General features: G+C 61.2%; 48 protein-coding genes and 1 tRNA gene (1 of these 49 running past the window's edge). 19 read left to right on the top strand and 30 right to left on the bottom strand.

Features of this window, described 5'->3' with window-relative positions; all coding sequences use genetic code 11:
* Positions 1–1,060, bottom strand: partial view of a TolC family outer membrane protein gene (locus tag IB248_RS15220; protein ID WP_112666360.1) — the 5' portion only. It extends 302 nt beyond the left edge of the window; the window shows 1,060 of its 1,362 coding nt (coding positions 1–1,060); it begins with the start codon at positions 1,058–1,060; the stop codon falls past the left edge of the window.
* Positions 1,061–1,577: 517 nt separating this feature from the next.
* On the opposite strand from IB248_RS15220, the gene IB248_RS15215 reads away from it, so the two are divergent.
* Positions 1,578–2,138: a GGDEF domain-containing protein gene (locus IB248_RS15215; RefSeq protein ID WP_246779248.1), complete on the top strand. Its 561-nt coding sequence runs from the start codon at positions 1,578–1,580 to the stop codon at positions 2,136–2,138.
* Between the two features lie 87 nt (positions 2,139–2,225).
* Here the strand turns inward: IB248_RS15215 and IB248_RS15210 are convergent, their stop codons facing one another.
* The 4 genes from IB248_RS15210 to IB248_RS15195 all read right to left on the bottom strand — a co-directional run bounded on the left by IB248_RS15210 (position 2,226) and on the right by IB248_RS15195 (position 18,052).
* Positions 2,226–15,653, bottom strand: a complete 13,428-nt coding sequence (locus IB248_RS15210) for a DUF5801 repeats-in-toxin domain-containing protein (protein ID WP_192241163.1) — start codon at positions 15,651–15,653, stop codon at positions 2,226–2,228.
* 334 nt (positions 15,654–15,987) lie between these two features.
* Positions 15,988–16,767 carry a VOC family protein gene (locus tag IB248_RS15205; protein WP_169683885.1) on the bottom strand — a complete coding sequence of 260 codons (780 nt, stop codon included), beginning with the start codon at positions 16,765–16,767 and terminating at the stop codon, positions 15,988–15,990.
* A 52-nt stretch (positions 16,768–16,819) separates the two neighbouring features.
* Complete coding sequence (locus IB248_RS15200; RefSeq protein WP_192241162.1) at positions 16,820–17,287, bottom strand: DUF1579 domain-containing protein; 468 nt, start codon at positions 17,285–17,287, stop codon at positions 16,820–16,822.
* Positions 17,288–17,323: 36 nt separating this feature from the next.
* The gene (locus tag IB248_RS15195) at positions 17,324–18,052 is read right to left on the bottom strand and encodes a thioredoxin family protein (protein ID WP_192241198.1); all 729 of its coding nucleotides are present in this window, start codon (positions 18,050–18,052) and stop codon (positions 17,324–17,326) included.
* Positions 18,053–18,142: 90 nt separating this feature from the next.
* Here IB248_RS15195 and IB248_RS15190 point away from each other — a divergent pair, with 90 nt between their 5' ends.
* Positions 18,143–18,589 (top strand): MarR family winged helix-turn-helix transcriptional regulator, encoded by a 447-nt coding sequence (locus IB248_RS15190; RefSeq protein WP_018859618.1) that lies wholly within the window; start codon positions 18,143–18,145, stop codon positions 18,587–18,589.
* Between the two features lie 23 nt (positions 18,590–18,612).
* On the opposite strand, the gene IB248_RS15185 is transcribed toward IB248_RS15190, so the two are convergent.
* From IB248_RS15185 to IB248_RS15175, 3 genes are all read right to left on the bottom strand, one after another.
* On the bottom strand, positions 18,613–19,368 hold the full coding sequence (locus IB248_RS15185; protein WP_113471610.1) for an RES family NAD+ phosphorylase: 756 nt from the start codon (positions 19,366–19,368) through the stop codon (positions 18,613–18,615).
* The gene (locus tag IB248_RS15180) at positions 19,328–19,711 is read right to left on the bottom strand and encodes an MbcA/ParS/Xre antitoxin family protein (protein ID WP_192241161.1); all 384 of its coding nucleotides are present in this window, start codon (positions 19,709–19,711) and stop codon (positions 19,328–19,330) included. Before IB248_RS15180 ends, IB248_RS15185 begins: the two co-directional genes overlap by 41 nt.
* An 87-nt stretch (positions 19,712–19,798) precedes the next feature.
* Positions 19,799–20,221, bottom strand: a complete 423-nt coding sequence (locus IB248_RS15175; protein ID WP_025662361.1) for an organic hydroperoxide resistance protein — start codon at positions 20,219–20,221, stop codon at positions 19,799–19,801.
* Between the two features lie 123 nt (positions 20,222–20,344).
* Between IB248_RS15175 and IB248_RS15170 the strand changes: the two genes are divergently transcribed.
* The gene (locus IB248_RS15170; RefSeq protein ID WP_018859622.1) at positions 20,345–20,812 is read left to right on the top strand and encodes a MarR family transcriptional regulator; all 468 of its coding nucleotides are present in this window, start codon (positions 20,345–20,347) and stop codon (positions 20,810–20,812) included.
* A gap of 34 nt (positions 20,813–20,846) precedes the next feature.
* On the opposite strand, the gene IB248_RS15165 is transcribed toward IB248_RS15170, so the two are convergent.
* Positions 20,847–22,781: a BTAD domain-containing putative transcriptional regulator gene (locus IB248_RS15165; protein ID WP_192241160.1), complete on the bottom strand. Its 1,935-nt coding sequence runs from the start codon at positions 22,779–22,781 to the stop codon at positions 20,847–20,849.
* A 104-nt stretch (positions 22,782–22,885) separates the two neighbouring features.
* Between IB248_RS15165 and IB248_RS15160 the strand changes: the two genes are divergently transcribed.
* Complete coding sequence (locus IB248_RS15160) at positions 22,886–23,599, top strand: DUF1194 domain-containing protein (protein ID WP_049808360.1); 714 nt, start codon at positions 22,886–22,888, stop codon at positions 23,597–23,599.
* A 37-nt stretch (positions 23,600–23,636) separates the two neighbouring features.
* Here the strand turns inward: IB248_RS15160 and IB248_RS15155 are convergent, their stop codons facing one another.
* The 5 genes from IB248_RS15155 to IB248_RS15135 all read right to left on the bottom strand — a co-directional run bounded on the left by IB248_RS15155 (position 23,637) and on the right by IB248_RS15135 (position 29,143).
* Complete coding sequence (locus IB248_RS15155; RefSeq protein WP_018859625.1) at positions 23,637–24,365, bottom strand: L,D-transpeptidase; 729 nt, start codon at positions 24,363–24,365, stop codon at positions 23,637–23,639.
* A 167-nt stretch (positions 24,366–24,532) separates the two neighbouring features.
* Positions 24,533–25,363, bottom strand: coding sequence for a L,D-transpeptidase (locus IB248_RS15150; RefSeq protein ID WP_192241159.1), 831 nt, complete (start codon positions 25,361–25,363; stop codon positions 24,533–24,535).
* 109 nt (positions 25,364–25,472) lie between these two features.
* Positions 25,473–26,396 (bottom strand): alpha/beta fold hydrolase, encoded by a 924-nt coding sequence (locus IB248_RS15145; protein WP_192241158.1) that lies wholly within the window; start codon positions 26,394–26,396, stop codon positions 25,473–25,475.
* Between the two features lie 108 nt (positions 26,397–26,504).
* On the bottom strand, positions 26,505–28,133 hold the full coding sequence (locus tag IB248_RS15140) for a cisplatin damage response ATP-dependent DNA ligase (protein WP_018859628.1): 1,629 nt from the start codon (positions 28,131–28,133) through the stop codon (positions 26,505–26,507).
* The gene (locus IB248_RS15135) at positions 28,133–29,143 is read right to left on the bottom strand and encodes a ligase-associated DNA damage response exonuclease (protein WP_112824423.1); all 1,011 of its coding nucleotides are present in this window, start codon (positions 29,141–29,143) and stop codon (positions 28,133–28,135) included. Before IB248_RS15135 ends, IB248_RS15140 begins: the two co-directional genes overlap by 1 nt.
* A 110-nt stretch (positions 29,144–29,253) precedes the next feature.
* Between IB248_RS15135 and IB248_RS15130 the strand changes: the two genes are divergently transcribed.
* Entirely contained in the window at positions 29,254–30,630 is a 1,377-nt protein-coding gene (locus IB248_RS15130; protein WP_192241157.1) for a TIGR03808 family TAT-translocated repetitive protein, read from the top strand.
* Positions 30,631–30,729: 99 nt separating this feature from the next.
* Positions 30,730–31,389, top strand: a complete 660-nt coding sequence (locus tag IB248_RS15125; RefSeq protein ID WP_113471621.1) for a glutathione S-transferase family protein — start codon at positions 30,730–30,732, stop codon at positions 31,387–31,389.
* Here the strand turns inward: IB248_RS15125 and IB248_RS15120 are convergent, their stop codons facing one another.
* The gene (locus tag IB248_RS15120; RefSeq protein ID WP_192241156.1) at positions 31,390–32,286 is read right to left on the bottom strand and encodes a LysR substrate-binding domain-containing protein; all 897 of its coding nucleotides are present in this window, start codon (positions 32,284–32,286) and stop codon (positions 31,390–31,392) included.
* Positions 32,287–32,406: 120 nt separating this feature from the next.
* Between IB248_RS15120 and IB248_RS15115 the strand changes: the two genes are divergently transcribed.
* Together IB248_RS15115 and IB248_RS15110 are read left to right on the top strand one after the other, a co-directional pair.
* Positions 32,407–32,595 (top strand): hypothetical protein, encoded by a 189-nt coding sequence (locus tag IB248_RS15115; RefSeq protein ID WP_026372113.1) that lies wholly within the window; start codon positions 32,407–32,409, stop codon positions 32,593–32,595.
* A gap of 50 nt (positions 32,596–32,645) precedes the next feature.
* The gene (locus IB248_RS15110; protein ID WP_025662372.1) at positions 32,646–32,996 is read left to right on the top strand and encodes an MmcQ/YjbR family DNA-binding protein; all 351 of its coding nucleotides are present in this window, start codon (positions 32,646–32,648) and stop codon (positions 32,994–32,996) included.
* 27 nt (positions 32,997–33,023) lie between these two features.
* Here the strand turns inward: IB248_RS15110 and IB248_RS15105 are convergent, their stop codons facing one another.
* A complete protein-coding gene (locus IB248_RS15105; protein ID WP_018859635.1) occupies positions 33,024–33,641 on the bottom strand; it encodes a glutathione S-transferase in 618 nt (205 codons plus the stop codon).
* Positions 33,642–33,734: 93 nt separating this feature from the next.
* A complete protein-coding gene (locus IB248_RS15100) occupies positions 33,735–34,091 on the bottom strand; it encodes a hypothetical protein (RefSeq protein WP_026371959.1) in 357 nt (118 codons plus the stop codon).
* 120 nt (positions 34,092–34,211) lie between these two features.
* Between IB248_RS15100 and IB248_RS15095 the strand changes: the two genes are divergently transcribed.
* The gene (locus tag IB248_RS15095) at positions 34,212–34,967 is read left to right on the top strand and encodes a DeoR/GlpR family DNA-binding transcription regulator (protein WP_169683894.1); all 756 of its coding nucleotides are present in this window, start codon (positions 34,212–34,214) and stop codon (positions 34,965–34,967) included.
* Here the strand turns inward: IB248_RS15095 and IB248_RS15090 are convergent.
* The 3 genes from IB248_RS15090 to IB248_RS15080 all read right to left on the bottom strand — a co-directional run bounded on the left by IB248_RS15090 (position 34,942) and on the right by IB248_RS15080 (position 37,555).
* The gene (locus IB248_RS15090) at positions 34,942–35,691 is read right to left on the bottom strand and encodes a hypothetical protein (protein WP_192241155.1); all 750 of its coding nucleotides are present in this window, start codon (positions 35,689–35,691) and stop codon (positions 34,942–34,944) included. The genes IB248_RS15095 and IB248_RS15090 overlap by 26 nt on opposite strands.
* Positions 35,692–35,831: 140 nt before the next feature.
* Complete coding sequence (locus IB248_RS15085; RefSeq protein ID WP_018858461.1) at positions 35,832–36,839, bottom strand: asparaginase; 1,008 nt, start codon at positions 36,837–36,839, stop codon at positions 35,832–35,834.
* Positions 36,840–36,934: 95 nt separating this feature from the next.
* Complete coding sequence (locus tag IB248_RS15080) at positions 36,935–37,555, bottom strand: MarR family transcriptional regulator (protein ID WP_192241154.1); 621 nt, start codon at positions 37,553–37,555, stop codon at positions 36,935–36,937.
* A gap of 107 nt (positions 37,556–37,662) precedes the next feature.
* Here IB248_RS15080 and IB248_RS15075 point away from each other — a divergent pair, with 107 nt between their 5' ends.
* Together IB248_RS15075 and IB248_RS15070 are read left to right on the top strand one after the other, a co-directional pair.
* Positions 37,663–39,096, top strand: a complete 1,434-nt coding sequence (locus IB248_RS15075) for an MFS transporter (RefSeq protein ID WP_192241153.1) — start codon at positions 37,663–37,665, stop codon at positions 39,094–39,096.
* A gap of 206 nt (positions 39,097–39,302) precedes the next feature.
* Positions 39,303–40,517, top strand: coding sequence for an MFS transporter (locus tag IB248_RS15070; protein ID WP_192241152.1), 1,215 nt, complete (start codon positions 39,303–39,305; stop codon positions 40,515–40,517).
* Here IB248_RS15070 and IB248_RS15065 read toward each other — a convergent pair.
* The 4 genes from IB248_RS15065 to IB248_RS15050 all read right to left on the bottom strand — a co-directional run bounded on the left by IB248_RS15065 (position 40,514) and on the right by IB248_RS15050 (position 44,504).
* Positions 40,514–41,509, bottom strand: coding sequence for an NAD(P)H-quinone oxidoreductase (locus IB248_RS15065; protein ID WP_192241151.1), 996 nt, complete (start codon positions 41,507–41,509; stop codon positions 40,514–40,516). The two genes, IB248_RS15070 and IB248_RS15065, sit on opposite strands and share 4 nt — an antisense overlap.
* 78 nt (positions 41,510–41,587) lie before the next feature.
* Positions 41,588–43,393, bottom strand: a complete 1,806-nt coding sequence (locus IB248_RS15060; protein ID WP_025661138.1) for a GGDEF domain-containing protein — start codon at positions 43,391–43,393, stop codon at positions 41,588–41,590.
* 137 nt (positions 43,394–43,530) lie between these two features.
* Positions 43,531–43,773 carry a type II toxin-antitoxin system ParD family antitoxin gene (locus tag IB248_RS15055; RefSeq protein WP_112660907.1) on the bottom strand — a complete coding sequence of 81 codons (243 nt, stop codon included), beginning with the start codon at positions 43,771–43,773 and terminating at the stop codon, positions 43,531–43,533.
* A gap of 182 nt (positions 43,774–43,955) precedes the next feature.
* Complete coding sequence (locus IB248_RS15050; RefSeq protein WP_018858468.1) at positions 43,956–44,504, bottom strand: HdeD family acid-resistance protein; 549 nt, start codon at positions 44,502–44,504, stop codon at positions 43,956–43,958.
* 142 nt (positions 44,505–44,646) lie between these two features.
* Between IB248_RS15050 and betI the strand changes: the two genes are divergently transcribed.
* The 3 genes from betI to betA all read left to right on the top strand — a co-directional run bounded on the left by betI (position 44,647) and on the right by betA (position 48,471).
* On the top strand, positions 44,647–45,246 hold the full coding sequence (gene betI, locus IB248_RS15045; RefSeq protein WP_018116475.1) for a transcriptional regulator BetI: 600 nt from the start codon (positions 44,647–44,649) through the stop codon (positions 45,244–45,246).
* On the top strand, positions 45,243–46,712 hold the full coding sequence (betB, locus tag IB248_RS15040) for a betaine-aldehyde dehydrogenase (RefSeq protein WP_192241150.1): 1,470 nt from the start codon (positions 45,243–45,245) through the stop codon (positions 46,710–46,712). The genes betI and betB overlap by 4 nt, the downstream gene beginning before the upstream one ends.
* 106 nt (positions 46,713–46,818) lie before the next feature.
* Positions 46,819–48,471: a choline dehydrogenase gene (gene betA, locus IB248_RS15035; RefSeq protein ID WP_192241149.1), complete on the top strand. Its 1,653-nt coding sequence runs from the start codon at positions 46,819–46,821 to the stop codon at positions 48,469–48,471.
* A 15-nt stretch (positions 48,472–48,486) separates the two neighbouring features.
* On the opposite strand, the gene IB248_RS15030 is transcribed toward betA, so the two are convergent.
* From IB248_RS15030 to IB248_RS15020, 3 genes are all read right to left on the bottom strand, one after another.
* Positions 48,487–48,963, bottom strand: coding sequence for a DUF2214 domain-containing protein (locus IB248_RS15030; RefSeq protein ID WP_192241148.1), 477 nt, complete (start codon positions 48,961–48,963; stop codon positions 48,487–48,489).
* Between the two features lie 34 nt (positions 48,964–48,997).
* Positions 48,998–49,384, bottom strand: coding sequence for a DUF6152 family protein (locus IB248_RS15025; protein WP_192241147.1), 387 nt, complete (start codon positions 49,382–49,384; stop codon positions 48,998–49,000).
* Positions 49,385–49,523: 139 nt separating this feature from the next.
* A complete protein-coding gene (locus IB248_RS15020) occupies positions 49,524–49,970 on the bottom strand; it encodes an Rrf2 family transcriptional regulator (RefSeq protein ID WP_018858473.1) in 447 nt (148 codons plus the stop codon).
* 412 nt (positions 49,971–50,382) lie between these two features.
* On the opposite strand from IB248_RS15020, the gene IB248_RS15015 reads away from it, so the two are divergent.
* From IB248_RS15015 to cysN, 3 genes are all read left to right on the top strand, one after another.
* Complete coding sequence (locus IB248_RS15015; protein WP_018116470.1) at positions 50,383–51,129, top strand: phosphoadenylyl-sulfate reductase; 747 nt, start codon at positions 50,383–50,385, stop codon at positions 51,127–51,129.
* 111 nt (positions 51,130–51,240) lie between these two features.
* Positions 51,241–52,194: a sulfate adenylyltransferase subunit CysD gene (cysD, locus tag IB248_RS15010; protein ID WP_018116469.1), complete on the top strand. Its 954-nt coding sequence runs from the start codon at positions 51,241–51,243 to the stop codon at positions 52,192–52,194.
* 1 nt (position 52,195) lies between these two features.
* On the top strand, positions 52,196–53,683 hold the full coding sequence (gene cysN / locus IB248_RS15005) for a sulfate adenylyltransferase subunit CysN (RefSeq protein ID WP_169683904.1): 1,488 nt from the start codon (positions 52,196–52,198) through the stop codon (positions 53,681–53,683).
* Positions 53,684–53,742: 59 nt separating this feature from the next.
* On the opposite strand, the gene IB248_RS15000 is transcribed toward cysN, so the two are convergent.
* Positions 53,743–54,564: a bifunctional allantoicase/(S)-ureidoglycine aminohydrolase gene (locus tag IB248_RS15000; protein WP_018858476.1), complete on the bottom strand. Its 822-nt coding sequence runs from the start codon at positions 54,562–54,564 to the stop codon at positions 53,743–53,745.
* Between the two features lie 125 nt (positions 54,565–54,689).
* On the opposite strand from IB248_RS15000, the gene IB248_RS14995 reads away from it, so the two are divergent.
* Positions 54,690–54,905, top strand: coding sequence for a hypothetical protein (locus IB248_RS14995; RefSeq protein WP_018116466.1), 216 nt, complete (start codon positions 54,690–54,692; stop codon positions 54,903–54,905).
* Between the two features lie 145 nt (positions 54,906–55,050).
* On the opposite strand, the gene IB248_RS14990 is transcribed toward IB248_RS14995, so the two are convergent.
* Together IB248_RS14990 and IB248_RS14985 are read right to left on the bottom strand one after the other, a co-directional pair.
* Positions 55,051–55,284 carry a hypothetical protein gene (locus tag IB248_RS14990; RefSeq protein ID WP_018858477.1) on the bottom strand — a complete coding sequence of 78 codons (234 nt, stop codon included), beginning with the start codon at positions 55,282–55,284 and terminating at the stop codon, positions 55,051–55,053.
* A 1,371-nt stretch (positions 55,285–56,655) separates the two neighbouring features.
* Positions 56,656–56,732 (bottom strand) — tRNA-Pro (locus IB248_RS14985).
* A gap of 272 nt (positions 56,733–57,004) precedes the next feature.
* Between IB248_RS14985 and IB248_RS14980 the strand changes: the two genes are divergently transcribed.
* Positions 57,005–57,418, top strand: coding sequence for a hypothetical protein (locus IB248_RS14980; protein WP_192241146.1), 414 nt, complete (start codon positions 57,005–57,007; stop codon positions 57,416–57,418).
* Positions 57,419–57,671: the final 253 nt, after the last annotated feature.

Here is a 57,671-nt window from a genome sequence, read left to right as displayed (position 1 = left end):
GCTCGCGGTAGGAACCGACGAGCTGGTTGTTGATCGAGGCCTGCTTGTTGAGGATGCCGGACAGCTCGCCGCGGCTGACGCGCTCGTTCCAGGCGGAACGGACCGACTCCGAGACCTCGCGCTGAACCTGGGCGAGATTGTAGCGCTGCTCGCCGGCACGACGGATCTGCTCCTGCTCGCGCGCAACGTCGATGCCGCCGCGATAGAGGTTCCAGCGGGCAACGACACGGACCTGATAGTCGTTGGTGTTGCCTTCGTCGCCATCGATGTCGTTGCCGACGCGGGCCGAGCCTTCGAGATTGACCTTCGGCAGGTAGTTGGCGCGCGCACCACGAACCCCGGCATCGGCCGCATCGACGTCGGCATTGGCCGAATAGATGCGCGGGCTGTTCTTGGCGGCGACGAAGACCGCGTCGTTCAGCGTCTTCGGGACGTACTTGCCAACGGACGGCGGCGTCTGCGCATTGGTGATTGGCTCGCCGACGACCTGAAGGAAGCGGATTTTCGTCTGCTCAAGCTCTTCGAGCGCTTCGCGCAGCCGGGCCTTGGCGGCCTGCAGACGTTCGCTGCCCTGAAGGCGGTCAGCGTCCGTGAGCGCACCGCCCTTGATGCTCTCGTCGATGTCGCCGACCATCTGCGTATGGAACGCAACGTTCTGCTTGGCGGCAGCAACGATCTGGTTCTGGAGCATGTATTCCAGATAGTCCTGCGTCACTTCGAGTGCGAGCGACTCAGACCGTTCGAGAACCCGAAAGGACGCGCCATCGACGCGCGAAGCCTGCTGTTCGACCTGGGCGCGGCGGCTGCCGCCATCATAAAGTGTCTGCGAGATCGTCAGACCAACATCGCCCGGCGACAGATAGTCATGATCATCTCTCAGCGAACCGGAACTTTCGTTCGACAAGCGACGGCGCCCGATCCCGCTCTCCAAATCTACGGATGGCAAGTATAAACCGCGCGCTTGACGTAGTTCAAACTCGATAGCTTCTCTATCCTTCGCAGCCTGCAAGATCTGCGGGTTCGTTTTCATCGTCTTTTCGATAGCCTGCTGCAGAGACATTGCATTTGCATCAGCATAAAACGAAAAACTCAAAGCAACCGTCGCAGACAATGCTGCAAAAATTCTTTTGTCCTTAAACAAGTTCGATGCCCCTCAACATCAAAGATTCACTCGGCGTACCCGTATACCAAAGATTTTCTTTGGCAAAGAAGTAACACCAATCTTTCCACATTCCAATCGCAGCTTCAGACATTCCTGCCAAGACAGTTAATCCCAGTGGACAACTGCCTAAAGCGAGAATTTTACAGGATTTTTTAACGGGGGCTTTGCCCGAACCTGTTTATCTGGCATTACTTTCAAACGGACATGACCCGCGATGAATTTTAGCCAGCGTTACTCTTCCGCCACAATCGTTTCAGCTCTTCGGATCGCAACCCTCGGTGCTGTCTGCTACGTGGCTGGATCCGTCGGCGTTTTACTTATCTTAAACCTTCTCGTACCGGATCGACCATTTTTGGTGGGATTTGTCGGCGCAGGTTTAATTTCGCTTTTTGTTGCATTTCCGCTGCTATTGATCTTGCAGCTCAAAGTTGGCGATCTCAAAAAACTACAGGAAACGATTAACTATACTGCCCGCCACGATGCCGTAACCAATACGCTGAATGGTACAGCCTTTGCTGCGGCCGTCGAACACTACATCGACCGGCGCAAGCGCATCGCCACCGACGGTGGCGGCGTGATGATCGCCGTCGTCATCGATACGCTCGACGAGATCAGCCGACGCTACGGCCCGCAATGGGCAGACACGGTCATGCAGTCGCTCGCCGCGATCATCCAGTCGTCGGTCCGAAAGGGTGATCTGGTTGCGCGCCTTGCCACCAACGAACTCGGGGTTTTCCTCCCGGGCGCGACCATCGAAAACGCCCAGGACGTCGGCACCCGCATCCGCCGGCGCGTCGCGGAGGCCTCTTTCTCGGCCGAGGGATCGCTGATGACGATCGGCATCCGGCTCGGCGGCGCCGTTTTCGAGGGACCAACCGACTTCACGCATATCCGTCAGTTGGCAGACGAAATGGCCATGGAGCGCGGCGGCGAGTGCGAAGACGCCATCCCGCTGTCGCGGCTGCCGGCCGCCTGACCTAATTTAGCCGAATCCTGAGAATGAAAAAAGGCGCCGAAGGGCGACGCCGAAGGGCGCCTTTTACTTTGCCGGTTTGTCCGAACATCAGCCGACGTGCGGCGCCGTCGTCGTGTCGTGCTTGTCGTCGAAGAGGATCTTGACCGCTTCCGTGGTGTTCTGGAGAACCGCCACATCGTGCCAGCCGCCATTGGCGTTGACGCTGACTACGGTATCCGTGCCGCTGACCGTCGTCTTGACGCTGGCGAGTGCTTCCGCCTCGCTTGCCTGGTGACCGAGCAGGCTGTCGAGAAGCTTCGAGACGTCGAGCGTGTCGCCTTCGCTTGCCTTGTAGTCGGTGATGACGTCGGCCATCGACACGCCCTTCAAGGCGTCGGTGTCGAGGACGAAGGTATCAGCCCCTGCCCCGCCGGTCATCGTGTAACCGCCGGCGCTCCCCGACAGGATGTCATCACCGTCGCTGCCGATCAGCGAGTAGGCGTTGCCGCCGTTTTCGCTGCCGCCGAGCGTCGTGTCGAAGGCGACCTCGACGAAGTGGCCGGTCGAGCCGTCCGTAAGGGTGTAGCTGCCATCGGCAAGGATCGATTGACCGTTGATCTCCGTGCCGGACGTGCTGGCATCGAGCGAGATGCCGCTGATCGAATGATCCGCCAGGCTCGAAAGCTCGCCGCTGTCGGTGATGCCGTTGTGGTTCAGGTCCTGCCAGACGGTCAGCTTCGAGAAGGCCTCGTCGGTCGCATCGATCTTGCCGTCATGGTTGCTGTCGAGCGTTGCCAGTGCTGCCAGGCCATCGACATAGCTTCCACCGGCAAAGTGCGGCGAGAAAATCTCGCTGCCATTGTCGATCTTGCCGTTGCCGTCCACATCGAACGCCAGGATACCGTCACTGGCGGATGTCCAGGCAATCTGATCCTTGTGGCCGTCGGCGTTGATGTCGAACTGCACGCCGTTGTCGAGGGACGTGAGAGCGATGCCATTGTGGTCGAGATCGAGGATGATGGGATCGATGGAAGACGCAACAACGGAGCCGTTATAAATGCTGGTGAGCAGCGTATTGCTCAACTGCACCAGCGTCCCACCGGCGGCATCACCCGTCTGTTGATAGATGTAAGTGTTGGTGCCATCGGTAAACGCAAGTGTGGCACCGGCATTGCCAATATCGCTGCCCATCAGATACTGGACAGCCGCCGCAGCTCTTGCCGTCGAAGTGATGGTGAGCGCCGTTGCACCTCCATCCGTATCGTAGAATGTCGCCATACCGGTTGCCGCATCGACGCTATGCGATTCCACGGTCCGATTTGAGCTGCTTTGGTTAATGGTTAGTGTCGAGTCACCAGCACCGTCAACATAGCCTGTCGTCGCCCGAACCGGTGCGACAGAGAAGGCAATTTTGTCAGCCACACCTCCGATTCCCCAGTCCATGACGATGTCATGACCGGAGATGGTTCCGCTGTTACCGCTTCCACCGATTGTAGGAGTCGATTCCCCAGCAACGATCACAAACGTGTCTTTGCCGCCACCACCATAGAGCGTATCACCGCCGGCGCCGCCATTGATCCTGTCTGCACCAGAGCCGCCAGTGATAGAGTCGTTACCCGCGCCGCCAGTGATGTTGAACGCGCCATTGGTTTCGGCCGCGCCGTTCCAGGTCAGCGTCTGGCTGGACGTGAGCGCGGAGCCATCGACCTTGAGCGTCGCGCCCGAGGCAACCAGCGTATCGACGGTCGTCACATTCGTCGTCGCGGCGCCGAGCGTGATGGTTTCGATATTGGTGACCTTGTCGAGATCGTTGGTTGCGCCGTTCGAGTCGGTGAATGTCAAGGTATCGTTGCCGGCACCACCGTTGATCGTATCTGCATTCGTCAGATTGCCCGCGAGAACGAACTTATCGTTGCCATCGCCACCGGCAAGGGTGTCGTTTCCCGCACCCGACGTGATGATGTCGTCTCTTGCGCCGCCGGTGATCGTGTCACTGCCCGCGCCGCCGGTGATGTTGAACGAGCCATCGGTTTCAGCCGCGCCGTTCCAAGTGAGGCTTTGACCAGACGAGAGAGCGGAGCCGTTGACCGTGAGCGTCGCCCCCGCGGCCACCAGCGCATCGACGGTCGTCACATTCGTCGTCGCGGCGCCGAGCGTGATGGTTTCGATATTGGTGACCTTGTCGAGATCGTTGGTTGCGCCGTTCGAGTCGGCAAACGTCAAGGTATCGCTACCGGCGCCGCCATCGACCGTATCCGCGCCCGTCAGGGTCGCCCCGAACGCAATCACGTCATCACCCGAGCCTGCCTTGATTGTGTTGACGCCCGTGCCCGCCGTGATCTTCGCGAAGTCCTCGGACTGGTTCGACAAATCGAGTAGCACCGTGGCCGAGGAGTTGATCGTCACGTTTTCGATATTGACGATCTGATTGTTGTTGGCGCTGGTGAAGTTCGCATCGACACGCAGCGTGTCCGTGCCGAGACCGCCGTCGATCAGATAATCGTTCTGGTCCGCGACGATCGTATCGTTGCCACTGCCCCCTGTAACGAAGTCTCTCCCGGCACCACCGTCGAGCGTAGCCGCCGTACTTCCCGAGCCGATAAGGATGTCATTGCCCGCGCCGCCCGTAATCACGCTGTCGCTGGAGCCGCGATACACATTGACTGTCGTGCTCGTGGAGTTGGCGATCCCGTCGGTGGCCGTATACGTGAAATTGCCGCTGTTACCAGAGGTGATATCGACGCGGATGCTCGTGGAGCTTGAGCCCCGAGTTACGTTGTCGACATCCGTACCGTCCGCCGCGGTTCCGACATTCAGAGTGTTGCCGTCCGCGTCGGTGTCGTTGGCAACGAGCCAGGCGTTCTGCACTGTAAGTGTAGTCCCCTGCCCTTGGCTCGACGAATTGGTATAGATGTTGTCGCCGAACCCTACCGGTGCATCATTCACATTCGTCACAGTCACATTGAGCGTCTGCGTATCGACGCCGCCATGGCCGTCAGAAACCTGAAAGGTAACGACGTAGACGTTGTCGCCAGCCGTACCACCGACATCGCCCGGCGCTTCATAGTTAGGCGCGGAGATGAAGGTGAGAACGCCGGTCGACGAGTTGATCGCGAACTTGGCGTAGTCGGTACCCGCCGTCTCGACGATGGAATAGACCAGCGTGTTGCCGTCGGCATCGGTCGCATTGACGTCGGTGACCGCCGTCGTGCTTTCCGCGATAGAAAGGTTCGTCGAATCGGTTCCGTTGTTCGGAGCGGTGATGACCGGGTTGGCATTCGGCGGCGCGGTCACTGAAATCGCCAGCGTGGCGCCAGCGGTATCACCATCGCCGTCCACGAACGTGTAGGCAAACGACTCGTTGCCTGTGTTGCTGATCGGCGCGAGGTAGCTGTAGTCGCCGGCATGATGGGTGGTTCCGACGTCCGTGAAATAGAATGTCAGAGTGCCGCCAAGCGCCGTTTTGATCTCGATCCAAGTGCCGTGGTCCTGGTACGCGCCAGCTGGCGTGCCGCTTTCCGAAACCGTTCCTGTTCCGGCGATCGCGCCGGGTGTGAAGGTATATGTCACGCCATTGACGACGATCGACTGGACATGTCCGCCATCGGCGCCAAAGCTCGCATCGACGCCACCATCGATGACAACGTTGCCGCCGACCGACTGGGCATTGCCCAGGAAGTCCTGCAAGGTTGCAAGGAGGCCCGTGACATCGCTGGTGCCCACCAGGATAACGGTGTCCTCGGTCGTGTTGCTGTCCGATCCGTCGGTGTTCGGATAGGAGACCGGCTCAAGGTTGGAAACGTTTATGCTACCGCCAATGCCGATCGCGTAGACGCTGTCGATACCTTTCGCAGTGATGAAGGCTTCCCATTCACCGGTGGTCACGGAATTGTTGGTGTGATTTCCGTCATCCGCGCCGCTGGCAATGCCATCGCCGCTCGGCGCACCGTCCGACAGGAAGTAGACGACATTCTTGTCGGCCTGTACTGGCGCGCCGGTGCCGTAGCTCGACATCGCCTGCTGCAGGCCGAGATCGTAATTGGTTCCGCCGGACCCGCTCCAGTTCGCGTTGTTTTGGATGTACGCCAGCGCATCTGCCTTGGTCATCCAGACCGTGCCGGATGCGCTCTCGCCGAACTTGACGATCTCGACGTACTTGATCTGGTCGTTCGATTCGAGCAGCTGCTCCATCGAATACCGCGCGAGACCAATCCGGTCCTGGGTATAGCCACCAGGCACGTTGCTGACGCCGCCGCCGTAGGACGAGTACATGCTGTAAGAGACGTCCACGATCAGTTGCACGTTGACCGTGCTCATCGAACCGGTCACCGCGCTTTCGGTGACGCTATGCGCAACCGGCGTGTCGTCGGTGATCGTGAGGTTCACCGAACCGGATACCTTGTCACCCGTCGCGTCGGTCGCAGTGACCTTGATGCCCCCGATGGTCACTTGGTACACACCGGGTCCATCGATCAGGTTGTCGACCAGCGTAGCGGTGACGGTCGGAGTAGCCGACTGACCCGCCGGGGCGGAAGTATTGCCTGTCAGCGCAAGCCGGACAAAGATACCGAGATCGGTATGGGTCGGGGAGATCAGGTTCCCGACCAACTGGCCGCCATTCAGCGCCCAACTTACGGTGTAACCGCTGGCAAGTCCGCTCACCGTCGGCGCGGTCCAGCCGCTGCCGGTCGGATTGTCGAAGCCAATGGTGATAGTCTCGCCAGTCGCGGTGAAGGTGATCCCCGTCGTTGCCTGAGCCGTCTCATCACGGCTGTCCGGCGCGCTGCCGGTCACCGCGCCCGCGACGAGATCCGCCGGAACGCCGCCACTCGAGCCGTTGAGAACTGTATCGAGCGCCGCCTCGCTGAGCGTCAGCGAAATGCTGCCGCCACCGATTGGTAGGCTGTTCAAATTCAGGCTGACGGTGCCGCTTGTTGAGAGCTGCTCATACTGAGCCGAATTAGCCACGCTCCCAGCAATGCTGTTGGAAATGCTGGTCGTTGTCGCGGGATAGGTAACCGTGACAAAACCGCTTGAGCTACCTGCCGGAACGGTGACCGTAATCGGCTGGCCCGAAGCATCACTGTTGGCGAGCGTGAACGTCAGAGGTTGACCGCTCTGAGGCGCAATGGACGAGAGACCGGAGGTCGTCGACAAGGTGATCATGTAGATCACATCGGTCCCACCCCCGGCATGAGCCGCCGACGTGGCTGTCAGCGTCGCGGTAACCACGTCGGTATCGTCCGTGATCGTGGTCGTCACCGGGGTTGTGTCGGCCTGCAGGTTCTCGAACGCGCCGGCCGTGCCGGCATTGGCCTCGACCACGGTGACGATGTGGTTGGAGACACTGTCGACCTCGCGGTAGACGTCGTCGCGGTTGACTGCCACCGGGTCGCTGTCGCCCGAGCTGCTGCCCGCCGCGATCGTGATGACCTGATTGTTGGCGAGCGTCACGGTGAGCGCATTGTGCGTCGTCACGGCCTGGCCGTTCGCATCCACGAGGCTCGCCGTGTAGGTGATCGAGCCGCCGTCCTCGCCCGTGCTGCTCGGCAAGGCCGTCAGAACAACCTTCACCACGTCGGTATCGTCCGTGATCGTGGTCGTCACCGGGGTCGTGTCGGCCTGCAGGTTCTCGAACGCGCCGGTCGTGCCGGCATTGGCCTCGACCACGGTGACGATGTGGTTGGAGACACTGTCGACCTCGCGGTAGACGTCGTCGCGGTTGACTGCCACCGGGTCGCTGTCGCCCGAGCTGCTGCCCGCCGCGATCGTGATGACCTGATTGTTGGCGAGCGTCACGGTGAGCGCATTGTGCGTCGTCACGGCCTGGCCGTTCGCATCCACAAGGCTCGCCGTGTAGGTGATCGAGCCGCCGTCCTCGCCCGTGCTGCTCGGCAAGGCCGTCAGAACAACCTTCACCACGTCGGTATCGTCCGAGACATTGAATGACACATTCGCCGTCGAGGTATCGCCGTCGTTATCCTTTACCGTGAAGGAGAAATCTGCCGATCCGGCATCCTTGTAGACGTTGTCGGAATGCGCGATGAACTGATAGTTTCCGTCAGCCGTAACCCGCAGCGCTCCCTGCGTCGTCGGAATGCCCTGCGACCATCCGTCATTGCCAAATGTCAGGCTGACGCCGTTGATCTTGGAGACAGTGGCACCGTCGGTGCCCTGGGCGAAATCGAGCTTGCCTTCGACGACCGAGCCTTCGGCCACGGGCTGCGCGACCATGTTGTGCGCCACCGGACCGTCGTCCTGGAACTGAACGGTCAGATACACCTGCGATACGGCGCTCGTCTTGTCGCCGTCGGCGTCGGTCAGGGTTGCCTGGATGTGGAGGCCGCCGTCAACGACAACCTTTACGATATCGTCATAGGCCGCGGGACTGGAGCCGGCCTCGTTATTGTGGATCGGCTGATATTGCGCGATCCAGACATGGCCGTCGGCATCAACATAGACCTTGAAAACCTCGATCGTCGACTGGCCGTTGACCGTATAGCCGATCAGCGTGCCGTCGGTGCCGGTCTTCAGCAGGATGTGCTTGTTGTCATTGGTCATGAGGCCTGAGTCGGTACCATTGAAGGCGCTGCCATCAGCCTTGGTGACAGAGAACGACCACGTAACGCTCTTATCCGAGCCGACGCTGCCGATGAACAGCGCGTTCGCGCCGGTCAGCACGCTCGTCGCGGATGAGGCGTAGCCGAGGGCGTTGGCCATGTAGATCGCGGCCGGTGGGGTGTTGGCGGTGTCGGCGGCGGCGTTCGGATCGGCCAGGGTGTTGACGCCGTGACTCTCGTCATGCGCGATTAGCAGCGTCTCGTGGTTGGTGATGGTAGTATAGACCGGCACCTGCTCCGTATGAGTGACCTGCGTCGGGACCGAGGTCTGGATGTCGGAAATGCGGAACTTGTCGCCATCGTATTCGTGACGGCTGTCGTAGTTCACGCCATTGTAATTGCTGACCTTCAGCACATCGAAGGCGCCGTTCGTGTTGGCTGCCGTAACGCTGATCACCGCGCCATCGGGAACGCTGGACAGCACATAGCCGATCTGCGTGTTGCCCTGATAGGCGGCCTTGGCCGTGACCGCCTGCCCGTTGATCATGAAGGTCAGCTCAACGAAGCTTCCGCCATTGGTCGCATCAATGAAGACGGCAGCGGAGCCGCCGTTGCCGCTCACGTCCACCTTGAACTGCGCCGACGAATGCGGATCGGCGGCCTGATTGTTGGCCCCAACATTCGTTACGAAGTTCATGGACAGCACTTCGCTCGAGCTGTCGATCCACTGATTGCTGACGCCAATGGTGCCGCTGCTGGTGTTGACCGAAGCGCTACTGTTGCCGCTCCTGGCCGTAAGCAGCAGGTCATGATGCCCATCCGCACTGCCGAGCCAACGCTCCGACTGGTTACCAGCCTTTAGAGTGAAGGTTTCCTGGACCATTTCTGTCGTGGTCCAGGTGCGCGTCTCCGTATCTGTCTGGACTTGAGTTGTCGTGTCGTTGGAAGCGCGCGCCGAGATGACCGGGATATCGTCCAGCACACTTACCTTGAGACTGCCGGCGCCAAGATCGACATAGTCGCCATCGCCGTCGGTCGCGGTGACGTAGCTGGAGAGGTCGAAGGTCAGCGTGTTCTCGCCGCTGCCCGCAGGGTGGTCCAATTGCTCGATCAGCGTGAAGGTGTATTTGCCGTCAGCGCCGAGAACCAAGGTGAAGATCGCCTTTTCGTGCGCCGCATCGTAGCCGCTGCCACCGCCGACCTCGACATAACCGGTCAGCGTCGAACCGTTGGTCACGATATGGACCTGCTGACCCGCCGACGTAATACCGGCGAGTGCCGTGCCGTTGACAGACTTCAGGGTGAACCCGCCATTAGCCCCGGGGCCGTCCGCGCCGAAATCGACCAGCGTCGACAGGCTTCCCGTCGCGGTCAGGCCGTTGCTCGGCGTGCTGGTGTCGGTGTCGGCATTCTCACCTGTGCGGTTGGCATCGGCATTCGCCCAGGTAAGGCCGTCTTCGTCGACTTTAGCCGTTACCGTCGCATTGGCGATCAGCTTTGGACCATCGTCGGCGAAAGTGATATTGCGACCGATCTCGATCGTGGCGCTGCTGCTCCTCGAATCGCCGTCATAATCGGTGATCGTCGCCGTCGCCGTCAGCTTGAGGAGATTGTCGGCAAGCGAGACCACCGTGCCATCGCCGCCATGATCGATAGCTTCGTATTGGGTCAGCGTGACCTTGCCGGTGCCGTCCACCGTGACCTTGAAGATGGTGTTGGTCTGGCCAACACCCTGGAACGTGGAGGCGGTCGAGCCGTAGATCACCCCATTGCTCTGATAGAGATATATGGTCTGGTTATCGCTCTTGAGCCCAGAGGTGCCGCCTTGGGTCACCGAAAGCGCATAGCTCGTGGCGAGATCACCCGCGCCATCCGCGCCGTAGCTGGAGACAGCGTTGAACACGCCGGCGAAGCTCTGGCTGGCCGTATCGCAATTGGCGCCGATGGTGTCGGCGTCCTGCGTTGCCAGCACAACGTTCGCCTCACCACTAGCGGTCAGTGTGATCGACGGCGTGTGGTCATCGAATCTGATATTGCCGCCGAGATCGACCGTGGCGCTGCTGCTCTTCCTGTCATTGTCACCATCGGTGATCGTTGCGGTCCCGGTGAGCTTGACGAGATTGTCGGCGAGCGAGACCACCGTGCCGTTGCCGCCATGATCGATCGCGTCGTACTGGGTCAGCGTGACCTCACCTGCGTTGTCCACGGTGATCTTGAAGATGGTGTTGGTCTGCCCGACCTTGTCGGAAGTTGAAGCTGTCGAGCCGTAGACGGTGTCACCGATCTTATAGAGATAGATCGTCTGCCCATGGCTATCGAGCTTGGAGTCGACGTGGTTTTGGCTGTCCGGCTGGCCGGTCACCGAGAGCGCGTAGCTGGTGACCGTGCTTCCCATGCCATCCGCGCCATAGCTGGAGACAGCATGGAACACGCCGGCGAAATTCCGGCTGGCTGTATCGTAGTTGGCGCCGATGGTATCGGCGTCCCGCGTGGTCAGGGTGAGCGCGGCGTCGCTGCCCGCTGTCAGCGTGATCGACGGCGTATGGTCGTCGAATTTAATATTGCCGCCGAGATCGATCGAGGCGCTGCTGCTTCTCTGGTCGCCGTCATCGTCGGTGATCGTCGCCGTCGCCGTCAGCTTGACGAGATCGTTGGCGAGCGCGATGCTCGTATTATTACCCTCGCCGAGATGATCGATGGCGCTGTACTGCGTCAGCGTCACTGTGCCGCCGCTGCTTACCTCGATCTTGAACACCGTGTTGCCAACGTTGATGTCGTTTGCCGAACCGGCCGTGGAACCGTAGACAATGCCGTTCTTCACAAACAGGTGGATCGCTTGGTCGTCATGCGACAGGCCGCTCAATCCGCCCTGAGCGCTCACCGAAAGCGCGTAGCTGGTGACGGTGTTACCAGCGCCGTCCGCGCCGTAGCTGGAAACGGCGGTGAACACGCCGGCGAAGCTCCGGCTGACCGTATCGAAATTGTTCCCGATGGTGTCAGCGTCTTGCGTGGTCAGGGTGAGCGCGGCGTCGCTGCCCGCTGTTAGCGTGATCGACGGCGTGTCGTCGTCGAATTTGATATTGCAGCCGAGATCGATCGAAGCGCTATCGGTCGCCTTGTCGCCATCATGGTCGGTGATCGTCACGGTCGCCGTCAGCCTGACGAGGCCCTCGTCGAGCGAGATAACCGAGCCATTGCCGTTGCCGACATGATCGATGGCGTCGTACTGGGTCAGCGTGACCTTGCCAGTGCCGTCCACGGAGATCGTGAAGATGATGTTGCCCTGCCCGACGCTGTGGGACGAGGAGGCGGTTGAGCCAACAATTACACCATTGATCTCGTAGAGATAGATCGCATGGTCGTTGCTTTCGAGCCCGGAGTCGACGCGGTCGCCGAAGCCGCCGCGATCCCAATCGTCATGGTCATCGTGATGCGAATTTCCGCTGAGGCTGAGCGCATAGGTGGTGTTTGTGGTACCGGCGCCGTCCGCGCCATAGGAAGAGGTGATCTTGAACGCCCCGGAGAAATCGGCGCTCGCCGTGTCGGTACCGCCGACCCCGCTCCCGATCGTGTCGTGATCCTGCGTCTCAAGGCTCGGTGCCTTCGAAGCGGAGGCGGAGATCGCCGCCACCGGCACGTCGTCGATGACGCTGACGAGGAAGCTCTTGGCGTCCAACGTTACGGTGTCGTTGTCGAAATCGGTGTACTGGACCAGGCTTGACAGGTCGAGCTTCAGCACGCCCTCGCCATTGTTGCCGTAGCTGTGGTCGAGATTATCCTTGAGTTCGAATTTCCAGCTGCCGTTGTCATAGACGGTGAGCGTGAAGACTGCATGCGCGCCTTCGCCAGTGGTCCCGGCGGTGATGGTCTGATAGTGGCCGTTGGCGTCGGCGCCTTCCGCGACCGAGGTTACCGAAACGAGGCTGCCCCCCGACTTCACGCTCGCGCCGCCGTCAGCCTTGATGGCGTTGCCGACCAGCTCCGAGTTGAGCGAGAAATGCCCGCCTTCGTCGGCGCCGGTGTTGACCAGCGTGGCGAGCGAATTCGCGCCGCTGCCGCTGACGACCGCGGTGGTATTGTCGTGGAAATGGCCGTGGTGGCTGATGTCGTCGTCCGTGGCCGAGCCCGAGCCGCCACTGGTATCCTCATTGCCGTTGAGCTGCTCTTCCTCGACCGTACCCGAGACATGGGCGCGACCGGCCGTGGTCGGCGAGTCGTCGGTGATGGCGATTTTCAGGCCGCCGGTCAGCGGAATGCTGTCGCCATCGCCATCGGTCGCCTGGATCAGGCCGCCGAAGTCGATGGGCACGCTCCCATTGGTGGCGTCGGTGCCATGGTCGAGCTGATCGAAGAGCTTGAAGGTGTAGTCGCCGTCATTCGACAGGGTCAGCGTGAAGATGACGCGGGCCCCCTCACCCTCGCCCGCCGTCGCGGTGAGGACGCCGTTCGCGACGGTGTAACTCAGCGCGTCGCCATGCGAGGACAGCGCACCGAGGCTGCTTACGTCGCCGGTGAAGGAAAAACCGCCCTTGCCGTCACTTCCGAAGTTCACGACGTTTGCGATCGAGCCGCTGACTGTCGCGGGGCCCGGCAGACTGTTAGAGGCATTGCCGGTATAGGAGCCGTCCGCATTGCCGTCATTCGGGCTCGTACCCTGCGAAAGCGACGTCTTGATGTCGTCTTCAGCGACCGTGGCGCTCTGAAGTGCCTGCTGGTTGACGCTCGGGCTGTCGTCATCGACATTGACGCTGATCGTGCCGGACACGTGGTCGCCGTCGCCGTCATAGATGTCGAAGCCGAAGTTCAGGACGAGATTGTCCTCGGTGCCCGTTGCGGGGTGAGCGAGGGCGGCGTTGAGCGTAACCGAGTAGGTGCCGTCGGCATTGACCGTGACAACGATCGCGTTTTGGACGTGCAGGCTGCTCCAACTCATGGAACCGCCCTGTCCGTTCGGCGTCCAGACCCCTTCGCCCAGTGCCTCTGCTGTACCCTTGCCGGTGTCGTCAATGTACATGACCGAGAGCGCAGCGTTGCCGAGGCCGGCGACGGATTCAAGGCCGGTGACCTGGATATGGCCGAGCCCATCCGAGCCCGCGTCGAAATCGATCGTGCCGAACGCGGTGGCCCCGTGACCGTCGTCACCAGTGCCGCCCTGGTTGCCAGCTTTGCCGACGTCCTCGTCGTCAAGGATGGCACTGTTGCCGGTCACCGACACATTGGCGAGGAACGTGCCGTAGTAGTCGGCGTGCCCGGTTTCCTTGAATTCCAGCGTGTTCGATGCATTGCCGGCGCCGCCGACAATGGAGATGCTATAAGTCGTCATCTGTCCGGGCGGGTCGATTTCGAGCACAACGACGCCGCCGAAGGTGACGACCAGGTGCTTGCTGCCCGCCTGTGCCGCGCCGGCCTCGAATGTGAGGGTGTAGCTTTCGCCCTCTGCCAGTTTGAGCACCTGCGAGACCGCTACATCGCCCGGCGATGCGTCGAGGTCGATCATGTATCCGTTCGTCGAGGAATGCATGCCGAGATAGCCGTCGCCGACGCGCTCAAGCTGCGGGGTACCCTCGGAACCGTCCGCCCAGGCGATATGCCAGTTGCCCGAGACACCGGTGTTGTTGACGCCGCTTTTCTCGTTCCAGGCATTGCCGTTGGAGGTGAAGCCATCGAAGAAGAATGAGCCCGAATAGTCGCCGGCCGGTGCCGGGACCGAGATCAGAATTGGGCCATCGTCGCTGAAGCCAATTTTGTCGCCGATATCAACGGTTGCGTCGACTTTGTCGCCGTCGAAATCGCTGACCGTGACCTTGGCGAGGACCTGGCCGGACTTGATGAAGTCGATCTCGTCTTGCGAGTTGCTATCGGTGTTGTAGATCGAGACATACTGGACCATCGACAGCTGGCCAGTGACTGGATCGATTGCAAGGGCGAATGCGGCGGGATCGGCACTGGTGACCTCGCCGTTCTCGGCGTCATAACGACCGACGATTAGGCCATTTTCCTCGAAGAAGTAGATTTCGTGGCCGCCCGTGGTCTTGAGGCCGGACTCGTGATTATTGCCGGAGCCGAGTTCGAGCGACCACTGGACTGCATTCGTGGCGGCAGGACCATTGATGCCGAACTGGATATCGGCCTGCAGGAGGCCGGCGGTCGCGTATTGCGCCCCGTTCATATGCCCATCGAAGCCTTGATTGCTAACACCTTTGAACAGGTCCGCAATATCGGAGAGGGCCGTATCGTTGTCCGGGCTGGTCTGGATGCCTGCCGATTCATCGAGTACGAGCGTCGTGGCAAGGTTGCCGAGGTTGATGACGTGCAGGCTGACTGTCGGCGAACCGTCCGGGACCGCTGGCGATGTCGGTGGGGTCGCATCTTGGCCGTGCCTGCCGACTCCGCCGAAGAGGCGGCCGGGCTGACCATCCGGCTGGTCCGTGTTCTGCAGGAGGTCCGCTATCAGCGGCGGCAGATGGGGAGGCTGCTGGATCGTGTCGAAGTTGCCGCCCGAGCTTGGGGAACCTGAATGGGCCGAATAAGAGCCGTCGGGACCAGCCGCAACGTTGATGTTGTTCTGCTCGAGGGCAGCGATCACGGCCTGCTGCGGCAGCTCGACTTCGCCGAGCAGGAAGGTCGGCACGTGCACGGCGCCGTTGACGATGACGATCTCGGTGCCGTCTGCCTGGATGAGCACGAGATTGTTGCCTTCGACGCGGATGTCGTCGATCGACACGTCAGCCGGCAGGTGGGCGACGTTGTTCTGATCCGGAACGATTTCGGCCGGATGGGCGCTAGCAGCTGCCGTCTGGGGCGCCGCCGGCACGCGGTCGGTCTTCTCCGGCTGCTGGTTATTATCGGCCTGCGCGACCTCAACGCCCTGACGAGCGGAAGTCTCAATACTTGCGTCTTCATGAATGTCCTGGCGGAAGTCGTGCGAGACGTTTTCGCTTGCAGTAGCGGAAATGCGCGGATCTTCGATAGACATAACAAAACAACCCCAATGAGAAACTGGGGTCAATCAATTACGCGGAAGAGCCAAAATCAATACTTGCAGCCGCTTCAGGCATAGCCGGTTATGCTTCCACCCAAAAATGTTTTAGGAAGAGTTAACGCCGCGGCCCCGAACCTCGCCGGAAACGCTAAAATTCTAATAAAATTAATGAAGTACAAACGCGCTCCCGCAACGCGTCCCAGCTCCTTCGATTCGACGCGAACGCTGCCATGCGGCTTGCGGCGGAGCTCCCGGAACCCTCAAACAGTTCAGCGCGAGACGGCGTCCGGCCATCTCGCGCTGAGTTGAAAATCGTCGTCTGAAGCGCCTATCGGGTGGGCGCCACGAGGCAGAAGAATGCGCCCTGGGGATCGGCAGCCTGGATGATCCAGCTGCCGCCGGGCACTTCCATCGGACCGTTCAGCACCGTGCCGCCGCCCGCCTTGACGCGTTCGATAGCCGCATCGATGGCCGGCACATTGAAATAATAGGCCCATACCGGCATGGGAACGGTCGGCGGCTTGGTCATCATGCCGCCAATTTGCGTGCCGTGCTCGGCGAAGATAGTATAGGCGCCCATCTCGCCCATGTCGAAGTCATGATCCTTCGTCCAGCCGAAGACCTTCGAGTAGAATGTGAAGGCTTCGGCACCGTTGCCGGCATAGAGTTCGTGCCAGCCGATATGGCCGGGCGTACCCATCGGTGCCGGCGGCGACGGATTGTCCCTCGGCAGCGGCGTCATGATGCAGATGACCGCCCCATGCGGATCGGCAACGACGGCAAAGCGTCCGACCGTCGGAATATCCGCCGGCTCGCGCCGGACGGAGCCACCGTTGGCGCCAAAGTCCTTCGCCGACTTGTCGACGTCATCGACAGCGACATAGCCCGTCCAGTTCGGCGGAATGCCCTTCCCTTCCAGTTCGGCGGGAAAATCCATCAGGCCGGCGACGCCGGCTCCATTCGCTTCGAAGATCGTATAGGGCGGCAGGTCCTGGATCGTCATGTCACTTGTCGTCCACCCGACAACCTTGCCGTAGAATTCGGCGGCGGCCTTGGGATCGGGGGTCATCAGTTCGCACCAGATGAATTTGCCGTGGTTTTCGGACATGGTCTTCTCCATTTGGATTTGGACTTGCGACGAACGGCAGCGCCGTCCGCAGCTATTGCTTGCGGGTGTAGTGCGCTTCCATGAACTGCTTCCAGGAACCGTCGGGCTGCCTGGCAGCAGAATTGAACGTGCGGTGATCGCGATCGTGGAAGATGAGCTGCTCGCGATACTCGGCGAGTTCCTTTCCGCCGATAAGATCGGGGCCCGTGGTATAGAGGCTCAAGGTCTTGCCGTCGTCGGAAACCTCACCCTCGTAGACCCACATGTGGTCCATCATCGTCCCTATCCAGGTTCCGACATATCTTCCCTTGTCGGCGCTGTAGCCGAGAGTAAGTACCGTCGTTGCCGCGCTACCGCCCGGCATCGTGCCGGAGCCTTCGGCGACGAACCAGATGCCATGAAGCGACCGCACGATCTCCGTCCACGGTTCCTGTCCGGTCATTTCGGGTGCCGTCACGTCCCATACGCCAACGAGGTCTTCGAGGAACTCGTGCTCCTTCAGAACTTTCGCTTGCTGCATCGTCCTTCTCCCTTGGGATGATGGTCGCAGATATTATCAGTGACAGCAGGATGGCGCGCTCTTGGCCGGCTCGTATTCGTCGTGACGCTTGACGAAATCCATGGTCGCGTCTTCGTTACGTCCCTTCGGCGCGCGATCGAGGATCATCAAGGTGCCGACCGCTTCTTCGAGGCCGCGGGCGTAGCTCGAGTAGGTATGGAAGACTTCGCCTGCGTCGTTCTTGTAGAATGCGCTGAGACCGGGAAGCTCGTCATTGGCGTTGGCCGGATCAATCGCCTCGAAATTGTAGAAGACCTTATCCTTCGCCAGATCCTCCGGACTGAAGGACACATGGTAGTCGAAGTTGAAGCTGTTATCGAAGGATGAGACCCAAGGGAATTTCCAGCCCATGCGCTTCCTGTAAGCCTCGATCCTGGCGAGCGGCGCGCGCGAGACGGCGACCCAGGTGACATCATGGTTGTTGAGATGTGGCAGCGTTCCATCGACGTGATCCGACAGGAACGAGCATCCGGGGCAACCGGCCTCCCAATCGGGGCCAAGCATGAAATGATAGATCAAAAGCTGGCTGCGCCCATCGAAAAGGTCGGCGAAACCTTTCTTGCCCTGCGGTGTGTCGAATATGTAGTTCCTGTCAACCTTGACCCATGGCAGGGCCATGCGTTCGGCGTTGACCTTGTCCCTCAGATGCGTCGCTTCCTTCTCCTTGAGAAGCAGTGCACGGCGGGCTGCCAGCCATTCTTCACGGGAAACGACTTGGTTCTGCATCACGTGCGCCCTCCTCCGGCGCGGTCGAGACGTGCTTGGTTCATGCTCCTTTTCCTTGACTAATTACATTGATATCAATAGAAATTGATCATGTCAAACGCGGTAGAGATTCCCTATTCAACGACACTTCTGGTACGTGACACGTGCCTGTGCCTGCATGTGCAGCGCGCGGCGCGCGCACTGGCGCGGCTCTTCGACGATGCCCTTCGCCCTGTCGGGCTCACCAACGGCCAGTTTTCGCTGATGATGTCGCTGAACCGCCCGGAACCGCCGCCCATGGGACCGGTCGCGACCCTGCTTGCGATGGACCAAACGACATTGACGGCAGCGCTCAAGCCATTGCAGCGTCGTGGTTGGGTAAATGTAACGCAGAACGCGAAAGACAAGCGCCGGCGCCTGCTAAGCCTGACGCCCGAAGGAAAGGCCGTGCTCGCGGCAGCGGTGCCGATCTGGGAAAGCACCCACGCCAGCCTCGAGGAAGCCCTGCCTGATGGCGACATGGGAAGGTTGCGGCGCGACCTGCAGGCGCTCGCCTGAAGATCGGGCCGCCTGCGACATAGTCAGTCGCGCGCCATGCGCGGGTCGCTGGCGAAATCCTCCACCGAGAATCCAATTCTGACCTTCGGGAAATCGCAAAGCGCCTGGACACCGATTCCCGACAGCCGGATCCTCCAGGTCTGACGCTCGACAGGCTCGCGGGCGGCAAATGCCGCTGCCGTCAAGAGCGCGATATTCCGGCCACGTTGCGGATCCCGCACGGATTCGTAGAGGATTGCCTTGCAACCCGCCTCGCGAGCGGCGTCAGCCAGGGCCTGACAGGGCGCATAGTTCTGAGGATCCGTCCATATCGCCTGATCGGCATCGAGGGGCGCGCGGGTCAGGTCGATTGCCGATGCGGTCGCGATGGCCGCCGCAAAAGCCGTGTACTCGGCGGCATTGGCAGGAAGCGATGTCGCGGGCGACTCCGAATAGAACAGCAGTCGGTAGAACGCCATTTCGGCAAGCGCGGTTTCTACCCGCTCGGACGCATAGAAGACGCCCAGCGTGCGCCCTGCCCGGCGGAAACGCGACCCATGCGGATAGACGGCGCCATAGCGGAACGGGGTCGCCAGCAGGTAGTCCAGCCCGATGCATTCCGGCGGCAGCGCCGGCTTGCTTTCTTCGAGCAAGGCTTCGAGCAGCGCCTGCTCATCGAGCGTATCGACGAGCTTCAGCGTCGAAATCTGGTGCTGCGCCTCGACCAGACGCCAGAACCTGCCCGAGATCGCCCGCGTCTCAGACGATAGCGCGGCGGGCGTCCAGATAGGCAAGGACATCGGTCAATCCCGAAATGCTGACGATCTTTTCGAGCGGCGTGGCGCCGAGCGCCGTGTTGGCGTTGCGCAGCCATTGCCGGGCACCGGTCTCGTCGCCGCCGACAATCGCGTCGAGCGAGCGAAACAGACGGACCAGCAGGATCGCTAGCTCAAAGGACTTCGAGCCGCGCTCGAGCAGATAATCCTGCCGCTTCATGCGCGAGACAGTCGCCTCGGAAACGCCGAGCACCGCCGAAAGCGTTCTGGCGTTGAGGCCGAGACGGTCAGCGGCATTGACGGCGGCCTTGGTGATCACGGCCGCCTCGGGAGACCGGGCACCAGAGATTGGATGTACTACAGCCATGCCATATTCCTTTCACAGGAAAGAGTATAGCATCTAAATTTCATCTGAAAAGAGCGCCGCGATGCGCGGCGCTCCCTTTCGCATTGATCAAGCAACGGTAACCGGAACTTCCGTCGATGTGCGCATTGCATGGCTATAGGGGCACACGATGTGGGCAGCAGCGGCAAGCTTTTCGGCGGTTGGCTTGTCGAGGCCGGGAATGTTCACCGTCAGGGCAACTTCAATGCCGAAACCCGTGCCGTCGTCACGCGGGCCGATGCCGACCGTGGCGCTGACCGTGGTGTCCTCAGGAATCTTGACCTTTTCCTTGCCGGCGACAAATTTCAGCGCACCGAGGAAGCAGGCCGAATAACCGGCTGCAAAGAGCTGTTCAGGGTTGGTGCCGGTCGCGCCATCGCCGCCGAGTTCCTTCGGAACCGTCAGCGTCACATCGAGAACGCCGTTTTCGGAAACGGCGCGGCCTGCGCGGCCACCGGTGGCGGAAGCTTTGGTCGTGTAGAGGATAGGCATGTCAGTCTCCTTTGCGTTGGGGTTGGATTTTGTTTATCGCACAATTAAATTGTACGCAAGTGAATTTTGCAAATTGCATTTCGAACTCGAAAAGAGGACAATCGAGCCCGTGGAAGGACGACAATGAAAGCGCATCTGGCCAAGACGATGGAAATTCCGGAAGAGGAAAAGCGGCTCGAGAACCAGCTCTGCTTTGCTGTCTATTCGACGGCGCATGCCTTTACCCGCGCCTACAAGCCGATCCTTGACAGGGTCGGCCTCACCTATCCCCAATATCTCGTGATGCTGGCGCTTTGGGAGAAGTCCGAGCAGCCGGTCAAGGCGATCGGCGAGCAACTCGATCTCGATTCGGGCACGCTGTCGCCATTGCTCAAGCGCCTGGAACAGAATGGCCTGATCAAGCGCACACGCGATTCCCGCGATGAACGGCAGGTTATCGTGTCGCTGACCGACAACGGCCGCGCGATGCGGAGCGAGATCGACACCATCATGGGCGCAATCGGCCAGGCCGCAGGCTGCACGCTCGAGGAAATGAAGACGATCCGAGGGCTGTTGAAGGGCCTCCGCTCCAATCTGACATCGGCGGCTTGAGCACCAAGACATTCAAGCCGGAGCCGAGACGACATCATGCCCACGGCAAGTCCGCAGCCTCCAGCCGTAACCACAAATCTTGCCGGAACGATGAGCCGCGTGCCTGAAGCAGCTGCTCGAGATACCTACCGTTCAACAAAAGCGTGCTTTCCCTCACATAGGCCACGTCGCCCCGCGCCATCAGGTCCCTGCCCAGCGCTGCGTATGACGCCGCTCGCAGGAGTCGCGCCCAATGATAGTCCGGCAGCACGGTCAGGAAGCGATCAAGGCAGGCGATCGCTTCCTCATACTTCCCGGAGGCGAAATGGGCATCGCCCCGGAACAGGAAAATCGGATGATAGTCCGGACTGACCTGATCGGCCTGATCGAACGCCATGTGCGCCTCGCCGATCAGACCGGCGACGGTCAGTCCAATACCGAGCCACGTGTGGAATTCGGCGTCGTTGGGGTTGAGGTCGACGGCCCTTTGCAACGCCTCCAGGCCGGCCCTGGCGTTTCCCAGGTAGGTTTCAGCAAGGCCGAAGGCGCTGAGCAGGTAGGGTTCGTGGTCATCCAGGCCAAGCCCCACCAGAACGATTTCACGCGCCTGCTGGAAGCCCCCTACGGGATCGTCCAGCCAGCCGTTGAAACAGGAGTGGAAATTTATCCAGGCGAGGCTCTCGCGGACCAGAACGTGATTGGGATCAATGGCCAGGATCCGCTCGCAGAGACGCCGGGCACGGATCATCCCCTTCAACGTCGGCCGCTCGACATGATTGAACACCTGCAGATACAGCTTGTCCGTACCGACTTCGCCCTCCGGCTCGGTGGCCGAACTGGCTGCCGCGTGCTTCATCACGATATGATAGAGATTGCCGCTGATCTTGCGGACAAGCCGGTCCTGCCCGAGGTCGGAATTCGTGCTTTCGTCGAGATATTTGCGGCTCCATATCTGTGTGCCGCTTTGCACGAACACGAGTTGCACCATCGCCCAGCCGGCCTCCCCGTCGCCCTGAACCGCAGTTTCCAGGACATAGTCGGCGCCGACCCGTCTGCCGATTTCCTCGACAGTCTCGTGCCTCGCATTGACGGCAAACATCGTTGCGGCGGCGACCACCGAGAGTGGCGAGAACAGGCCGAGTTCCCCGATCAGTTTGCGCGTCAGGGATTCGGCGACGAGACTGTCGTCTCCATCATGTGAAAGGCTCCTGATTGGCAGGATCGCGATCCTGGGCTTGCCATTGGTCAAGTCCACGGACGGCTCCTGCTGTTCGCGAATTCGATCGATGAGCTGCTGCGTTTCGAGATCAGGCGCGACACCGAGATTGGCCTCCAGCAATGCCTTCAGGCCTTCGTAATGCCTGATGGCACGGGCGCGCTCGCCTCGGGCCTTGTGATGGCGCAGGATCGTTCGATGAGATGGCTCGTGGTAGGGATCCTGCCGCAAAAGGCATTGCGCAGCGAGAACCGCCTGCTCCGTGCTGCCCGCCCTCTCCAAACCTTCGGTTAGATCCGCAAGGCAGTCGGCCAGCAAATTGTGGTGTCGGCCGCGTTCAATCCGAAGCCATGTTTCCAATGTCTCGTCGTTGAAGCTCAATCCCTCGAGAAACTCGCCCTCAAAAGCATCCAGTGACGGCGGCAGAGATCCCGCCTTTGCGCTTTCCGCAAGAGTCTGAATGTCGGTGACAATGGCATCAGTTCTCATCCAGCCGGCGCCGCTGTCGAAGACGAGAGGTGACACGCCGTGGCCGTTGACCGCATGACGGATTGCAAAGAACGCCTGGCGGAGACTGTTGCGTGCATGCTCCTCGGTGCGCTCGGACCACAGCATGCCCGCCAGTTTCGATCGTGAAACAGGCTTGCCGTTCGACAACGCCAGCATCGCAATCAGCGCCTGATGCTTGCGCGAAGCGATCACAATGCTCTCGCCCGCGGGGGAGAGCAGCTGGAATCGACCGAACAGGCGCAGCATGAACCGCATCGCTACCATCTCAACTTCTAATTTAGCATGAGCAAATAACGGCGGTATAACAGCAGGAAAGCGACCGCTTGTCATAGTCAATTTTGGGCTATGGGCGAACGAGGGATGCGGAAATGCTCAAGATGCTGATTGGTATGGCCGCGGCTGCGGTTTTGATACTGCCCGCGTCTCCATCCTTGGCCTGCGCGGATATCGCGCTGGTTGTGGCCGTCGACGGATCCGGTAGTATCACCGACGAAGAATATGCCTTTCAGAAGTCCGCGATCGCCACTGCCTTCCGAGACAACGACGTCCTGGCCATCTTGAGAAGTGCTGGCAACGTTGCGGTATCCGCAGTCTTCTGGGGAGATGGTGAATTCTCCACCCAAAAACTGGATTGGTTCGTCATACACAACGGGAACGGTGCCGAAGCCTTCGCGGCCGCGATCGACGCCAACCAGCGCAGGGTGTTCGGCAACACCGACATCGGCAACGGCATGTGGTCCGCCCTCGATATGCTCGCCGATCCCCGCTTCTGCGCCGTCAAGACCATCATCAATGTCTCCGGCGACGGCAAGGAGACGGTTGCGCCGAAACGACGACAGACGCCGTCGCTCTATCAGGCGCGACAGCGCGCCATGAAGATGGGGACGACCGTCAATGGACTGGTCATTTCCGACGAGGAACCCGATCTTCCCGACTACTACGAGACGCGCGTCATCCTCGGCGAGGATGCCTTCGTGATGGAAATCAGGAGCTTTGCTGATTATGCGACGGCGATCCGCAAGAAGCTTATCAGGGAATTGTCACCGCCTACAGAAGTTCAGGTCGCCGAGCACCGGCAGTGAATGCGACCAGCCAATCAGCTGGCCGCACCCTCTTGGATCACTGCAGAACCACCACCGGAGCCTTGTTCGGCACGCGGTCATAGAGATCGATGATGTCCTGGTTCAGGAGGCGGACGCAGCCGGATGAAACGGCCTTGCCGATGGAGCGCCATTCCGGATTGCCATGCAGGCGGTAGAGCGTGTCTTCGCCATTCGAGAAGATATAGAGCGCCCGCGCGCCAAGCGGGTTCTTCAAGCCCGGCTCCATGCCACCGTTCTCGATCGAATACTTGGCGAGTTCGGGCTGACGCGCGACCATCTCATTCGGCGGCTTCCAACGCGGCCATCTTTGACGCCACTGGATGACGCCGGAACCCTGCCAGGCGAACCCTTCGCGGCCGATGCCGACGCCATAGCGCATGGCGGTGCCGCCCGGCTGAACAAGGTAGAGGAAGCGCGAGGGTGTATCGACGACGATCGTGCCGGGCGCCTGACCGGTCGGATCAACCACCTGCTGACGGTAGAAGCGCGGATCGATCTGCTGGTAGGGCACGGCCGGAATGAGAAAGCCGCCGTCCTCGATCGGGCCATACATGACCGCCAGCTCGGCGTCACCTGGCGTCTGCGGTGCCTGGAACATGTTGACCGGACTGCGCATGACGACCGGCTGAGCCGTGGCATAGGGCGGCGGTCCAGCCGTGGATGCACACCCCGTCAGCGCCGAAGCTGCGGTCACTGCCGAAAAGGAAAGGAAGCTGCGGCGGGAAAGGGGTTTTTCGAAGCTCATACGCGGGTCTGGTTTCCTGTTGCGCGGGAAGGACGGACGCCCTTCGCGGAAGGTGGCTCAACGCCGGTGACAACACAAGAAATCTATCGCCATACGTTAAATAAACCACCACCTCACGAAGTCGTGTCCGTCTGCCGCGAGACGATATCACCAGAGCTGTTGCGCGACTACATCACGACGATTTCGGCCTTTGCCGGAACGCGGTCATAAAGGTCGACCACATCTTGGTTCAGCATGCGCACGCATCCCGACGACGTGGCCTTTCCGACCGACTGCCAATCCGGCGTGCCGTGGATGCGGTAGAGTGTATCCTGCCCGTCCTTGAAGATGTAAAGCGCGCGCGCGCCGAGCGGGTTGCCGAGGCCCGGATTCATCCCGCCGTTCTCCGCAGAGAAGGCCCGGACATCCGGCTGGCGCGAGACCATTTCGGCGGGCGGCGTCCAGCGCGGCCACTTCTGCTTCCACTGGATGACGCCGCGGCCGGACCATGCGTAGCCGTCACGGCCGAGGCCGACGCCGTAGCGCATCGCCTTGCCGCCCGGCTCGACGAAATAAAGGTGCTTGGTTTTCGTGTCGACGATGATCGTGCCGGGCTTCTCGTTGGTCGGATAGTCGACCTCCTGCCGCAGGTATTGCGGATCGATGCGGCTGACCGGTATGGCCGGCAGCGTAAAGTCGGTATCGCGCACCTGGCCATACATCGCGCCATTCACCGGATTGGTGACCGGCAGGCCGTAGGTCCGGCTGAAATTCGCGCCTGGGATACCATAGGTCTGGTTATAGATTGTCGGCGGCACACCCGGCCTCTGCGGGACCGGCGTTTCCAGCGGCTTGACGCGCATCGGATCCACACCGTTATAAAAAACAGGCGACGTTTCCTGCACAAAGCGGGCGGGATCGGTGGCACCGGTATCCGGGACAAGGATGTTGCAGCCGCTCAGGCAAAGAGCAGTGGCCGCAAGCCCGGCAAATGGCGACACCCGGCTGAGAACAGTCATAAAACACCCTCATCGACAACAGCGAGACGTATAGCTGCGGCGAGGATGACACCTGCGGCTGGCGCGAGGCTGGTCACCCGGTCAGCCTCGCATGGATGTCAGACCGCGATCAGGCCGCGACGCCGTGGAAGAACCGTATGCTCTGCTCGATTTCCGCCGGCAGCGCCGACGTATGGTTGCCGGTCACCGTATCAGTTTCGATGCGGACACCGCCGGAGCGAGCGCGACTGGCAAGCAGACCGGCGCGGTCGTTGAAATGTGCCTCTTCGGTACCGTGAACAACGCGGACGGGGCACTTGAAGCTCTTGGCATAGCAGAGCGCGCTGCGGACCTCGAATTCGTGGGCGTTGCTGTCGTCGAAGCGAATGTCCTGCGGGTAGCGATTGAAGAAACGGAAAGCATCCGGATTGCCGGAGATCGGCGCCGCCGCACGAAACTTGTGGCTGCTCATCGCCGCAAGCATGGTCAGCGTGCCGCCGACACTGTGGCCGGCAATGAACAGGCGATCGGCATCGACGCCCGGAAGGTGTTGCAGCCGGTCGGCCGCCGAGAGCACGTCGTCGACCTCGTCGTAGAAGCCCGAGAAATTGCCCATCTGGCCGTTCTCGCCGCGCAGCGACGGCATCATCACCACGAATCCGGCATCGACATAGGCCTTGAGCAGGACCCAATGCCCAAGCCCCATCGCGTTGCCGCCATGCAGGAACAGCACGCCCGGCTTCGGCTTTCTGCCGCGCTTGTATCTGGAAACCCAGGCGACCAACTCCAATTCGCCGCCGTAACCCGAACGATAGAAGATCTTCTCGCCTTCCGGCGGAGCGTCGAGCGGTTCGTACTTGTCGGGAGCCGGCCCCTTCTGCAAGAGCTTGGTATGGAAGCGCTTGCGGACCTTTGCATAATCGTGATCGATCAGCCTCGGCACCTCCGGAACGTCGAATGCGCTTGCGATGCGCGGGAGCAGGAGGGCTCCAGCCAGGCCTGCAAGAACCGTGCGGCGCTGGCGGAGAAAAGAATTACCTTCGTCTGACGTCATTTCACACTTCCATGGTTCCCGGCGATTCGAAAATTGCACCGGAAGCGTGCGACCGCCAACACACGTTGTGTTGAAACGGTGGCCCTGCGGCGTTTTGCGTCAGAAAACCTACTGCTCGCCCTTGGCATCGATCATGGCGACCAGCGTCTGAAGGCGGTCCGCCTCGTAGGACGGCTTATCGGGGCGCAGGCGGGAGATCCGCGGAAAGCGCATCGCAACACCTGACTTGTGGCGGGTGGAGCGATTGATGCCTTCGAAGGCAACTTCCACGACGAAGCCGAAATCCTTGTCCGCCCTGACGGCCCGCACCGGACCGAAGCGCTCCGTCGTGTTGTTGCGCACGAACTTATCCAGCAGTTCCAACTCGGCATCGGTGAAGCCGAAATAGGCCTTGCCGACAGGCACCAGCTGTTCTCCCTCCGGCGTCTCGGTCCAGACGCCGAAGGTGAAATCCGAGTAATAGCTGGAGCGCTTGCCATGGCCGCGCTGCGCATACATCAGCACGGCGTCGACGTTATAGGGATTGCGCTTCCACTTGAACCACGGACCCTTCAGCCGCCCGGCCTGATAGACACTGTCGCGGCGTTTGATCATCACCCCTTCGATGACAGGATCCGGCGGTGACGACCGCAGTTGATCCAGTTCATCCCACGACGAGAACTCGACCAGGGGCGAAAGATCGAAACGGTCGTGCGGCGCATGATCGATGACCTCCGCAAGACGCGCGCGGCGATCGACATAGGAGCGCCCGCGCACGTCCTCCTCCCGATCGAACAGGAGGTCATAGGCACGGATGAAGGCCGGATACTCGTCAAGCATCTTCATCGTCACCGTCTTGCGGTTCAGGCGTTGCTGCAGATCGGAGAAGGTACGCGTCGGGCTGTTCGAACGGGTGGTTCCGCCAACGAGGAGTTCACCGTCCATCACCCCGTCGAAGTTGATCGAATCGACGATATCGGGAAACGCGCCCGAGATATCGTCGCCGGAACGCGAATAGATCTTGCGCGTGTCGCCGGAGCGCGACAGCTGTACGCGAATGCCGTCCCATTTCCACTCGGCGGCGTATTCGGCCGGCTCGAGCTGATCGAGATCGCCCTCCTCCACCGGATTGGCGAGCATGACGGAATGGAAGATTGCAGGCGTTGCCAGCACCGGCTTGTCGCCCTGCCCTTCCAGCCAGCGAAACAGCGGTTCGTAGGGCGGCTGCAGACCATGCCAGAGCGTCTCGATTTCGGTCACATCGCGGCCGCCCATATCGGCGAGCGCCTGTTTCGCCAGACGAGACGAGACCCCGATGCGGAGCGCCCCGGTCGCAAGCTTGATGAAGGCGAAGCGACCTGATGTGTCCAGCCGATCGAGCAGGTCGCGCACGAAGCTGCGAACCTCGGTGCGCCCAAGCGCGTTCATCTGCCTGACGACATCGCCAAGCCGCGGCTGGGCAAGTGCTGACCGTTCGATGTCCTTCTCGGCGTCCCAGACAAGGGAGATCGTCTCGGCGAGATCGCCGACATAATCATAGGAATAGCGGAAGAGCACTTCATCCATCCGCTCCAGCACCAGCTCGCGCAGCATGGCCGGCTTGACGTTGCGCACTTCAAGCGTGCCGGCGATGGCGGCAAGCCCGTAGCCGCGATCCGGATCCGGGGTGTCGCGGAAGTAGTCGGAGAGCAGTTTCAGCTTGCCGTTGCGGCTGGGGGTGAGCACGAGGCGGTCGAGAAGGTCGGCGAATGCTTTCATCAGTCGGCCTCGTCTTCATAACCGACCAGGTGCAGCGGCCGGGCCTTGATGCCCTGCAACTGGCACCAGCGAACCAGCGCCTCCTCGCGACCATGCGTCACCCACACTTCCTCGGGGCGCAGATCACTGATCGTCTCCGTCAGTTCCGGCCAATCGCAATGGTCGGAGATGACTAGCGGCAGCTCGACGCCCTGCTGCTTGGCGCGCTGACGCACCATCATCCAGCCCGACGCAAATGCCGGCAAAGGCTCGTTGAAGCGTCGTGCCCAGCGATCGGCAAAGGCGGAGGACGGGCCGACGACAATGGCTCCCTTGAAGGCTGACTTGTCGCGACTTTCGATGGTCGCCGGGCAAAGCTCACCGAGCTCAATGCCCTGTTCCATGTAGTAGTCGCACAGCCTCTCCATCGCGCCGTGGATATAGATCGGCTGATCGTAGCCGGTATCGCGCAGCAGGCGGATGACGCGCTGCGCCTTGCCGAGCGCATAGGCGCCGATCAGATGCGTACGCTCCGGAAATTGCCGCAGCGAGGCGTAGAGCTTGCCCATCTCATCGACCGGATCGGGATGGTGGAAGACCGGCAGTCCAAAGGTGGCCTCGGTGATGAAGACATCACAGGGAACCGGCACGTAGGCCGCGCAGGTCGGGTCCGCTCGCCGCTTGTAATCACCTGAGACGACGATGCGGGTGCCGTTCTTCTCGATGGCGATCTGCGCCGAGCCGAGCACATGGCCAGCCGGATGAAAGCTGACCTTCACGCCGTTGATCAGGACCTCCTCGCCGAAAGCGGCAGCCTGCTGGCTTGCGCAGAAACCGTCACCATAGCGGATCTGCATGATGTCGAGCGTCTGGCGTGTCGCAAGCACGTTTGCATGGCCGGGCCGCGCATGATCGGAATGGCCGTGGGTGATCAGGGCTCGCTCGACTGGCCGCACGGGATCCACATAGAATCCTCCCTCGGGACAATAGAGCCCCTCGGGGGCGGGATAGAGCAAGGCATCTGGTCTCATGCCTGCAAAGATAGCGGGAAAGAACGGAAGGGCCAGTGGGCGACGGGAAGATGCCTATCTGTACCAAAATGAAACAGGCGCGCTGGCACGTTTCCTGCAGGGCGGTCGAAATGAAGGAAAGTCCGTTAACCTCCCGTCGTGACCTGCTCCGTCTTGCGGGAGCATCCGCCTTTGCGCTGATGGCATCGCGCAGCTTCGCGACTATGCGCGATGGTGGCCTGCGCGGCGCGATTGACGCGGCAGATTACCAGCCAACGCCAGGCGCGCCGGACCGCAAGCGCGTCAGCCTGCAGAAGATGATCGACCAAGCGGCGGCGGAGAACGCACCGGTTTTCCTGCCACCAGGCACCTACAAGGCTTCCAATCTCGTGCTGCGGGAGAATACGCGCATCACCGGCGTTCCCGGCGTATCGCGCATCGTCTACACCGGCGGTGGCAACCTCTTCAGCGCTGAGAAGGTCAAGCACATCGAACTCTCGAACATCATCATCGACGGGCAGAATCGCTCGCTCGGTGATGATACTGGCGGGCTGCTGCAATTCACCGGCGTCGCCAAGGTAATCATCGACAATTGCGAGATCGCCAACAGCCGCAAACATGCCGTTCGACTGGAGCGATGCGGCGGCCGGATCACGGGCAGCCGCATATCGGGCTCCGGCCAATCCGGCATCTACGCCGTCGAATCCGACGCGCTTTCGATCACCGGCAACGAGGTCTTCGACTGCGGCAATGGCGGTATTCTCGTGCATCGCTGGACGAAGGCGGCTGATAACAGCGTCGTCAACGGCAACCGCATCTACCGGATCAAGGCCAATGACGGCGGCACCGGTCAAAACGGCAACGGCATCAATATCTTCCGCGCTGACAACGTCATGGTCGCAAACAACCACGTGTCGGACTGCGCATTTACCGCCATCCGCGCCAATTCGGCCTCGGATATCCAGATCACCGGCAACCAATGCCAGCGCTCGGGCGAGACGGCTGTTTATGTCGAGTTCGAGTTTGTGGGCGCCGTCGTCTCCAAAAACCTGGTGGACGGCGCGGCGAACGGCATCTCGATCGCCAATTTCGACCAGGGCGGCAGGCTGGCGAGCGTTACCGGCAACGTCGTGCGCAACCTGACGCTCAAGGGCCCCTACGAGCATGAGGTCGGCTTCGGCATCGGCATTGCCGCCGAGGCGGACACACTGGTCTCCGCCAACATCATCGAAGGCGCTCCACGCCGGGGCATGCAGCTCGGCTGGGGTCCCTATCTCCGTAACCTCGTCGTGACCGGAAATATCATCCGCAAGGCCTCGATCGGATGCGCTGTGTCGGTAGCGGAGGGTGCCGGAACAGCCGTCATCACCGACAATGTGTTTCAGGAAACACCCGGTGGCGCCGTCCTCGGCTTCGAATGGGACAGGAAGGTGTCCGGCGAGCTGGCGACCGCGGGCGCTGCCTCGCGCTTTGCGCAGCTGACGGTCGAGCGCAACCGCATCTCCTGAAAAGCATCAAAAGCTTTCATAGATTCATAAGGCTTGGCGGCTTCCGCTGCGACGCTTCGGCTCCTACCCTGCGCCCAGCCGAACAAGGGGGACATCGACATGCTGACAGTTTACGGAGTTTATCGCTCGCGCGCCTCGCGCGTTTACTGGATGGCCGAGGAATTGGGGCTCGAATTCGAGTCCGTGCGGGTCATTCAGGCCCGGCGACTTGCCAATCCGCTTGCCGCCGATGCGCCTATCAATACGCTGTCGCCTGATTTCCTGGCGGTCAATCCGATGGCGCTGATCCCGAGCATCAAGGACGGCGACCTCGTGATGCACGAGTCGCTTGCCATTACCCTTTACCTCGCCCGCAAGCATGGCGGACCGCTGGCCGGTCAAACCGTCGCGGAAGACGGTTTGATGACGATGTGGACCATTTGGGCGGCCACCGAGGTTGAGCCGCATACGGTGAAGATCGTCTATGTCTACGACGACGAGAAGCAAAACAGCGACGAGGGCAAGGCAACGATCAGCGTCGCCGTCCGATCGCTGAAGAAGACCTTCGCGACGCTGGACAAGCATCTGGCGGCCAACGAATACGTTGTCGGCAACCGCTTCACCGCAGCCGATCTCAATATTGCGGAAGTTCTTCGCTACGCGCAGACGGAACAGGCGCTGTTCGACGCCCATCCCAATGTCAGCGCCTGGATCAAGCGCTGCCAGTCGCGGCCGGCCTATATCGCGATGCAGGCGACGCGGTCGCAGGAACCGGTTTGATCATGGAAAGAGCTTGAGGGTGCTGGCCATTTCCTCGCGGATCCAGGCCCTGAAATCCTTCACCTTCTTGGGTTCGCGCGCGCCTTCGGCCGTTACGAAATAGTGGCCGAAGCCGGTTTTCGCGCGAATGCCGAAAGGCGCAACCAGCTGCCCCTGCTGCAGGGCAAAGTCCGCGAGCGTCTGCCAGGCGAGCATGACGCCCTGCCCTGCGATAGCCGCATCGAGGCAGAGCGAGGCATCGTTGAAGACGTGGCGCGTCTCAAGCGTCGCGCTCGACAATCCGGCCTCTCGCATCCACACTTCCCAAGTGAACATGGCGCGACCGTCGATGACCGCCGGCAGCGACAGTATATCGGCGGGCTCGTGCAGTCGCGCCGCCATAGCGGGCGAGCAGACCGGGAAGACCTGCTGCTGCAGCAGCAGTTCGGCCTTCACGTCCGGCCACTGACCGTTGCCGACGCGGATGCCGACATCGACATCGCAGAGCGCCGGATTGACGAGCCGGGTGGTGGCATCCATCCGCAGGCTGATCTCAGGATGCCGTTCGGCAAAGCGATCGAGCCGATAGACAAGCCAGCGCGCGGCAAAGACCGGCGCCACAGAGATCGTCAGAATGCTGTCGTCCCGCCGCTGCGTCGTCGCGACGGCCTGCGACAGCGCATTGAAGCCCTCGGTCAGGCCGGCCAGCAGGCGCGTGCCCGCCTCAGTCGCGACCATGCCTTTTGGCGTGCGCTCGAAGATCACGTGGTCGAGCTGCGCTTCGGCCTTGATGACCTGTTGGCTGACAGCGCCGATGGAGACGCCCAGTTCCTCTGCGGCGGCCTGCAGGGAGCCAAGCCGGCCGACAGCCTCGAGCGCGCGCAATCCGTTCAAGTGAACCGAGTTCAGGTTTCTCATATAGTTTTTCTATACCGAGAGATTGGTAATCTCAATTGAAACCTGGCTGGCCGCCCGCGATAATCCGCCTGTGTTGAGCAGATGCTCCGTTCGCCATTCTGGAAGGAAGCGAGGCGCGCCATGCAAATACTAAAGTTTTTCTTGAGCGTGGAAACAATCGAACCGCCCTACAGCGCGGACAGCAAGCGGGATCCGCTCTACCATCCCGATCTGGCCCGCATGTCACCGACGGCGTTGGCAGACCTGCCGCTCGGCCCGCAACCACGCGCGCCCGAGCAGGAACCGCTACAGCTCGCAAAGTGCGCATAGCCCGGTAAAATCTGCTAGTCTTGGCCCGCTTCAGTTTCGAGCGGGCTCACATGACCAGTGTCGATACGATCTTTGCGCGCCTCAAGCGTCTTTCGGCGGAAGCCAATCTGCCTGACGTCGAGGAGAGCACGTCCTACGGTAACCCGGCGCTGAAAGTCGGCGGCAAATCATTCGCGGCGGTCAAGAACAACGAGACCATCGTGCTCTGCATCTCGATCGACGACAAGGAACGGCTGATCGAGATGGCGCCCGAGATCTACTATCAGACACCCCACTATATCGGCTGGCCGTATATGCCCCTGCACGCCGCGATGATCAGCGACGCCGAACTGAAGGAACGGCTGATCGGTGCGTGGCGGTTCCGCGCGCCAAAGCGGCTTGCCGCGAATTTTCATGGCTGATGTGCCCGGCGGCCGGGCGACGTCTCTTTAGGCCTGTTCGCGTTCCAATGCCCGCAGCACGGCCGCGCGCTCCATCATCTGCGCATAGTGCGCCGTCGCTTTCCGGAAGCGGGCCGGATCGACGCCATCGGACCGCAGCCAGCCGGTCATGACAAAGAGGTAGGGATCGGCGACCGAATAGTACTCGCCCATGACCCAGGGGCCCTCCAGCATCTTCGCCTCGATGATCTCGAAGCATTCGGCCATCGTTTGCGGCACCTTCGCCTTCATCGCTTCATGGGCTGTCGGATCATCGGCCCACCGGCTGCCCCGGCGGCCGTGCGCGTGGTTCACATGCACGGTCGAGCAAAGATAATTGTTGAAGGCCTGCATGCGAGCGAACTCGAAAGGATCAAGCGGGGCCAATTGCGCGGCGGAGGCGACCTGAGCGATATAGGCGAGGATTGCCGGCGTTTCGGTAACGATGCCGCGATCCGTCACCAGAGCGGGAACCCTGCCCTTGGGATTGATCGCCAGGTACTCGGGAGAACGCTGCTCCGCTTCGGCGAAGTTCAGCTTCTTCGTTTTGAACTGCAGGCCGGACTCCTCCAGCGCAATGAGGCTTGCGAGCGCGCAGGTATGCGGCGCGTAGTACAGTGTCAGCATGATCGACTCCCTTCGATGCTGACTTTATAGCGCGGCTCTCCGCAAACGCACAGATCGAGGCCGGCGAGCCGGCCTCTTAAAAGTCAGCCTGCCTCAAGCACAGCCGGGGACATCCTCGATCCGGTGCCAGACCGGGATGCCGCGTTCGCGCGCGATGCGAACATCATTGTCGGCGCCCTTCGATTCGCCCTCAAGCCGCAGCACGCCATCGCAAAGCTGCAGCAGGCGGCCGGCAACGGGGTGGAAGATTTCCTCGTAGAGATCATCGCCGACAGCCTTGCCGCCGGCCGCGTTCCACACGGGGAGCGCCACCCATTCCCCAATCATCGGTACATGGCCCGCCTGGAACAGCCTGTGCGAGGGCTGCTCCAGCCGCTGCAGATTGGCAGCCATTTTTTCCGGGTCATCCCCGGTTCCGGACCTGTAGGGACCAGCAATCAAGATCAACATCATCAAGCTCCATTTCCCTCGGCTTCATGCACGAGATGGCCGATAACTGCACGATATTTCTTGATTGTCGATTCCTTTCGTGCAATTTCACGATAATTCGTGCAAATACGGGATGAAGGCATGCTTACGACCCAGCGCAGATCGTTGATCCTCGATATTCTCAGGCGAGACGGCCAGGTGATTGCCAAACGTGTCGCCGAAGACTTCTCGCTTTCGGAGGACACGATCCGCCGCGACCTCAGGGAGATGGCGGCGGAAGGTTTGCTGCAGCGTGTTCACGGCGGGGCGATGCCTGTTGCGCCCGAGCTGCCGGATTTCTCGACGCGAAAGAGTGTTTCGTCCGAGGCGAAGGCGCGGTTGGGACGAAAGGCCGCCTCGCTCGTGCAACCCGGGCAGCTGATCTTTCTGGATGGCGGGACGACGACGGCGGAGATTGCCCGGCAACTGCCGCGCGACTTTGCGTTCTCGGTCGCGACGCACAGTCCGACGATCGCTGCGGAGCTGGAACACCACCCGACGGCGAGCGTCATCCTGATCGGCGGCAAGCTCTACAAGCACTCGATGGTCGCGGTCGGCGCCGTTGCGATGGCCGCGATCTCGCAGCTTCGGCCGGGTATGTTCTTTCTCGGCGTGACGGCTGTGCATCCCGTACACGGGCTGTCGACAGGCGACTTCGAGGAGGCGGCCATCAAGCGGCACATCGCATCCTGCGCGGCCGAAACCTACGTGCCGCTAACGGAGGAGAAGTTCGACCACGTCTCTCCCTGCCAGGTCCTTCCGATCTCAGGCGTATCGGGGCTGATCGTCGCCTCTGATATCCCAGCGGCAGCCATAGAGCCCTATCGCAATCTTACTGCCGAGATCCTCGAAGCATGAACGGCGGGACGAAGCGCGCCCTGAGTTCCTCGAGGTTCTGTGGCAACAGGCTCGCAGCGAGACCGACGACAAAGACAGCGAAGACGATATAGGCGAACGTGTCGCGGCCGGCCCAGAGGGTCAGGACGTCATGCAATCCGGGCTGTAGCGCAGCAATTGACGTCGAAAGCCGCATCTCGCCAAGCACACGACCCGGGATGGTCGCGAAGGCGGGTGCTTCCGACAGCGCCAATAGCGCGCCATAGACGGCGGTGACGGAAATGATTGCGCGCAGCGCACACCACGCACCAAACGGCCGCGCACCACTCTCTTCAAACGACCAGCCGATATAGGCGCAGAAGATCACAAAAAACAGGAACGCCACCGGCAGCCCATCCAGCACGGCCTCCGGCTTCAACTGGCCGGTCCAGCCGTTGGCGAGGAGCAGCGGAAACGGCGCCGATGCAACGAACCAGATTGCGACAATCACGCCCCAGATCCAGTTCATCGACAGATAGTGGATGCGGGCAAGCGTCACGACGAGGATGATGCCCCCCGCTAGGTAGACGCCCGACGGTTTCATGGAACCGGTCATGGTGACGATGATCGGCCCGCAGGAGCCGGCGATCCGCGCGCAGCCGGACGAAACGACCGTCAGCCAGGTCACGTAGTCAAAACACATGGTGAAGAAGAGGAAGATCGCGATGGCGATCAACATCCACCAAAGATAGCGGCCCGCAAACATATCCTGCCCTCATGGCGTTCGATGTACTGGGCAAAAGGGTAACTCAGCCCACAAAAACCGCATCCGTTCTCGTGGGCTGTAGTTTCACATACATTAGCAACTTCTATTTTCGCAGCGAGACTGTCCCGTTCCGGAACGGCTTATGCAGTCAACGCAGCCGTCGCGCGAATATCACCAACATGCATACCGTTCCAATTGTGCATCTGGACGGTCGCCATGGCGGCCAGGCGCGCGCGAATCGCATCTTCCTTGCCGAAGAATCGGCTGAGGGCGGCGGCAACCATTGCCTCGGAGGCACGCGAATGGCCGTCGTCGCATTTGACTGTTATCGCGACTCCCTGCTCGGGGATCGCCGCGCAGAAGACACCCTCGGCCCCCGTCTTGGCGAAGATGCGACCAGGTGCGGCCTCCATCAGCGCGGTGCAGGCACGGCCGGTTCCGGCCACATAGAAGGGCTCGGCCATGCAGGCATCGAACAGCCGGCGGGAAGCCTTGGCGCGGAGCGGCTCGAGGCCATTGCCGGTCGCCATCTTGGCAAAGCCCTGCGCCAGGCCGCGCAAGGGAACTGCGTAGGTCGGGATGGAGCAGCCGTCCGTGCCGCAGTTGTCACGGCCGAGCGCCGCACCCGTCAGGCTTTCCATGACGCCGCGAATTTCGGCCTGCAGCGGATGGTCGTAGCCGACATATCCCTTCGGATCGATGTCCTGATGGCAGCAAGCGCAGATGAAGCCGGCATGCTTGCCGGAGCAGTTGTTGTGCAATGCCGTCGGCTTGTCGATCGTGCGCGCCTGGTGGATCAGCACCTTCTGGCTCGAGGACCAATGAGCGCCGCATTCCAGCGTTTCGACATCGCGACCGGCTTTCGCCAGCATGGCGGCGGCGAGCGCCACATGCTCGTCCTCGCCATTGTGCGAGGAGCAGGCCAGCGCCAGTTCCTTGTCGCCGAAGCCATAGGCGTCCGCAGCACCGCTTTCCATCAGCGGCAGCGCCTGCATCGCCTTGCAGGCAGAACGCGGGAAGGTTGGCGCGTCGATGTCGCCGATCGAGAACACGATCTTTCCATCACCATCCACGGCAACGACGGCGCCGCGATGGCGGCTTTCAACGAGCGAGCCTCGGGTGACTTCGACGGTGACGGGATTGGTCATGGCTTGGTCCTGATCATGTAGGCAGATGCGTCACGCATAGCGAGTCGCGTCGATAAAGCAATTGCCTTTCGTCGACTCCTGTACCGCGGCGCCGCTCAAAGCGGCGTGACGCGATAGGCGCAACGGCGGGCGCCGAGCAGGATATGTTCCTCGCGCTCGACCTTGGCGCCGAGGACGGCGCGAAAGGTCTCCAGCTCGGAGCGGCAAAAACCGGCACAGACGCTTGCGGCGGCGCAGATCGGGCAGTGGTTTTCGACAAGCAGAAGCGAACCGTCCGCCTCTTCCCAGCTGTCGGCCATGTATCCTTCGCTAGTGCGTATGGCGGCGAGCTGCCGCACACGCGATCCCGTGTCGGCAGCGTCGACTTCCTTGCGGTAGCGCTTGAGGGTATCTGCTTCGCGGGCGGAAATGACCGCATCCAGGGCCGGCGTCCCCAGCTGCGCGACCAGCGTGCTCAGGATCGTGGCGGTGAGTTCCGCATGGCCATCGGGAAAGGTCTGGTTGCCGGCAGTGGTCAGGTTCCAGAGCTGTCTCGGTCTCCCCCTGCCGGTCGCACTTTTGTTCACTGCTTCGACCAGCCCATCCTCCGCCATCTTCGTCAATTGCTGACGGGCGGCTTCCGACGATATGCCGAGCTTTGAGCCGAGTGTCGCGGCAAGTTGAGGTCCTTCCGTTTTGATTAGCAGCAGGATTCGGTTGGCCGGGGATTGTCTCATCTGTTTTTCCAAGCTTGCACTTGCTTTAATAACATGGCGGTGTATTTTTTCCAAATAATAACTTGCAAAAATAATGCATATCCCGGGAAGCACACAAGGCATTAGACATGACCGGCATTGAAGAGATTTCCGCAGACAGGCCATCCGTCTTTCACCTGTTTTCCGCGCCGCTACTGCCCGCGACACTCATGCTCGGCGGTGGCGTCACCCTCTACGCGGTTGAGACCTACATCACCGCGACAATCGCGCCGTCGATCGTGCGCGACATCGGCGGGCTCGAACTGCTGTCATGGATGACGACGCTCTTCGTTGCCGCTGCGGTCCTGGGGTCGATCTTTGTCGCGACGCGTCCTCGAGGCATCGGCTTGCGCAGTGTCTACGTCGCAGGCGCGCTCATCTTCGGCACCGGCAGCCTGGTCTGCGCGCTTGCCCCGGCAATGCCATTTGCGCTGGCCGGGCGTACGATACAGGGATTCGGCGCCGGTATTCTTGCCGGGCTTGCCTATGCTTTCATTCGCTTCGCCTACCCAGAGCCGCTGTGGCAGAAGGCATCAACCCTCTATGCCGCCATCTGGGGTGTCTCGACCCTGGTCGGACCCAGCCTCGGCGGCTTGTTTTCCGAAGGCAACGCGTGGCGCCACGCCTTCATGGTGCTCGTTCCGCTCTGCGTGCTGATGGCGTCGCTTGCGCCCTGGCTGCTGCCACGCGCCGAGGATGACCGCGCCCATGGCAAGACCCCGATCCTGCAGATTGCCTTGCTGCTTGCCGCCGTGATGCTGGTCAGCATTGCCGGAACGATCGATGTGACAAGCTTCAAAGCACTGCTGATTGCAGCATCGATTGTCGCGATCGTCTCCATGTTATGGGTCGAACGGCGCGGCAGGAACCGTCTCCTCCCGACAGGCGCGGTCACGCTCGCAAAGCCTGTGGCACGTGTCTACCTGACGATGTTCGTGCTGCTGCTGGTGCTCACAAGCGACATCTACATACCCTATTTCCTGCAGGCCCTGCATGGCGTGACGCCGCTGGTGTCAGGCTATCTGACCGCCCTTGTCGCGCTCGGCTGGACCTTTGCCGCCTTCTTCAGCGCAACGCTGTCCGAAAAGCGTGCCAGCGCCGCGATCGCCGCCGGCTGCGTGATCGAGATGATTGCGGTTGCCTCGCTGACCATCTTCCTCGCAGCGGATAACCAATCGGGCAACCTGGCCATTCTCGGCCCGGCTGTCATCGGCATGTTCCTAATGGGTTTCGGTGTTGGCCTTGGCTGGGCGCATCTGGTGACCAAGGTCCTGAGCCTTGTCGATAACTCCGAACAGGACAAGGCCTCGGCCGCGATCTCGACGGTACAGTCCCTCGGCAGCGCCTTCGGCGCCGCCGTCGCCGGTGTGATCGTCAACAGCACCGGACTGGTGAACCCTGGCGGGGTTGCCGGCAGCGTCTCGGCTGCCCACTGGCTCTACGTCCTGATGGCCCTTCCAGGCCTGATCGCGGTCGCAACGTCTCTGACCCTCTCGTCGCCCGCCGAACGGCAGGCCCGGTGAGCGACGTGCGAGCGGTCACAGACGCAGCATGATCTGCCGATGTGACCGCTCGTTTCCATCCCAGCGATTGGGCGGATCGGCTCTTGTCGACCGGCCGCGATCACGGCATGGGACCACCCATCACGTGATTTGACCGCTGCCATCACAAACTCTGGTTATTCGAAAGCACACTACTGGTTTATATCAGTGGCATCGGGAATCACGCCATGCCATCCGCTTTTTCGTCCATCCTCCGCGATCGTCAAATCCGCGTCCCAGCGCTGACGCTGGTTGCGCTCGCCTTCACCTATGCCTCGACGATGCCTTATCAATCGATCATCGGCATCAACGAACTCGGCCTGTCCGACCGCAGCTATTCCGGGCTGATCTTCCTTGCGGCGCTGGTCAACGTCTCTACCAGCCTGACGCTCGGCATCTGGTCCGACGGGCTCAGCGATCGGCGCCCGCTGGTGCTGGCGCTGTCGGTGTGCGGCATGCTCGGCTTCGGAATGATCTACGAATTCCGCACCGCCGCAGTCTTCATGTTCGGCATATTGGTGCTGATCCCCATCAGCAATTCCACCTATTCGATCCTGTTTGCCAGTATCCGCGCGACGACGAACACGATGGACCGCGGAAAGGCTGCAGCGATCACGTCCACGGTTCGCGCGCTGTTCTCGGGCTCCTGGGCGCTGGCGCCTGGCCTGATCGGCCTGTACCTCATCAATTCGCAATCGATGACACCGGCCTATGGCATTGCGGCTCTCGCGAGCCTGACCTGCTTTTGCCTCTACCTGTTCGTGGCCAAGCCTGCGCCGGCGGGCGCAGCCTCCCCTTCCCTGAATATCGGCTTCTTCTCGTCGCTCGGCAGGATTTTTTCCCCTCATGTGCTGGTGAGGGTCTGCCTCATGGCGCTGCTGCTCGGCTTGCAGCGGTTGAACAGTGTCGTTTCGCCGTTGATCATTACCGATGCCGCAGGCGGCACGGTGGTCGATGTCGGTTTCATGGCCGGCCTCGTCGCCTTCCTGGAAATGCCGTTCATGCTGATGTGGGGCGCGCTGCAGCGGCGCTTCCGCAACGTGCATGTGCTTGCGCTCGGAGCGCTCATCTATTGTCTGTATCTGATATTGCTGAGCTTTGCCTCGGCGCCCTGGCAGATCTATGCCCTCGTGCTGGTCAACGCCTGCGGTGCTGCAGCCATCCTCAGCGTACCGATCACCTACCTGCAGGATCTGATTGCCGATCGCCCGGGACTCGGCAGTTCGCTGGTCTCGGTCAACACGTTCATCGCAAACGGCATCAGTGCGTCGATCTTCGCCGCCGGGACCGGCTTCACAGGATATTCAGGCACAGCACTGCTTGCCGCCGTGGTCGGTCTCGCTTCGGTTGGCCTACTGCTGTTCCTTGAAAGAGCCCCCCGACCGGTCCCGCGACCGGCCTAGATCCGCAGCATGATCTTTCCGATGTGACCGCTCGTTTCCATCAGCCGATGCGCCTTGGCGACGTCTTCGAAAGGAACGACGGTATCGATAATAGGCGCAAGCTTGCCTTCATCGAGAAGCGGCCAGACCTGGGAAAGGAGATCGTCCCGGATCGCGCGCTTTTCCTCAGGCGTGCGCGGGCGCAGCGTCGAGCCGGTGATCGTCAGCCGTTTGACCATGATCGGCGCTAGATTGACCTTTTCCACGACAGCGCCGCCGAGAAAGGCGATGATCGAGAGGCAGCCGTCCTTCGCAAGCGATGCCACGTTCCGCTCAAAATAGGCAGCACCTATCATATCGAGGATGATATCGACACCGTGGCCCGTCTCGGTCTTGATGACCTCTGCAAAATCGTCGGTCTTATAGTTGATGGCCCGCTTTGCACCGAGCCTGACGCAGGCGTCGCATTTCTCCTGCGAACCGGCGGTCGCGTAGACCTCAGCGCCGAAGGCCCGCGCAAGCTGGATGGCGGTCGTTCCGATACCACTCGAGCCGCCGTGCACGAGGACCTTCTCGCCTTCTGTCAGCCCGGCCATCTGGAACATGTTGGCCCAGACGGTGAAGTAGTTCTCCGGGAGGGCGGCCGCCTTGGCCGCATCGTAGCCTTTCGGAAAACGGAGCGCCTGGCCGGCGGGCAGCAGGCAATATTCGGCATATGCGCCGCCGTTCGTCAGGCCGCAGACTTTGTCGCCGACGGCAAAATCTCTGACGCCAGCGCCAACGGCAACGATCTCGCCCGCCATCTCAAGTCCGAGGATCGGGCTTGCGTCCTTGGGCGGGGGATAGGTGCCCTGACGCTGAGCGACGTCGGGCCGGTTGACGCCGATCGCCTCGGTGCGAATAAGAAGCTGCCCCTCGCCCGGTATCGGCAAGGGTCCGGTGGCAATCCGCATCACTTCAGGCGCGCCGAAGCTCGGCAGGTCGATGAAGCGCATCTGCGTGGGCAAAGACATGGTCCGGTCTCCTCGTTCCGAAAGCACGTGAGATAGTCCAGCGCTTCGGATTTGAGAAGGCAGGAAGAACGGATGGCGTCAATTCGTCTCGCCCAGGAGGTGGAAGACGAGCCCCTCCTCGCTTTCCTTAGCCTCGGCCTTAATGTGAGCAATTTCGGCGCTGACGCGATTGGTGTCGTCGATGACAAGACCTTCCGGTAGCTCCAGCACGCCGATCGAGCAGCGCATCAGCGGGAACAGTGCCTCGACGCCTGCGCGGTCATGGCCGCGAATGCTGCCAGCGGCGCGATCCGTATCGGAATAGAGGCCGAGCACATCCTCGTGAAAATCGCTGATCAGGCGGTCGAGAATTTCTGTCAGCTCTTCCTTGGCCCAGCCGCGGACGCCGATGAAGAAATCGTCGCCGCCGACATGCCCGAGGAAATGACGTTCGGCGAAAAAATAGCGGCGCATGAGGGCGGCAAAGAGCGAAATCGCGTGGTCGCCGAGATGGAAGCCATAGGCATCGTTGAACGGCTTGAAGTTGTCGAAATCACAGTAGCAGAAGTGACGCTTCTCGTCGCCATCGAGGCTGGACTCGCGCATGAAGTCGCGGATCGCCCTATTGCCCGGCAGTCCGGTCAGAGGGTTCTGGTCCTGGGCCGTCTTCAGCTTCTTCTCATTCATGACCTTGATGAGCGAGGCGGCTGACACGACACCCGCATAGCGCATGTTGTCGGTCAAAAGCAGGCAGTTCGTGCCTTCCATGTTGGCGAAGATCGCCATTAGCTGTTCGGTATCGGAATCAAGCCCGACGATCGGCGCCATCTCGACAAAGTGGGAGATCGTTCGCTCGTAGACCTTGTTCTTCAGGAGGTCGCGACCGAAAGGCTGGTAGATGTATTCCTTCAGATGGCGTTCGTGCAGGATACCGCGCGGCTCGCCGTTCGCATTCAGCACCGGGAAAAACGCCTGCTGCGGATTGCGGCGGAACAGCTCGAAGACACTGTCGATCGTGTCGTTTTCATAGACTGTCGGCAGCATCTCGATCTGCTTGCGGATCAGGATCTCGTCGAGCGATTGCGGATTTCGCTTGCTCTTGCCGAGGTCCAACAGGTGCGGAAACGACGGCTGCAACTCGGTGACATGGGTGGTCGGGCGGGAGACGAACCAGCCTTGGACGAGATCGACGCCGAACTCGCGGCAGGCGACGAATTCCGCCTCCGTCTCGATGCCCTCGGCGATGACGCGAGTGCCGAGCACATGGGCGATGTGGACGATGTTTTTCAGAAGATGGCGTTTGCGCGGGCTGCTGTCGATGTCGGCGATGAAATGGCGGTCGATCTTCAGGTAATCGACCGGGTGGTCGCAGAGCAGCTTCATCTCGCCGTGGCCGACACCGAAATCGTCGATCGCGAGCTTGAAGCCGGCCTTGCGGAGAAGCGATACGAGCGCCGCAAATTCGGGCACGCTAGTATTGTCGAAGCGTTCGGAAAACTCGAAACAGATGGAAGACGGAGGAATATTGGCGAGCTTCAGGTGCTGCAGCAGGCCTTCCACCAGGCGCTCACCATGCGGGATCAGCCGAACATCGAGATTGAGGAACAGTGTCGAACTGGAAAAGTGCGGCAGCGTTGCGAACTTCGCAAGCGCACGGCTTGCCACCATCTGCTCCAGTTGCAGAAGCTGCTGGTTCTTGTGAGCCTCGTCGAGGATTTCGATCGGGGAGTTGAAGCCGATGCGTTCCTGCCCGCGCATCAGCGATTCATAGCCGAACGCCACTCCCGTCCCTGCTTCCACGATGGGCTGGAACGCGTTCTCGATGACGAGTTTCGCAAGGGTCACGATCTGATCGCTGGCGTAGCGACGAACAAGCGCCGGATCGACGGTGGCAGCCAAAGACATGCCAATCTCCACTGTGTCTTATTGTTTTGCGCAGGGAAACTGGCGGAGAAGGATCAACGAACCCTTTCCCGAATATGAAACTTTTGTGAAACCACGTCCATTTTCGATCGAATTTTATCGATCAATCAATGGCTTGGTCAGGCTGTATGCCTGTTCTCAGCCTCATGATCGGCGAACATGTCAGCGACACATTTGCCACCCCGGGAGACGCCGCTCTGATCGAAGGCGCCTTCGGGGCATCCGCCGAGTTTGCGGGCGGCCTCCCACATGCGCAGGGCCTCGCGCACAACCTCGCTGCTTGACGCATAGGTGCCATTGTCGACAGCGGCGCGGATATCCGCAGCCTGCAGCGGCGAAATGGATACGGTAACCATCGGCATGAGATTCCTCCCTTTGCCTCGTCGGACAGTGCCTGTCCTCTGGGAGACGGATTAACCCGTCCACGGCATTGCCGACGCCGCCGCCTCGGCTGCCTCTTATTGGGCGAAATTTTAGACCCCACTCACATACTTGTCAAAAAGGAAACAGTCCGTGATGTCTGCCTGTGAATTGCGGGCATAAGTCAGCGACGGACCGCAAGACCGAAAGCGAGCATCGACCAACCCTGCAGCAGAAGGTCACAGGCGAGGAAAAGTCCCAGGATCCAAAGGCTGTTGACCGGCCATCCGAGCGCAATAACCACGCCAGCCAGCGCCGTGATGATACCGCTCACAAGGACCCAGCCCCATCCTTTCACGGGGCGCATGCGCCAGCCGACCCAGATTCGGAACACGCCAGCAACGAGCAAGGCGATCGCCAGAAACAGCGTCAACACGGCCGATGCCAGAAGGGGATTCTCGAAGGCAAAGAAACCGGCCAGCAGATAGAGAACGCCGCTCAAGGCCCAAACCAGCGCCTGCTCCCAGCTTCTCACCTGAAAGGCGTGGATCAGGTAGACCACGCCGCCGACCAGCATCAGGATTCCGACATAGTAGACGGAGACAACGGTTGCGAGCGCGACGTTTGCCAACGCGATAAAGCCGCAGACGATCAGCAGCACGCCAAGTGCCGCGAACCAACCCCATTTCGATTGCAGCGACGAAAAACCCAGTCGATCAGAAATATCTGCCATGGCACACCTCCTGGTTGGTAAAAGAATATGCCGCAAAATCGCGGAATTGGAAGAGGTTAGCCTTCCGGAAGTGTTGCCAGATTTTTATTGATTGATCAGTCAATCAAAATTATGCTGGATGGCATCTTCATGGAGTGATGCGATGCCCAAGGTCGGAATGGAGCCGGTTCGCCGCAAGGCGCTTGTCGATGCCGCGCTGCGCGTGATCGGCGATCACGGCTCGCTGACTGTCACCATGTCCGAAATTGCCCGGCAGGCCGGTGTGTCGCCGGCGCTGGCGCATCATTACTTCGGCAGCAAGGAACAACTGCTGATCGAGACTGTCCGCTCTCTCCTCAAGCAGCTGCGCGACGACGTCGTGACTGCGCTGAAGGCGGTTGACGCACCGCGCGAGAAGCTCTCCGCCGTCATCCGCGTCAGCTTCCAGGCAGACCAGTTCGCGCCGGCAACAATCGCCGCCTGGCTCGCCTTCTACGCCGAGGCGCAGCGCTCCGAGGAAACCCGGCGCTTCCTTGTCATCTATGCCCGCCGTCTGCAGTCGAACCTCATCGCCAACCTGAAAGCGCTCTGCCCTTACGATGCCGCAGAACGCATTGCCGAAGGCGCGGCTGCGATGATCGACGGGCTCTACATCCGCCAAAGTCTGAGGTCGGCGCCTGTCAGCATCGAGGCATCGATCGCGCTTACCGAAGACTATATCAATTCACAGCTTGCCGCCCTTGCGAAAGGACAGATCCAGTGACCCTCAGAGCCCAGCCGAAAGCCTCCCATTTCATCGACGGCGAATATGTCGAGGATGACGCGGGCAGCGTCATCGAAAGCATCTATCCGGCGACCGGCGAAGTCATCGCCCGGCTGCACGCGGCAACCCCTGCTATCGTCGAAAAGGCGATCGCATCGGCCAAGCGCGCCCAGCCGGAATGGGCTGCGATGAGCCCGACGGCGCGCGGCCGTATCCTGAAGCGCGCCGCTGACCTCATTCGCGAACGCAATCGCGAGCTGTCCGAACTGGAGACGCTGGATACTGGTAAGCCGATCCAGGAAACGATCGTCGCCGACCCGACATCAGGCGCCGACAGCTTCGAGTTCTTCGGCGGCATTGCAGCTGCCGGCCTCAATGGCTCCTACATCCCGCTCGGTGGCGATTTCGCCTACACCAAGCGTGTACCGCTTGGCGTCTGCGTGGGCATCGGCGCCTGGAACTATCCGCAGCAGATCGCCTGCTGGAAGGGTGCACCGGCGCTCGCCGCCGGCAATGCCATGGTCTTCAAGCCGTCGGAAAACACACCGCTTGGGGCCCTTGCCATTGCCGAGATCCTTCATGAGGCGGGCCTGCCGAAGGGGCTCTACAATGTCATCCAGGGGGATCGCGAGACGGGACCGCTGCTGGTCAACCATCCTGATGTCGCCAAGGTGTCGCTGACGGGCTCGGTTCCGACCGGCCGCAAGGTCGCCGCGGCCGCTGCCGGCAGCCTCAAGCACGTCACCATGGAGCTCGGCGGCAAGTCGCCTCTAATCGTCTTCGACGATGCCAATATCGACAGCGCCGTCGGCGGCGCCATGCTCGGCAACTTCTATTCGACCGGCCAGGTCTGCTCGAACGGCACACGCGTCTTCGTGCAGCGGAAGATCAAGGCGGAATTCCTCAAGCGGTTGAAAGCCCGCACCGAGGCGATCGCCATCGGCGATCCGATGGACGAGGCGACGCAACTCGGGCCGATGGTGTCCTGGGCGCAGCGCGACAAGGTTCTCTCCTACATCGAGAAGGGCAAGGCCGAGGGTGCGACCCTCGTCACCGGTGGCGGCATCCCCAACAACGTCTCCGGCGAAGGCTACTACGTGCAGCCGACGGTCTTTGCCGACGTCACCGACGAGATGACGATCGCCCGCGAGGAGATCTTCGGCCCCGTCATGTGCGTGCTTGACTTCGACGACGAGGCCGAGGTGATCGCTCGCGGCAATGCGACGGAATTCGGCCTCTCCGCCGGCGTCTTCACATCAGACCTGACGCGCGCCCATCGCGTCGTCGACCAGCTCGAGGCGGGCACGCTGTGGATCAACACCTACAATCTCTGCCCTGTCGAAATCCCGTTCGGCGGCTCCAAGCAATCCGGCTTCGGACGCGAAAATTCGCTGGCCGCGCTGGAGCACTATTCGGAGCTGAAGACGGTTTATGTCGGCATGGGGCCGGTGCAGGCGCCCTATTGAGGCAGCAGGCGGCCGGTCCCGGCAGGTAGCATTCAATTTCGCTTCGTCCCGATCGGCTCTCCAGCGGGCCCGAGGACGAGGTGGTGAATCGGAAAAGAAGCACATCATGCAGCAGGCAGATTTCGTCATCATCGGCTCCGGCTCGGCGGGCTCGGCGCTTGCCTACCGGCTTTCGGAAGAAGGCAAGAATACCGTCATCGTCATCGAGGCGGGCGGCTCCGACTTCGGGCCGTTCATCCAGATGCCGGCCGCCCTTGCCTGGCCGATGAGCATGAAGCGCTACAACTGGGGCTATCTCTCCGAGCCGGAGCCGAACCTGAACAACCGGCGGATCACCGCGCCGCGCGGCAAGGTGATCGGCGGCTCCTCCTCGATCAACGGCATGGTCTATGTGCGCGGCCACGCCGAGGACTATAACCGCTGGGAAGAGCTCGGCGCGCAAGGCTGGGCCTATGCCGACGTCCTCCCCTACTTCAAGCGGATGGAGCACAGCCACGGCGGCGAGGAAGGCTGGCGCGGCAAGGACGGACCGCTGCACGTCCAGCGCGGTGTCTTCCGCAACCCGCTGTTTCGCGCCTTCATCGAGGCCGGCAAGCAGGCAGGCTTCGAGGCGACCGAGGACTACAACGGCTCGAAGCAGGAAGGCTTCGGACTGATGGAGCAGACGATTTTCGGCGGTCGCCGCTGGTCGGCCGCGTCAGCCTATCTGAAACCGGCGCTGAAACGACCGAACGTGGAGGTCGTCTACGGCCACGCCCACAAGGTGGTGATCGAGAACGGCCGGGCAACCGGCGTCGAAATCGAGCGGGGCGGCAAGATCGAGATCGTCAAGGCGAACCGCGAGGTCATTGTCTCGGCCTCCTCCTTCAATTCGCCGAAGCTCCTGATGCTGTCGGGCATCGGGCCCGGCGCGCATCTGCAGGAAATGGGGATCGAGGTAAAGGCAGACCGGCCGGGCGTCGGCGCCAACCTGCAGGACCACATGGAATTCTATTTCCAACAGGTTAGCACCAAGCCGGTTTCACTCTATTCCTGGCTGCCCTGGTTCTGGCAGGGGGTCGCGGGCGCGCAATGGATGTTCACCAAGTCGGGGCTTGGCACCTCGAACCAGTTCGAGGCCTGCGCCTTCCTGCGCTCGGCGGCTGGCGTCAAGCAGCCCGATATCCAGTACCACTTCCTGCCGGTCGCGATCAGCTATGACGGCAAGGCGGCGGCCAAGAGCCACGGCTTCCAGGTGCATGTCGGCTACAACCTGTCGAAGTCGCGCGGCAACGTCACGCTCGGCTCCTCGGACCCGAAGACCGATCCTGTCATTCGCTTCAACTACATGAGCCATCCCGAGGACTGGGAAAAATTCCGCCATTGCGTGCGGCTGACCCGCGAGATCTTCGGCCAGAAGGCCTTCGACCAGTATCGCGGCCCGGAGATCCAGCCGGGCGAGGCCGTCCAGACCGACGAACAGATCGACGCCTTCCTGCGCGAGCACCTGGAAAGCGCCTATCACCCCTGCGGCACCTGCAAGATGGGCGCGAAAACCGACCCGATGGCGGTCGTAGATCCCGAAACGCGCGTCATCGGCGTCGACGGGCTGCGCGTCGCGGACAGCTCGATCTTCCCGCACGTCACCTACGGCAATCTCAACGGCCCGTCGATCATGACCGGCGAGAAGGCTGCCGACCATATCCTCGGCAAGCAGCCGCTGCCGCGCTCCAACCAGGAGCCGTGGATCAATCCGCGCTGGGAAACGAGCGATCGGTAAATCTGCCGATCGCCATCAGACAAAGCCGATCCAGCGGCCGGCAAGGAGCGCGGATATCCATACGGCCGCGGAAAGGCCCGCCTGCAGGCGCAAGCTGAACGCAAGCGCAGAGCCTGACACGGCCCGCCGCCAGGCAGCCTGGGCATGGACCACGGCCGCGTTCACGATGCCGAGCACCAGCAGCCCCAGCTTTGCGAGGAAGGCCAGATTTCCGGCGTATTCCACCGGCTTGACGCTGAAAAGGGCAAAGCCGGTGATAGCAGCTCCCACGAGCCCGACAGCCGCGGCCCGCGACAGGAACGGGCCAAGCACCGCCAGCGGCACCGAGCCGAAGCAGCCCATCAGCCGCAGATCCAGCGGCAGGATCGCCCCGATCAGCAGGCCGATCGAAAGGATATGGGCGGCGTTGACGGCCATGTAGACAAGCGCCGAGCGCCGCAGCCCTGACGACAGCGGGGTTGCGGCGAGCCATTCCAGGAACTCGATCGCCATCGCCTAGAGCCTTTCGGGGTTAAATTGAAAGGTTCTAGTTCGTCTGGATCCGTTCCGGATAGATGTCGTAGCGCTTGTCGGCGACCGTGATGCGCACGGCCTTCATCCGTTTCTCGTCGGCCTTCAGCGAACGGTTTCCGAGGACGACAATCGGATCCCCCTTCTTCGCGGAGCCTTCGACAAAGCCCGAGCGTGCGGTCTGCCTGGGATTGCCGAGTTCGACGATCCAGACGCCGTCGGCGGCGGTCGCAACGTCGAGCGTCGGGTGCGGCCCACCCATCGTGACCTTTTCGATCGTGCCATGCAATTCCGTCTGCTCTCCCTCGGCCCACGACCAGCCGTGGTGCGCCGCGGCTCCCGACGCCAAGGTCAGCGCGAGGACCGCACCAATTGCCATTCGTTTCGAGTTCATGAGACGCATGTTCGTTTCTCCCTACCTCAGGACAGGGGCGAATTGGCGTAGCACCAAGCAATGGAAAGCTATCTCACCGAATCTTGAAGCGACCTTTATCCGCCTGATGGTCTCAAGCAACATGCAGCAGCATGGACGATGATTAGGCCTAGGCGAGTAAACGGGTGACTTCCGCGACCTTTGCCGGCGCGACAGCATCTGCGATCGTCGTGGAGAACAGCACCTTGCGGGTCGCATCCGCCACCTTGGCGAAAACATGGCGGATCTCGCAGTTCTGCTCTCCATCGCAATCATCGCATTTGCGATAAGCGGTGATCGAGAGGCAGGGAAGCGGTGCGATCGGCCCGTCGATGATGCGCAGCACCTCGCCGAAGGTGATCATGTCGGCCGGCTTCAGCAGCAGATACCCGCCCGTCTTGCCGCGGCGACTGACGACGATGCCCTGGTGCTTCAGGTCGAGAAGGATCTGTTCAAGGAACTTCTTTGGGATCTTCTGCTGCGCCGCAATGTCTGAGATCATCACCGGCTCGCCGTCATCGGCTGCCGCCAATACCGTCAGCGCCCTCAGCGCATATTTTGCCTTTTGCGTAATCATTTTTGACCGTCGACACACACATGGCGGGCGGAATCACAGACCCGCCGCAAGCAGGATCCTGTCTCTATGGCATGCGCAGCATGAACGGAATTTGAACAAGCCGGCGAAACCCTTGAGAGACAAGGTTTTTGGCCTTGTTTTTTCACCCTCGGCCAATACTGCAAATCTACGTCAAAATGCACTTGCGATGTCATCAATTCACATTTCCGATTGACAGGCAACGTGTTACTCTACTAAATCAATAGACAATTGGGCTCACCGTCGACAAACCATCGCGGTGCGGCTGCTTTTCCGCATTGCAGCGGCCGGGGAGAGATATTTGCTCCTATCGCGCCTGCTTTCGAAATCCGTTTTTCTGTCCGATCCAAGCCCGACCTGCGATACTCCGGCCAACATCAAGGACAGGATCCCCATGACTGTTGCTGCCAATCCGAACGCTGAAGCGGAAACGCTGAACGCGAACCTCGCGAGCCTTGACCTTGCGGAGCGTCTGTCGCTCGTCGCCGGCCTTGGCGGCCGCGTCGTCTTCACCACCTCCCTCGGCATCGAGGACCAAGTCATCACCGCCGAAATCGGCAACCACCGCCTTCCGATCGACGTCGTGACGCTGCAGACCGGACGGTTGTTTCCGGAAACGCTGGCGCTGATCGACGAGACCGAGAAGCAATACGATCTTCACATCAGCCGTTACGAGCCCGAACAGGCAGATATCGATGCCTATGCCGCCAAGTACGGCCTCAACGGCTTCTATGAGAGCGTCGAAGCCAGGCATGCCTGTTGTGGCGTGCGCAAGTTGAAGCCGCTTGCGCGAGCCCTGGCAGGGGCGACGATCTGGATCACCGGCCTGCGCCGTGGCCAATCGGCCAACCGCGCTGAGACGCCGTTTGCGGAATATGACGCGGAGCGTCATCTCCTGAAGGTGAACCCGCTCGCCGACTGGGACCTCGACGTTATCAAGGCCTATGTCGCCGACAACGGCGTGCCGATCAATCCGCTGCACGCCCGCGGCTATCCCTCGATCGGCTGCGAACCCTGCACCCGGGCGATCAAGCCGGGCGAGCCGGAACGCGCCGGCCGCTGGTGGTGGGAACAGGACGAAAAGCGCGAATGCGGCCTGCACGTGGCTGAAGAGGCCTCGGCGATTGCCGCACAACAGTAACCCGTCGACTTCGGGATCGGAGCGCGGCCCGTCGCCTGCGCTCCTCGAAGTCTGAAATGCACCCATTCCGGATGCCTCCCTTCCGAGAATGATTGAAGCCTGGAGTCAGAAATGCCCGATAGCCGTCCGGATACGGAACTCAACAATCCCCGGAGCGCGAAGCCGCCGCTCGACCCGCATTTGAAGGCTCTCGAAAACGAAGCGATCCACATTTTCCGTGAGGTCGCCGCCGAATTCGAGCGTCCCGTCATGCTCTACTCGATCGGCAAGGATTCGTCGGTCCTGCTGCATCTGGCCCGTAAGGCCTTCTACCCCGGTCGCGTCCCCTTCCCGCTGCTGCATGTCAACACCGGCTGGAAATTCCGCGAGATGATTGCCTTTCGCGATGAAACCGCGAAGAAATACGACCTCGACCTGATCGAGCACATCAATCCGCGCGGTGCGGCCGAAAACATCACGCCGTTCACGCATGGCTCGGCCGCCTTTACCGACATCATGAAGACCGAAGGGCTGCGCCAGGCCCTCGACGCCGGCCAATTCGATGCCGCCTTCGGTGGCGCGCGCCGCGACGAGGAAGCCAGCCGCGCCAAGGAACGCATCTATTCCTTCCGCACACCTGACCATCGCTGGGATCCGCGCAACCAGCGCCCGGAACTCTGGAACATCTATAATGGCCAGATCCGCAAGGGCGAAAGCGTTCGCGTCTTCCCGCTGTCAAACTGGACCGAAGTCGATATCTGGCGCTACATCCAGGCCGAAGACATTCCGCTCGTGCCGCTCTACTACGCCAAGAAGCGCCCCTATGTTGAGCGCGACGGCATGATGATCCTTGCCGAAGATCCGCGGCTGGAACTGTTGCCCGGCGAAGTGCGCCAGGAAGGCATGATCCGTTTCCGCACCCTGGGCGATTTTCCGCTGACAGGCGCCATCCCATCGAAGGCGACCACGCTCGAAGAGGTGATTGCCGAACTCGAAATTGCCACTGTCTCCGAACGACAGGGCCGCGCCATCGACCGCGACCAGTCCGGTTCCATGGAAAAGAAGAAGCGTGAAGGATATTTCTGAGATGACCGCAGCCGTAACCGCCGCACACGCCCTTGCCGTGCCCGCCGCAGATCCTGCGACGGCAACGCGCGACTCGCGACCGCTGCGCCTCATCACATGCGGCAGCGTCGATGATGGCAAGTCCACCCTGATCGGCCGCCTGCTCTGGGATACCAAGGCCGTCAAGGAAGACCAGGCCGCCACGCTGCAGCGCGATTCCACCGGCAAGCAGAACGATCTCGGCCTGCCCGACTTCGCACTGCTGCTCGACGGCCTGCAGGCCGAGCGCGAACAGGGCATCACCATCGATGTCGCCTATCGCTACTTCTCGACCGACAAGCGCTCCTTCATCGTTGCCGACACGCCCGGCCACGAGCAGTACACCCGCAACATGGCAACCGGCGCCTCCACCGCCGATCTCGCCGTGCTCCTGGTCGACGCGCGCGCCGGCATTCTGGAGCAGACGCGTCGCCACGCAACGATCGCCTCGCTGCTCGGCATCAAGCAGTTCGTGCTTGCCATCAACAAGATCGACCTGACGAACTACGATCGCGCCGGCTTCGAGAAGATTACGCACGAGTTCCGCGAATTCGCGCTGTCGCTCGGCGTCAAGCAGATCACCGCGATCCCGATGTCGGCCCTGAAGGGCGAGAACGTCGTTTATTCCGGCGAGGCATCGATGCCGTGGTACGCCGGCCCGACGCTGGTCGAGACGCTCGAGCTTGCGACCGTCCGCTCCTCGCAGGCGACAGGCTTCCGCTTCTCGGTGCAGCGCGTCTCGCGTCCGGGGGAAAGCTTCCGCGGCTACCAGGGCACCGTTGCCGGCGGTTCCGTCAAGCCGGGTGATAGCGTCATGATCCTGCCCTCGGGTATGATCGCCAACGTTTCCAAGATCGTCACCTTCGATCTCGTGCGCAACGCCGCCGTTGCCGGTGATGCGATCACGCTGGTTCTCGACCGGCAGGTCGACGTTGCACGCGGCGACATGATCGTCTCGATCGACAGCCAGCCGCAGGTGGGCATCTCCTTCGACGCGCAGATCGTCGCGCTGCAGCCGGAGGGTATCGAAGCCGGCAAGCGCTATTGGCTGAAGAGCGGCAGCCGTCGCCAGCGCGTACAGGTGCAGCCGGTGGCGCAGCTCGAGCTGAAGACCGGCGCCTGGGCCCCGGTCGATACGCTCTACATGAATGCGATCGGCAAGGTGCGCCTCGCCTTCGACGAACAGGCGATCTTCGACCCCTACGAGCAGAACCGGGCGACCGGCTCCTTCATCCTGATCGACCCCGACACCAACAACACGGTGGCCGGCGGCATGGTCAGCGGAAAGCGGAGCGAGCTCGGCGGCATCCACGGCGGCGATGCCCGCGTGATCCTGTCGCTGCCGGCCGACCTCGCCGACCAGATCATGGCGAGCGAACTCTTCGCCAACCGCCGCCATGAGGCGGAGGTGCGGCGCATGACCGCCGCTGAGGCGGCCGACCTCTGGTCGAACGCGGCAAGCGACATCTAGGCAAACGAAAACGGGGCCACATCGGCCCCGTTTCTCATTCTAAACTCGCCGCGTGACCCCTACCACAGTGGCATGTGGCGATTGACGTCCTTGTAGAGCAGGTAGCGGAAGCGTCCGGGACCGCCGGCATAGCAGGCCTGCGGGCAGAAGGCGCGCAGCCACATGAAGTCACCGGCTTCGACTTCGACCCAATCCTTGTTGAGACGATAGACGGCCCTGCCCTCGAGCACGTAGAGGCCGTGCTCCATCACGTGCGTTTCCATGAACGGGATCACGCCGCCGGGCTCGAAGGTGACGATGGTGACGTGCATGTCGTAGCGAAGATCGGCCGGGGCGATGAAGCGCGTCGTGGCCCAGGCGCCGTCCGTATCCGGCATCGGCTGCGGCGGGTGATTTTCCTCATGCGTGAAGATCGCCGGCGGCGGCTCCTGCCCCTCGACCTCTTGGAACGCCTTGCGGATCCAGTGAAACTTCACGGGTGCAGCACTCTTGTTCCACAGCGCCCAACGGGAGCCGGCGGGCAGGAAGGCGAAGGAGCCGGGGCGCATTTGGTGTGCCTTTCCGTCGAACTCGACGGTCATCTCACCGTCGACGACGAAGAGCACGCCTTCGGCGCGCTTCTCCGGTTCCGGCCGGTCGCTGCCGCCACCCGGCTGCACTTCCATGATGTACTGCGAGAACGTCTCGGAAAAACCGGTCAGCGGGCGGGAGATCACCCAGGCACGTGTCCCTTCCCAGTGCGGGAAGTAGCTGGTGACGATGTCAGTCATGACGCTGCGGGGGATGACGGCATAGGCCGTCGTGAATACCGCCTTGCTGGAGAGGAGTTCGGTCTGCGGCGGCAGGCCGCCCATGCTGGAGTAGAAGTTCGAGCTGCTCATTGGTTCACTTTTCACGGGCCGGGATTGTCAATCTGGTTTAAGCGCCGCATCTCTTCTAGGCAACCTTTAGATTGCCGTCGCCGCGGCAGACTGTCCGCGGTGCCTCGCTAGCTCAGGAGGGATCGATGAGTCTGGAAAAACTTCGGGAAGACTATGTTCAGAGGGTCAAGGAATACGAGGACAATCTCAAATCCATGTCCGAGAACGACGTCAAACACTTCCGCGCGGAGGGTGGCGGGCCGCTCTCCGATATCACCGAGCAGATCCGCAACGAGTATTATCGGCATATCGAGACCTATGCGACCCTGATTGCCGAAATCGATGCCATTCTCGGAGCTTAGCGCGCTCGAAGCCGGAACAGCCGCTGCACCAGCGGTGCCGGATCGAAGCAAAGGGGGCTGTGCGTCCGTAGCCGGGCCCGAGGGTCGGGGACCCTGGCCACTACGGGTGCTGCATCCGATTGCTGAAATGATTGGGCAAGCCGTCTTAAGCGATCCTGGCAAGCCTGACATCGGTGTCATCGGCCAAGATCTCAGCCTGCGCGACGGACACGTTTGCCGACGCCATCAACAGCAGGCACAGGCCGACCGCGCGCGGTACTTCGGTTTCACCCGACGCCCAGCGACGTGTCGTCGTCTGATCGACACCAAAGAGCTTTTGGACACCAGCGGCGCTCAGTCCCGTGACGGCAACCGCAGCTTTGTATTCTGAGGTCTTCATGCACTGTTCCCCGCCCGCCGAAGCGCGCTTGTCTGATATATCTTTATGTGAAGCTGCGTACTTTAGTTCTCGCTTATTTTTATGGATACCGAAATACGACATCTAAGCCTCCGTTTGCGACAGCGACGCCGATGCGACCTTTCGGCTGAATGTTCCAGAGGCTGTAGTTGTGTTGTTCACAGCAAGGAAGCTAAATGGCGGCGTAAGAAAAAAGCCCGCCTCCGCGGCTTTTCGGCTGGACATCGAAAACCTCCCGCCCGACCCGGCCCTTAGTGACAGCCAAGTCAATTCCTTTTGATGGCGGATCCGGTGTTTGCCGTAGACCGCTCTAGGACTCCCAGGCTCGTCCCGAGAAATCCCGAGATATCGTGGATCTTCACGAGCCGTAAATTTACTGTTGCGTACTTAACCGTTGGTCTCGTTTGTGGTCCGCTCCACCCAGAAGACATGTTCTCTACCGACTATTGCGGCTACTGTTCCAGGCACCCGCTTGACCGCGGATGGCAAAGCGATGGTCTTCAGAGGCTCGTTTCAAGGAGGATTTCGTGAAAAGGATAGTCGGCCTTGCGGCCAGGCCTTGCGGCCGTCTTTTGCTCGTTTTCTATTTTTGCTTTCGCCGCCGCGCCCAGTGATATCGCCGATCTCGTCGGTACTCGCGCGACGGACGCTGCGTCCAAGATGCAAGCCCGTGGCTACCGACACGTCAGGAGCAGCACTTGGTGGAACGACAAGACGGGCACGTGTGTCGATGTACGCGTGTCGTTTGGCCGCTACTCGCGTATCGATCAATTGAAGCCGTCTGCATGCGGCGAAGCTTCCGCCGGATCGCCGGACTTGAGCAACGTTCCGGCTCGCGCTTTGCGCGCGTGCAGCCGACGGGCCGATCGATATCAGAGCCCTCGAGGGGGAACGAACGTCGTCAAGGCAGCCGAGCGGACCGGTCCCACCTGGCTTCTGACGATCGCCACCCGACATTACACTCTAGAATGCACAGTTACGGCTTCCGGACGCGTAATTCGGATGGACACGAAGTAAAGAGCCAAGATCCACTGGAGATGCACCCCACATTTCCACAGCTCGTACAGCGGAGCTTCGGCATCAGCGTTTCAATTATCACTCGTCCCCAAATCGCCGCCCAATCTCCCACCTGTCCAGCCAACAGAGATGACGGCATTTCGAGTTGCTCTTTCCGCGAGTCGGCGGCGGCGCGTTTGTCTTCGCCGTCGGCTTAAGCGAACCACAGTCGAGAATTTGTAGCCGCCGACGGCTTTCCGACGGATTGGAATTCCAATCAATTGCTGAATCTGTCGGTGAGGTTTTTGTGCGTCCATTGGCACAAATGAAAAACCCCTGCAGAGCAGGGGTTTCGGCTGGTCGGAGTGGAGTGATTCGAACACTCGACCCCCACGTCCCGAACGTGGTGCGCTACCAGACTGCGCTACACTCCGTGACCAGCGGCGCCTCTATAGACCGGCCCATCTCGTTGCGCAAGCACCAAAATTCAAAAGCCGGCGCATTTTTTGCCGACAGGGCCGGCGCACCTCCTGAGAGCACTAAGTGGAGCAAAATGACACACTTGCGGCAAATTTTGCGATTGCCAAGGCGGGCCGATTTTCTTTTGCCGGGTTCCGCGTTAAAGCCCTCGGCGGGACAAGCGGAAACCGCTGCAGACCAGCGATTCCCGCCGTCGAATGCGCGACAACTTTTCAAGGACGATAGAATGAAACTCCGCACCTTTGCCGCGGCTGGGCTTGCCATTTCGCTTGCCGGCTGCACGACGATTCCGACCTCCGCAGATCCGATCTCCAGCCGCTGGGTTGGCCAGTCGGCCGGCAAGTTCTTTGCCGCATTCGGCCCGCCGATCAACGATGTCGAGAACGGCTCCAGCGTCACCTACACCTGGAAGGGCGGCTACAAGACGGTTCGCACCCCGGCGAAATACGCAGAAGGCGCGGATGGCAAGCGCGGCAAGCAGATCGCGGCTGCCCGCACGCAATACCTGCGCTGCCAGGCGGAAATCGTCACCAGCTCCGACTACACGATCCGCAGCATCCGCGTCGTCGGCGACATCCCGGGCGTGAACGGCCCGTCCTATTGCGCCGAGTTCCTGGCGCCGGCACAACCCGCGCAGTAAGAAACGGCAGAGCGAGCGTTTGGAAGGCGGCCCATTGGTCGCCTTTCTTCTATGTCGAGTATTCTGAGTTGCTACGCGGCCTCCGTTCGCGGCTGACACCGCGGCAAAAGACTTCATCATTGCTGGTGTCCTTCCCGAGAGAGGGGTGACAGTTCATACCGGAGACATGGGTTACACTTTTGGCCTTTGCGAGGAGAGCGAAGGTGCCTTTGCAGGAGTGCAACCGCATGGACGAGCGTCTCAAATTCGTTGC

The organism is Rhizobium sp. RHZ01 (genome assembly GCF_014851595.1).
Taxonomy (GTDB): domain Bacteria; phylum Pseudomonadota; class Alphaproteobacteria; order Rhizobiales; family Rhizobiaceae; genus Rhizobium; species Rhizobium altiplani.
This window is presented reverse-complemented; position numbering and strand designations above follow the sequence as displayed.

Coding starts and splice junctions, on each gene's coding strand:
- IB248_RS15210 (WP_192241163.1), bottom strand. CDS start 15,653: ATGTCTATCGAAGATCCGCGCATTTCCGCTACTGCAAGCGAAAACGTC.
- IB248_RS15205 (WP_169683885.1), bottom strand. CDS start 16,767: ATGTCCGAAAACCACGGCAAATTCATCTGGTGCGAACTGATGACCCCC.
- IB248_RS15200 (WP_192241162.1), bottom strand. CDS start 17,287: ATGCAGCAAGCGAAAGTTCTGAAGGAGCACGAGTTCCTCGAAGACCTC.
- IB248_RS15195 (WP_192241198.1), bottom strand. CDS start 18,052: ATGCAGAACCAAGTCGTTTCCCGTGAAGAATGGCTGGCAGCCCGCCGT.
- IB248_RS15190 (WP_018859618.1), top strand. CDS start 18,143: ATGTCAAACGCGGTAGAGATTCCCTATTCAACGACACTTCTGGTACGT.
- IB248_RS15185 (WP_113471610.1), bottom strand. CDS start 19,368: ATGTCCTTGCCTATCTGGACGCCCGCCGCGCTATCGTCTGAGACGCGG.
- IB248_RS15180 (WP_192241161.1), bottom strand. CDS start 19,711: ATGGCTGTAGTACATCCAATCTCTGGTGCCCGGTCTCCCGAGGCGGCC.
- IB248_RS15175 (WP_025662361.1), bottom strand. CDS start 20,221: ATGCCTATCCTCTACACGACCAAAGCTTCCGCCACCGGTGGCCGCGCA.
- IB248_RS15170 (WP_018859622.1), top strand. CDS start 20,345: ATGAAAGCGCATCTGGCCAAGACGATGGAAATTCCGGAAGAGGAAAAG.
- IB248_RS15165 (WP_192241160.1), bottom strand. CDS start 22,781: ATGGTAGCGATGCGGTTCATGCTGCGCCTGTTCGGTCGATTCCAGCTG.
- IB248_RS15160 (WP_049808360.1), top strand. CDS start 22,886: ATGCTCAAGATGCTGATTGGTATGGCCGCGGCTGCGGTTTTGATACTG.
- IB248_RS15155 (WP_018859625.1), bottom strand. CDS start 24,365: ATGAGCTTCGAAAAACCCCTTTCCCGCCGCAGCTTCCTTTCCTTTTCG.
- IB248_RS15150 (WP_192241159.1), bottom strand. CDS start 25,363: ATGACTGTTCTCAGCCGGGTGTCGCCATTTGCCGGGCTTGCGGCCACT.
- IB248_RS15145 (WP_192241158.1), bottom strand. CDS start 26,396: ATGACGTCAGACGAAGGTAATTCTTTTCTCCGCCAGCGCCGCACGGTT.
- IB248_RS15140 (WP_018859628.1), bottom strand. CDS start 28,133: ATGAAAGCATTCGCCGACCTTCTCGACCGCCTCGTGCTCACCCCCAGC.
- IB248_RS15135 (WP_112824423.1), bottom strand. CDS start 29,143: ATGAGACCAGATGCCTTGCTCTATCCCGCCCCCGAGGGGCTCTATTGT.
- IB248_RS15130 (WP_192241157.1), top strand. CDS start 29,254: ATGAAGGAAAGTCCGTTAACCTCCCGTCGTGACCTGCTCCGTCTTGCG.
- IB248_RS15125 (WP_113471621.1), top strand. CDS start 30,730: ATGCTGACAGTTTACGGAGTTTATCGCTCGCGCGCCTCGCGCGTTTAC.
- IB248_RS15120 (WP_192241156.1), bottom strand. CDS start 32,286: ATGAGAAACCTGAACTCGGTTCACTTGAACGGATTGCGCGCGCTCGAG.
- IB248_RS15115 (WP_026372113.1), top strand. CDS start 32,407: ATGCAAATACTAAAGTTTTTCTTGAGCGTGGAAACAATCGAACCGCCC.
- IB248_RS15110 (WP_025662372.1), top strand. CDS start 32,646: ATGACCAGTGTCGATACGATCTTTGCGCGCCTCAAGCGTCTTTCGGCG.
- IB248_RS15105 (WP_018859635.1), bottom strand. CDS start 33,641: ATGCTGACACTGTACTACGCGCCGCATACCTGCGCGCTCGCAAGCCTC.
- IB248_RS15100 (WP_026371959.1), bottom strand. CDS start 34,091: ATGTTGATCTTGATTGCTGGTCCCTACAGGTCCGGAACCGGGGATGAC.
- IB248_RS15095 (WP_169683894.1), top strand. CDS start 34,212: ATGCTTACGACCCAGCGCAGATCGTTGATCCTCGATATTCTCAGGCGA.
- IB248_RS15090 (WP_192241155.1), bottom strand. CDS start 35,691: ATGTTTGCGGGCCGCTATCTTTGGTGGATGTTGATCGCCATCGCGATC.
- IB248_RS15085 (WP_018858461.1), bottom strand. CDS start 36,839: ATGACCAATCCCGTCACCGTCGAAGTCACCCGAGGCTCGCTCGTTGAA.
- IB248_RS15080 (WP_192241154.1), bottom strand. CDS start 37,555: ATGAGACAATCCCCGGCCAACCGAATCCTGCTGCTAATCAAAACGGAA.
- IB248_RS15075 (WP_192241153.1), top strand. CDS start 37,663: ATGACCGGCATTGAAGAGATTTCCGCAGACAGGCCATCCGTCTTTCAC.
- IB248_RS15070 (WP_192241152.1), top strand. CDS start 39,303: ATGCCATCCGCTTTTTCGTCCATCCTCCGCGATCGTCAAATCCGCGTC.
- IB248_RS15065 (WP_192241151.1), bottom strand. CDS start 41,509: ATGTCTTTGCCCACGCAGATGCGCTTCATCGACCTGCCGAGCTTCGGC.
- IB248_RS15060 (WP_025661138.1), bottom strand. CDS start 43,393: ATGTCTTTGGCTGCCACCGTCGATCCGGCGCTTGTTCGTCGCTACGCC.
- IB248_RS15055 (WP_112660907.1), bottom strand. CDS start 43,773: ATGCCGATGGTTACCGTATCCATTTCGCCGCTGCAGGCTGCGGATATC.
- IB248_RS15050 (WP_018858468.1), bottom strand. CDS start 44,504: ATGGCAGATATTTCTGATCGACTGGGTTTTTCGTCGCTGCAATCGAAA.
- betI (WP_018116475.1), top strand. CDS start 44,647: ATGCCCAAGGTCGGAATGGAGCCGGTTCGCCGCAAGGCGCTTGTCGAT.
- betA (WP_192241149.1), top strand. CDS start 46,819: ATGCAGCAGGCAGATTTCGTCATCATCGGCTCCGGCTCGGCGGGCTCG.
- IB248_RS15030 (WP_192241148.1), bottom strand. CDS start 48,963: ATGGCGATCGAGTTCCTGGAATGGCTCGCCGCAACCCCGCTGTCGTCA.
- IB248_RS15025 (WP_192241147.1), bottom strand. CDS start 49,384: ATGCGTCTCATGAACTCGAAACGAATGGCAATTGGTGCGGTCCTCGCG.
- IB248_RS15020 (WP_018858473.1), bottom strand. CDS start 49,970: ATGATTACGCAAAAGGCAAAATATGCGCTGAGGGCGCTGACGGTATTG.
- IB248_RS15015 (WP_018116470.1), top strand. CDS start 50,383: ATGACTGTTGCTGCCAATCCGAACGCTGAAGCGGAAACGCTGAACGCG.
- cysD (WP_018116469.1), top strand. CDS start 51,241: ATGCCCGATAGCCGTCCGGATACGGAACTCAACAATCCCCGGAGCGCG.
- cysN (WP_169683904.1), top strand. CDS start 52,196: ATGACCGCAGCCGTAACCGCCGCACACGCCCTTGCCGTGCCCGCCGCA.
- IB248_RS15000 (WP_018858476.1), bottom strand. CDS start 54,564: ATGAGCAGCTCGAACTTCTACTCCAGCATGGGCGGCCTGCCGCCGCAG.
- IB248_RS14995 (WP_018116466.1), top strand. CDS start 54,690: ATGAGTCTGGAAAAACTTCGGGAAGACTATGTTCAGAGGGTCAAGGAA.
- IB248_RS14990 (WP_018858477.1), bottom strand. CDS start 55,284: ATGAAGACCTCAGAATACAAAGCTGCGGTTGCCGTCACGGGACTGAGC.
- IB248_RS14980 (WP_192241146.1), top strand. CDS start 57,005: ATGAAACTCCGCACCTTTGCCGCGGCTGGGCTTGCCATTTCGCTTGCC.